This is a genomic window from Microbacterium sp. SZ1, assembly GCF_002362255.1.
Lineage (GTDB): Bacteria > Actinomycetota > Actinomycetes > Actinomycetales > Microbacteriaceae > Microbacterium.
Genome location: NZ_LPVV01000023.1, coordinates 109,053 through 165,708 on the forward strand (window position 1 = coordinate 109,053; position 56,656 = coordinate 165,708).

General features: G+C 69.3%; 52 protein-coding genes and 1 tRNA gene (2 of these 53 only partly in view). 37 read left to right on the forward strand and 16 right to left on the reverse strand.

From position 1 onward, the window contains the following. Positions 1-352, forward strand: the 3' portion of a protein-coding gene (locus tag AUC47_RS10355; RefSeq protein ID WP_096715112.1) for a VOC family protein. 47 nt of this gene lie to the left of the window's left edge; 352 of the gene's 399 nt are visible here — the last part of the coding sequence; the start codon falls outside the window, past its left edge; the stop codon is at positions 350-352. 107 nt (positions 353-459) lie between these two features. Here the strand turns inward: AUC47_RS10355 and AUC47_RS10360 are convergent, their stop codons facing one another. Together AUC47_RS10360 and ald are read right to left on the reverse strand one after the other, a co-directional pair. Beyond that, positions 460-1,662, reverse strand: a complete 1,203-nt coding sequence (locus tag AUC47_RS10360; protein ID WP_096715113.1) for a pyridoxal phosphate-dependent aminotransferase — start codon at positions 1,660-1,662, stop codon at positions 460-462. Positions 1,663-1,743: 81 nt separating this feature from the next. Next, on the reverse strand, positions 1,744-2,838 hold the full coding sequence (gene ald / locus AUC47_RS10365; protein WP_096715114.1) for an alanine dehydrogenase: 1,095 nt from the start codon (positions 2,836-2,838) through the stop codon (positions 1,744-1,746). Positions 2,839-2,960: 122 nt separating this feature from the next. Between ald and AUC47_RS10370 the strand changes: the two genes are divergently transcribed. Further along, entirely contained in the window at positions 2,961-3,470 is a 510-nt protein-coding gene (locus tag AUC47_RS10370) for an Lrp/AsnC family transcriptional regulator (protein WP_096715115.1), read from the forward strand. Positions 3,471-3,587: 117 nt separating this feature from the next. On the opposite strand, the gene AUC47_RS10375 is transcribed toward AUC47_RS10370, so the two are convergent. The 3 genes from AUC47_RS10375 to aceA all read right to left on the reverse strand — a co-directional run bounded on the left by AUC47_RS10375 (position 3,588) and on the right by aceA (position 7,115). Beyond that, positions 3,588-4,022 (reverse strand): hypothetical protein, encoded by a 435-nt coding sequence (locus AUC47_RS10375; RefSeq protein WP_096715116.1) that lies wholly within the window; start codon positions 4,020-4,022, stop codon positions 3,588-3,590. 92 nt (positions 4,023-4,114) lie between these two features. Continuing rightward, entirely contained in the window at positions 4,115-5,770 is a 1,656-nt protein-coding gene (aceB, locus tag AUC47_RS10380) for a malate synthase A (protein WP_096715117.1), read from the reverse strand. 19 nt (positions 5,771-5,789) lie between these two features. Then, positions 5,790-7,115 (reverse strand): isocitrate lyase, encoded by a 1,326-nt coding sequence (gene aceA, locus AUC47_RS10385; RefSeq protein WP_096715118.1) that lies wholly within the window; start codon positions 7,113-7,115, stop codon positions 5,790-5,792. Positions 7,116-7,249: 134 nt separating this feature from the next. Here aceA and AUC47_RS10390 point away from each other — a divergent pair, with 134 nt between their 5' ends. The 3 genes from AUC47_RS10390 (at position 7,250) to AUC47_RS10400 (ending at position 11,213) form a co-directional block, all read left to right on the forward strand. Beyond that, positions 7,250-8,701, forward strand: a complete 1,452-nt coding sequence (locus tag AUC47_RS10390; RefSeq protein ID WP_096715119.1) for a helix-turn-helix transcriptional regulator — start codon at positions 7,250-7,252, stop codon at positions 8,699-8,701. 265 nt (positions 8,702-8,966) lie between these two features. Further along, positions 8,967-10,550, forward strand: a complete 1,584-nt coding sequence (locus tag AUC47_RS10395) for a glucoamylase family protein (protein ID WP_096715120.1) — start codon at positions 8,967-8,969, stop codon at positions 10,548-10,550. A 36-nt stretch (positions 10,551-10,586) separates the two neighbouring features. Beyond that, positions 10,587-11,213 (forward strand): TetR/AcrR family transcriptional regulator, encoded by a 627-nt coding sequence (locus tag AUC47_RS10400; protein ID WP_096715121.1) that lies wholly within the window; start codon positions 10,587-10,589, stop codon positions 11,211-11,213. A gap of 87 nt (positions 11,214-11,300) precedes the next feature. Here the strand turns inward: AUC47_RS10400 and AUC47_RS10405 are convergent, their stop codons facing one another. Beyond that, positions 11,301-11,954: an amino acid deaminase gene (locus tag AUC47_RS10405; RefSeq protein ID WP_256999524.1), complete on the reverse strand. Its 654-nt coding sequence runs from the start codon at positions 11,952-11,954 to the stop codon at positions 11,301-11,303. Positions 11,955-12,088: 134 nt separating this feature from the next. On the opposite strand from AUC47_RS10405, the gene AUC47_RS10410 reads away from it, so the two are divergent. Genes AUC47_RS10410 through AUC47_RS10435 form a run of 6 tightly spaced genes read left to right on the forward strand, consistent with a single transcriptional unit; the run spans position 12,089 to position 17,109 of the window. Beyond that, a complete protein-coding gene (locus tag AUC47_RS10410) occupies positions 12,089-12,799 on the forward strand; it encodes an HAD family hydrolase (protein WP_096715122.1) in 711 nt (236 codons plus the stop codon). 2 nt (positions 12,800-12,801) lie between these two features. Beyond that, the gene (gene phnD, locus AUC47_RS10415; protein ID WP_096715123.1) at positions 12,802-13,791 is read left to right on the forward strand and encodes a phosphate/phosphite/phosphonate ABC transporter substrate-binding protein; all 990 of its coding nucleotides are present in this window, start codon (positions 12,802-12,804) and stop codon (positions 13,789-13,791) included. A gap of 1 nt (position 13,792) precedes the next feature. Further along, positions 13,793-14,617, forward strand: a complete 825-nt coding sequence (gene phnC, locus AUC47_RS10420; RefSeq protein ID WP_256999525.1) for a phosphonate ABC transporter ATP-binding protein — start codon at positions 13,793-13,795, stop codon at positions 14,615-14,617. After that, positions 14,614-15,420 (forward strand): phosphonate ABC transporter, permease protein PhnE, encoded by an 807-nt coding sequence (gene phnE, locus AUC47_RS10425; protein ID WP_096715124.1) that lies wholly within the window; start codon positions 14,614-14,616, stop codon positions 15,418-15,420. The genes phnC and phnE (AUC47_RS10425) overlap by 4 nt, the downstream gene beginning before the upstream one ends. After that, positions 15,417-16,253, forward strand: coding sequence for a phosphonate ABC transporter, permease protein PhnE (gene phnE / locus AUC47_RS10430; RefSeq protein ID WP_096715125.1), 837 nt, complete (start codon positions 15,417-15,419; stop codon positions 16,251-16,253). Before phnE (AUC47_RS10425) ends, phnE (AUC47_RS10430) begins: the two co-directional genes overlap by 4 nt. Further along, positions 16,240-17,109, forward strand: a complete 870-nt coding sequence (locus AUC47_RS10435) for a MurR/RpiR family transcriptional regulator (RefSeq protein ID WP_256999526.1) — start codon at positions 16,240-16,242, stop codon at positions 17,107-17,109. Before phnE (AUC47_RS10430) ends, AUC47_RS10435 begins: the two co-directional genes overlap by 14 nt. 4 nt (positions 17,110-17,113) lie before the next feature. Here the strand turns inward: AUC47_RS10435 and AUC47_RS10440 are convergent, their stop codons facing one another. After that, positions 17,114-18,622 carry a PucR family transcriptional regulator gene (locus AUC47_RS10440; RefSeq protein ID WP_096715126.1) on the reverse strand — a complete coding sequence of 503 codons (1,509 nt, stop codon included), beginning with the start codon at positions 18,620-18,622 and terminating at the stop codon, positions 17,114-17,116. Between the two features lie 109 nt (positions 18,623-18,731). Here AUC47_RS10440 and gabT point away from each other — a divergent pair, with 109 nt between their 5' ends. From gabT to AUC47_RS10470, 6 genes are all read left to right on the forward strand, one after another. Beyond that, a complete protein-coding gene (gene gabT / locus AUC47_RS10445; protein WP_179297581.1) occupies positions 18,732-20,093 on the forward strand; it encodes a 4-aminobutyrate--2-oxoglutarate transaminase in 1,362 nt (453 codons plus the stop codon). A 98-nt stretch (positions 20,094-20,191) separates the two neighbouring features. Beyond that, positions 20,192-21,574 carry a flavin monoamine oxidase family protein gene (locus tag AUC47_RS10450; RefSeq protein WP_096715128.1) on the forward strand — a complete coding sequence of 461 codons (1,383 nt, stop codon included), beginning with the start codon at positions 20,192-20,194 and terminating at the stop codon, positions 21,572-21,574. Continuing rightward, positions 21,574-22,458, forward strand: coding sequence for a universal stress protein (locus tag AUC47_RS10455; RefSeq protein WP_096715129.1), 885 nt, complete (start codon positions 21,574-21,576; stop codon positions 22,456-22,458). Before AUC47_RS10450 ends, AUC47_RS10455 begins: the two co-directional genes overlap by 1 nt. Continuing rightward, positions 22,458-24,002: an APC family permease gene (locus tag AUC47_RS10460; protein WP_096715130.1), complete on the forward strand. Its 1,545-nt coding sequence runs from the start codon at positions 22,458-22,460 to the stop codon at positions 24,000-24,002. The genes AUC47_RS10455 and AUC47_RS10460 overlap by 1 nt, the downstream gene beginning before the upstream one ends. A 42-nt stretch (positions 24,003-24,044) precedes the next feature. Continuing rightward, positions 24,045-25,511 carry an NAD-dependent succinate-semialdehyde dehydrogenase gene (locus AUC47_RS10465; RefSeq protein ID WP_096715131.1) on the forward strand — a complete coding sequence of 489 codons (1,467 nt, stop codon included), beginning with the start codon at positions 24,045-24,047 and terminating at the stop codon, positions 25,509-25,511. A 23-nt stretch (positions 25,512-25,534) separates the two neighbouring features. Then, positions 25,535-26,899: an NAD-dependent succinate-semialdehyde dehydrogenase gene (locus AUC47_RS10470; protein WP_096715132.1), complete on the forward strand. Its 1,365-nt coding sequence runs from the start codon at positions 25,535-25,537 to the stop codon at positions 26,897-26,899. Between the two features lie 158 nt (positions 26,900-27,057). Here AUC47_RS10470 and AUC47_RS10475 read toward each other — a convergent pair whose 3' ends face one another. The 3 genes from AUC47_RS10475 to AUC47_RS10485 are packed head-to-tail and all read right to left on the reverse strand — an operon-like array spanning position 27,058 to position 29,466. Continuing rightward, a complete protein-coding gene (locus AUC47_RS10475; protein WP_096715133.1) occupies positions 27,058-27,711 on the reverse strand; it encodes a response regulator transcription factor in 654 nt (217 codons plus the stop codon). Beyond that, positions 27,702-28,811, reverse strand: a complete 1,110-nt coding sequence (locus tag AUC47_RS10480) for a sensor histidine kinase (RefSeq protein WP_096715134.1) — start codon at positions 28,809-28,811, stop codon at positions 27,702-27,704. Before AUC47_RS10480 ends, AUC47_RS10475 begins: the two co-directional genes overlap by 10 nt. Before the next feature lie 16 nt (positions 28,812-28,827). Continuing rightward, positions 28,828-29,466 carry a DedA family protein gene (locus tag AUC47_RS10485; protein WP_096715135.1) on the reverse strand — a complete coding sequence of 213 codons (639 nt, stop codon included), beginning with the start codon at positions 29,464-29,466 and terminating at the stop codon, positions 28,828-28,830. A gap of 199 nt (positions 29,467-29,665) precedes the next feature. On the opposite strand from AUC47_RS10485, the gene poxB reads away from it, so the two are divergent. Continuing rightward, the gene (poxB, locus tag AUC47_RS10490; RefSeq protein ID WP_096715136.1) at positions 29,666-31,390 is read left to right on the forward strand and encodes a ubiquinone-dependent pyruvate dehydrogenase; all 1,725 of its coding nucleotides are present in this window, start codon (positions 29,666-29,668) and stop codon (positions 31,388-31,390) included. 136 nt (positions 31,391-31,526) lie between these two features. On the opposite strand, the gene AUC47_RS10495 is transcribed toward poxB, so the two are convergent. Together AUC47_RS10495 and AUC47_RS10500 are read right to left on the reverse strand one after the other, a co-directional pair. Then, positions 31,527-34,325 carry a hypothetical protein gene (locus tag AUC47_RS10495; RefSeq protein WP_096715137.1) on the reverse strand — a complete coding sequence of 933 codons (2,799 nt, stop codon included), beginning with the start codon at positions 34,323-34,325 and terminating at the stop codon, positions 31,527-31,529. Positions 34,326-34,385: 60 nt separating this feature from the next. Further along, positions 34,386-36,209: an HSP90 family protein gene (locus tag AUC47_RS10500; RefSeq protein ID WP_096715138.1), complete on the reverse strand. Its 1,824-nt coding sequence runs from the start codon at positions 36,207-36,209 to the stop codon at positions 34,386-34,388. 190 nt (positions 36,210-36,399) lie between these two features. Here AUC47_RS10500 and AUC47_RS10505 point away from each other — a divergent pair. The 5 genes from AUC47_RS10505 to rplA all read left to right on the forward strand — a co-directional run bounded on the left by AUC47_RS10505 (position 36,400) and on the right by rplA (position 39,245). Then, a tRNA-Trp gene (locus tag AUC47_RS10505) sits at positions 36,400-36,472 on the forward strand. 40 nt (positions 36,473-36,512) lie between these two features. Then, complete coding sequence (gene secE, locus AUC47_RS10510; protein ID WP_096715139.1) at positions 36,513-36,788, forward strand: preprotein translocase subunit SecE; 276 nt, start codon at positions 36,513-36,515, stop codon at positions 36,786-36,788. Positions 36,789-36,828: 40 nt separating this feature from the next. Further along, entirely contained in the window at positions 36,829-37,923 is a 1,095-nt protein-coding gene (nusG, locus tag AUC47_RS10515; RefSeq protein WP_096715140.1) for a transcription termination/antitermination protein NusG, read from the forward strand. 189 nt (positions 37,924-38,112) lie between these two features. After that, the gene (rplK, locus tag AUC47_RS10520; protein ID WP_025102337.1) at positions 38,113-38,544 is read left to right on the forward strand and encodes a 50S ribosomal protein L11; all 432 of its coding nucleotides are present in this window, start codon (positions 38,113-38,115) and stop codon (positions 38,542-38,544) included. An 11-nt stretch (positions 38,545-38,555) separates the two neighbouring features. Beyond that, the gene (gene rplA / locus AUC47_RS10525; RefSeq protein ID WP_096715141.1) at positions 38,556-39,245 is read left to right on the forward strand and encodes a 50S ribosomal protein L1; all 690 of its coding nucleotides are present in this window, start codon (positions 38,556-38,558) and stop codon (positions 39,243-39,245) included. A gap of 77 nt (positions 39,246-39,322) precedes the next feature. Here rplA and AUC47_RS10530 read toward each other — a convergent pair whose 3' ends face one another. Next, positions 39,323-42,631: an NACHT domain-containing protein gene (locus AUC47_RS10530; protein WP_179297582.1), complete on the reverse strand. Its 3,309-nt coding sequence runs from the start codon at positions 42,629-42,631 to the stop codon at positions 39,323-39,325. A 194-nt stretch (positions 42,632-42,825) separates the two neighbouring features. Here AUC47_RS10530 and AUC47_RS10535 point away from each other — a divergent pair, with 194 nt between their 5' ends. From AUC47_RS10535 to AUC47_RS10545, 3 genes are read left to right on the forward strand one after another with little or no spacing between them, the layout of a single operon-like run. Next, complete coding sequence (locus AUC47_RS10535; RefSeq protein ID WP_096715143.1) at positions 42,826-43,644, forward strand: transporter substrate-binding domain-containing protein; 819 nt, start codon at positions 42,826-42,828, stop codon at positions 43,642-43,644. 3 nt (positions 43,645-43,647) lie between these two features. Beyond that, a complete protein-coding gene (locus tag AUC47_RS10540; protein ID WP_096715144.1) occupies positions 43,648-44,313 on the forward strand; it encodes an amino acid ABC transporter permease in 666 nt (221 codons plus the stop codon). Continuing rightward, positions 44,300-45,103: an amino acid ABC transporter ATP-binding protein gene (locus AUC47_RS10545; protein WP_096715145.1), complete on the forward strand. Its 804-nt coding sequence runs from the start codon at positions 44,300-44,302 to the stop codon at positions 45,101-45,103. The genes AUC47_RS10540 and AUC47_RS10545 overlap by 14 nt, the downstream gene beginning before the upstream one ends. A gap of 8 nt (positions 45,104-45,111) precedes the next feature. Here AUC47_RS10545 and AUC47_RS10550 read toward each other — a convergent pair whose 3' ends face one another. After that, positions 45,112-45,765 (reverse strand): LysE/ArgO family amino acid transporter, encoded by a 654-nt coding sequence (locus tag AUC47_RS10550; RefSeq protein WP_096715188.1) that lies wholly within the window; start codon positions 45,763-45,765, stop codon positions 45,112-45,114. A 70-nt stretch (positions 45,766-45,835) separates the two neighbouring features. On the opposite strand from AUC47_RS10550, the gene AUC47_RS10555 reads away from it, so the two are divergent. From AUC47_RS10555 to AUC47_RS10580, 6 genes are all read left to right on the forward strand, one after another. After that, the gene (locus tag AUC47_RS10555; RefSeq protein WP_096715146.1) at positions 45,836-46,708 is read left to right on the forward strand and encodes a LysR family transcriptional regulator ArgP; all 873 of its coding nucleotides are present in this window, start codon (positions 45,836-45,838) and stop codon (positions 46,706-46,708) included. 196 nt (positions 46,709-46,904) lie between these two features. Continuing rightward, a complete protein-coding gene (locus AUC47_RS10560) occupies positions 46,905-47,528 on the forward strand; it encodes a SipW-dependent-type signal peptide-containing protein (RefSeq protein ID WP_096715147.1) in 624 nt (207 codons plus the stop codon). Between the two features lie 16 nt (positions 47,529-47,544). Next, positions 47,545-48,204 (forward strand): SipW-dependent-type signal peptide-containing protein, encoded by a 660-nt coding sequence (locus AUC47_RS10565; RefSeq protein WP_096715148.1) that lies wholly within the window; start codon positions 47,545-47,547, stop codon positions 48,202-48,204. 54 nt (positions 48,205-48,258) lie between these two features. Then, a complete protein-coding gene (locus AUC47_RS10570) occupies positions 48,259-48,840 on the forward strand; it encodes a signal peptidase I (RefSeq protein WP_096715149.1) in 582 nt (193 codons plus the stop codon). After that, entirely contained in the window at positions 48,837-49,535 is a 699-nt protein-coding gene (locus AUC47_RS10575) for a hypothetical protein (protein ID WP_096715150.1), read from the forward strand. Before AUC47_RS10570 ends, AUC47_RS10575 begins: the two co-directional genes overlap by 4 nt. A 50-nt stretch (positions 49,536-49,585) precedes the next feature. Continuing rightward, the gene (locus AUC47_RS10580; protein ID WP_143740723.1) at positions 49,586-50,053 is read left to right on the forward strand and encodes a hypothetical protein; all 468 of its coding nucleotides are present in this window, start codon (positions 49,586-49,588) and stop codon (positions 50,051-50,053) included. Positions 50,054-50,068: 15 nt separating this feature from the next. On the opposite strand, the gene AUC47_RS10585 is transcribed toward AUC47_RS10580, so the two are convergent. Beyond that, positions 50,069-50,749 (reverse strand): YqaJ viral recombinase family protein, encoded by a 681-nt coding sequence (locus AUC47_RS10585; RefSeq protein ID WP_096715152.1) that lies wholly within the window; start codon positions 50,747-50,749, stop codon positions 50,069-50,071. A gap of 265 nt (positions 50,750-51,014) precedes the next feature. Here AUC47_RS10585 and AUC47_RS10590 point away from each other — a divergent pair, with 265 nt between their 5' ends. From AUC47_RS10590 to rplL, 3 genes are all read left to right on the forward strand, one after another. After that, entirely contained in the window at positions 51,015-51,998 is a 984-nt protein-coding gene (locus tag AUC47_RS10590; RefSeq protein WP_143740724.1) for a type IV toxin-antitoxin system AbiEi family antitoxin domain-containing protein, read from the forward strand. Between the two features lie 359 nt (positions 51,999-52,357). Beyond that, on the forward strand, positions 52,358-52,846 hold the full coding sequence (gene rplJ, locus AUC47_RS10595) for a 50S ribosomal protein L10 (protein ID WP_096715154.1): 489 nt from the start codon (positions 52,358-52,360) through the stop codon (positions 52,844-52,846). A 48-nt stretch (positions 52,847-52,894) separates the two neighbouring features. After that, positions 52,895-53,275: a 50S ribosomal protein L7/L12 gene (gene rplL / locus AUC47_RS10600; protein ID WP_096715155.1), complete on the forward strand. Its 381-nt coding sequence runs from the start codon at positions 52,895-52,897 to the stop codon at positions 53,273-53,275. A gap of 99 nt (positions 53,276-53,374) precedes the next feature. On the opposite strand, the gene AUC47_RS10605 is transcribed toward rplL, so the two are convergent. Next, positions 53,375-54,379: a LacI family DNA-binding transcriptional regulator gene (locus AUC47_RS10605; RefSeq protein WP_096715156.1), complete on the reverse strand. Its 1,005-nt coding sequence runs from the start codon at positions 54,377-54,379 to the stop codon at positions 53,375-53,377. 275 nt (positions 54,380-54,654) lie between these two features. On the opposite strand from AUC47_RS10605, the gene AUC47_RS10610 reads away from it, so the two are divergent. Together AUC47_RS10610 and AUC47_RS10615 are read left to right on the forward strand one after the other, a co-directional pair. Beyond that, positions 54,655-55,971: an ABC transporter substrate-binding protein gene (locus AUC47_RS10610; protein ID WP_096715157.1), complete on the forward strand. Its 1,317-nt coding sequence runs from the start codon at positions 54,655-54,657 to the stop codon at positions 55,969-55,971. A gap of 104 nt (positions 55,972-56,075) precedes the next feature. After that, positions 56,076-56,656, forward strand: the 5' portion of a protein-coding gene (locus AUC47_RS10615; protein WP_096715158.1) for a carbohydrate ABC transporter permease. It continues 559 nt past the right edge of the window; the window shows 581 of its 1,140 coding nt (coding positions 1-581); its start codon is at positions 56,076-56,078; the stop codon falls past the right edge of the window.

A 56,656-nucleotide genomic window follows, 5' to 3' on the forward strand; every position in this document is an offset into this window, starting at 1 on the left:
GGCCCTGGAGCTCTACCGCGGGGTGTTCGGCGGAGAGCTCGACACCATGACGTACGCGGATGCCGGTCGGCACGACGGTCCCGCCGACGCGATCGCGCACGGCCAGCTCACGGGCCCGGTGCAGCTCGCCGGCGCGGATGCCGGCGCCGACGACGATGCGGTGCAGATGAGCGGCATGTTCCTGTCGCTGCTCGGCACGGCGGATGCCACGACGCTCACGAGCTGGTTCGATCAGCTGTCGGCGGGAGGCCGCGTGATCGACGCGCTGCAGCAGCGGCCGTGGGGTGACTACGACGGCACGCTCGTCGACCGCTACGGCATCCGCTGGCTCATCGGCTTCCGGGAGGAGTGACGGCTGGCGGAATAGCGCGTTTCGTCTCGTCGCTGCGCTCCTCGCTCAACGACCAGGAACTGACCGGTCGTTGAGCGAGCGAAGCGAGACGAAAGGCGTCTCGAGTCTCAGGAGGCGAACAGGCGCTGCAGGCGCTGCACGCCCTCGAGCAGCTGGTCGTCGCCGAGCGCGTACGACATGCGGATGTAGCCCGACGGGCCGAACGCCTCGCCGGGAACGACAGCGACCTCGGCCTGCTCCAGGATCAGGTCGGCGAGCTCGAGCGAGGTCGTCGGTGTCACGCCGCCCCAGGTGCGGCCGAGCAGGCCCTGCACGTCGGGGTAGACGTAGAACGCACCCAGCGGGTTCGGCACGACGAGGCCGTCGATCTTCGACAGCTCCGAGACGATCAGGCGACGGCGGCGGTCGAATGCCTCGCGCATCTGCTCGGCCTCGGTCTGGGGGCCGTTGAGCGCGGCAATCGCGGCCTTCTGAGCCACGTTGTTCACGTTGCTCGACAGGTGCGACTGCAGGTTGCCGGCGATCTTGATGGCGTCGGCCGGGCCGACCATCCAGCCCACACGCCACCCGGTCATGGCATAGGTCTTGGCGACGCCGTTCACGAGGATCGTCTGGTCCGCGACCTCGGGGACGGCCGCGACGATCGAGGTCGCCGTCGCGCCCTCGTAGGTGAGGTTCTGGTAGATCTCGTCGCTGATGACCCAGATGCCATGCTCGAGCGCCCACTCGCCGATGGCCTTCGTCTCGTCGGCCGTGTACACCGAGCCGGTCGGGTTCGAGGGCGAAACGAAGACGAGCACGGTCGTGCGCTCGGTGCGGGCGGCCTCGAGCTGCTCGACCGTGACCTTATAGTCCTGGTCGGCACCGGCGAAGACCTCGACCGGCGTGCCGTCGGCGAGGCGGATCGCCTCGGGGTACGTGGTCCAGTACGGGGCCGGCAGCAGCACCTCGTCGCCGGGGTTCACGACGGCCTGGAAGGCCTGGTACACCGACTGCTTGCCCCCGTTGGTGACGATGACCTGGCCGGGAGAGACCTCGAGGCCCGAGTCGCGGAGCGTCTTGGCGGCGATCGCCTCGCGCAGCGCGGGCAGGCCAGGAGCCGGCGTGTACCGGTAGCTGGCCGGGTCCGCGAGCGCCTCGGCCGCGGCATCCACGATGAACTGCGGTGTCGCGAAGTCCGGCTCGCCGGCGGCGTACGAGATGACGTCCTTGCCCTCGGCCTTGAGGGCCTTGGCCTTGGCGTCGACCTTGAGGGTCGCCGACTCTGCGATGGCGGACAGCTTGCGGGAGAGGGGTGCGCGTTCGGTCACGTTACGAGCGTACCCGGCCGCATCGGCGCGGCGGAGGGGAGGAGGTCGACAAGAATCCGGGTTCTTTCGCGTCGGTCCGGCTCAGGCGGTGACGAAGCCGTGGGCCTGGGCGACGGCATCCAGCGTGATGCGCCCGCCTTGCACGTTCAGACCCTTCGCCAGCGACGGGTCGTCGGCTGCGGCGCGCTCCCAGCCCTTGCCGGCGATCGCCGAGACGTAGGGGAGCGTGGCGTTCGTGAGCGACCGGGTCGCGGTCTCGGGAACGGCGCCCGGCATGTTCGCGACGCAGTAGTAGATCGACTCGTGCACGGCGAACGTCGGGTCGTCGTGGGTGGTGGGGCGCGAGCCCTCGAAGCATCCGCCCTGGTCGATGGCGATGTCGACGAGCACAGAGCCCGGCTTCATCGCCGAGACCATCTCGTCGGTGACGAGCTTGGGGGCCGCCGCTCCCGGGATCAGCACCGAGCCGATCACCAGGTCGGCGGTCGTGAGCGCCTCGGCGATGTCGTAGCGGCTCGACGCGCGGGTCTCGAGCGCGCCGCCGTAGCGATGCTCCAGCTCGCGCAGCCGGGGCAGCGAGATGTCGATCACGGTCACCTGCGAGCCGAGACCCAGGGCGTTCGCCGCAGCGTGCTCTCCCGCGACCCCTCCGCCGATCACGACGGTCTTGGCTCGGGGCGCTCCGGCGATACCGCCCATGAGAACCCCGCGCCCGCCTGCCGAGCGCATGAGCGAGTATGAGCCCATCGTGACCGAGAGGCGACCGGCGATCTCACTCATGGGGATGAGCAGAGGCAGGCTGCGGTCCGGCAGCTGCACGGTCTCGTAGGCGACGGCCGTCGTGCCCGCGTCGACGAGCGCGGTCGTGAGCGCGCGATCGGCGGCGAGGTGCAGATACGTGAACAGCGTCAGGTCGTCGCGCAGAAAGCCGTACTCCTGGGCGATCGGCTCCTTGACCTTGATGAGCAGCTCCGCTTCACCCCAGGTCTCCTCGGCGGTCTCGACGATCTCGGCACCGGCTGCGCGGTAGGCGTCGTCGGAGATGCCCGACCCGACTCCCGCTCCTGCCTGAACGAGGACGCGGTGGCCCTCGTGGACGAGGCGGTCAGCACCCGCGGGGGTGAGCGCGGTGCGGTTCTCGTTGTTCTTGACCTCAGTGGGCACGCCGATCTTCATCGATCCTCCTGGTGACGCGGTGCAGTGCGGTGCGGTGCGTCAAGAATCGCAGGAACATCGGATCTGCAACAGAATCAGTGAAGAGGATTCGACAGAGCGCGGCATCCTGAATAATCATTCGCATGAATGCCACCTCCGGACCCACGCGGGCGAACACCCTTCGGGCTCCCGCACTGGATGCGACGGACGCCAGAATCGTGCAGCTGCTCAGTGCAGACGGCCGCATGACGAACGCCGAGCTGGCCGCGCACCTGGGCGTCGCCCCGTCGACCGCCCACACTCGGCTGCGCGCGCTCGTCGACCGCGGCGTGATCAGCGGATTCCATGCGAGCGTCGACGAGCGGATGCTGGGCGCCGGCCTTCAGGCCGTCATCGGCGTCACGCTGCGCCCGAGCGGCCGACGGGAGAGCATCGTCGAGTTCGCTGACCGGGTGCGCGTGCTGCCGCAGGTCATCCAGGTGTTCTTCCTCGGCGGCGACGACGACTTCCTACTGCACATCGCGGTCTCGGACTCCTCGGAGATGCGGGAGTTCGTGCTGGAGCACCTGTCAGCCCAGTCCAGCGTCGCCTCGACCCGCACGAGCATCGTCTTCGACTACCACCGCAACTCGGTGGCGGCCTCCTTCCGCTGAGGCCGGTGCCGAGCCAGGATGCATGCCGGATGCACGGATGCAGGTCGCCGTGCCGGCATCCGACCTGCATCCGTGCTTCCGGCCTGCAGGTGGGTGGTTCGCGGAACGGGAGGTGCCTCAGGCTCCGAAGGATGCCGGGAGGGCGCAGTAGTCCGCGAACCGGCGCGAGGGATTCGCCGGATCTGTCAGATCGACGAGCGCGGAGGCGACCGAGTGCGGCTGCTCGTCGCCCGCGAGCTGCCAGAGCGTGAAGTTCCAGAGCCCGCGGGACTTCTCGCTCAGGAGGGCCGCCGGGCCCGACACGATCAGCACCGTGCTGTCGGCGGCGTCCGCGCGGAACGGCGTGATGACGCCGGCGCGCAGCGCCTCGTCGTCGCCGTCGACGGTGTGCTCGCGTGCGACGGTCTGGCCGGCATCCGTCAATGCGGCGGCCAGGGCGTCGGCTGCGCGGCGCGAGCGCTCGGCATCCGCTCCCGCCACAGCGAGAAGGCGCTTGCCGCGCGGATAGAGGTGCAGGAACTCTGCGGCGATCCCGGTCCAGGTGTCGGTCATGGATTCAGGCTACGCCCGTGGAGAGGGGCGTGACCCGAGACCGCCGAAGGGTCCGGATGCCGTGCAGCATCCGGACCCCTCCCGCAGCCGGTTCAGGCCTCCTCGACGAGGAAGCGCGAGTAGGCGCCGACCGTGAGGAAGGCCGGGAACTCCGGCCGCAGGGCGACCTCTCGGAACACCTCGGCGGCGTCGTCGAAGCGGTCGCCGGCCGACCGGGTGGCCCGGGCGAGCACGTCCGTGATCAACCCCTCGACGTACTCCGCCGTGATCGGCGTGCCGTCGTCGGTGGTGCGGTCCTGGTGGATCCACTGCCACACCTGCGAGCGGCTGATCTCGGCGGTCGCGGCGTCCTCCATGAGGTTGTCGATCGCCACGGCCCCGAGTCCGCGCAGCCAGGCCTCGAGATAGCGGATCGCCACCGAGACGTTGTCGCGCACGCCCTGCGCGGTGATCGGACGCCCGATGTGCAGATCGAGCAGATCTTCGGGAGCGACCGACACCTCGGGACGCTGGCGGTCGACCTGGTTCGGACGGTCGCCGAGCACGGCGTCGAACTCGGCCTGAGCCGTCGGGATCAGGTCGGGGTGGGCGACCCAGGTGCCGTCGAACCCGTCGCCGGCCTCACGCTTCTTGTCGGCCGAGACCTTGTCGATCGCTCGTGCCGTGACCTCGGGGTCGCGCCGGTTCGGGATGAAGGCGCTCATGCCGCCGATCGCGTACGCGCCCCGCTTGTGGCAGGTCTGCACGAGCAGCTCGGTGTACGCCCGCATGAACGGCACGGTCATCGTGACCTCGCTGCGGTCGGGGAGCACGAAGCGGGCGCCGCGGCCGCGGTAGTTCTTGATGATCGAGAAGATGTAGTCCCATCGTCCGGCGTTGAGGCCGGCGCAGTGGTCGCGCAGCTCGTAGAGGATCTCATCCATCTCGAACGCGGCCGGCAGCGTCTCGATCAGCACGGTCGCGCGGATCGTGCCATGCGGGAGACGCAAGTACTCCTCGCTGAACGAGAACACGTCGTCCCACAGCTTCGCCTCCTCGCTCGACTCGAGCTTGGCGAGGTAGAAGTAGGGTCCCCGACCGTTCGCGATGAGCTCCTCCGCGTTGTGCAGGAAGTACAGCCCGAAGTCGACGAGAGAACCGGATGCCGCGGTGCGGCGCCCCGCGCGGTCGATGAACGCGAGGTGCTTCTCGGGCAGGTGCCAGCCCCGCGGACGCATCACGATCGTGGGGGTGCGCTCCGCGGTGACGCGGTACTCCTTGCCCTCGGGGGAGGTGAAGGAGAGCTCGTCGCGGATCGCATCACGCAACGACAACTGACCCTCGATCACGTTCTTCCAGGTGGGACTCGTGGCGTCCTCCTGATCGGCGAGCCAGACGCGCGCGCCGGAGTTCAGCGCGTTGATCGTCATCTTCGGATCGGTGGGTCCGGTGATCTCGACGCGGCGGTCCTCGAGGCCGGGTCCGGCGCCGGCGACCCGCCACGACGCGTCGTCGCGGATGTGCCGGGTGTCGTCGCGGAAGCGCGGGTCGTGGCCGTTGCCGATCTCGAAGCGTCGCCGCATCCGGTCGGCCAGGCGGTCGTGCCGACGCGAGGCGAAGCGGTGGTGCAGCTCGGTGAGGAACGCGATCGCCTCGGGCGTGAGGATCTCGGCGTAGCGCTCGCGCATCGGCCCGGTGACGGTGATGGCCGGACCCTGCTGGGTCGTCTGGATGGGAGCGGTGGTCGGGGGAGCGGTGGGAGTGGTCATGATCGGTGTCCTTTGAGAGTCAGTGGAACTGCGCGGTCTCGGTGGAGCCGGCGAGGGCGAGCGTCGCGCTGTCGGGGTTGAGCGCGGTCGAGATGACGTCGAAGTAGCCGGTGCCCGCCTCGCGCTGGTGCTTGGTGGCGGTGTAGCCGTCGGCCTCGGCGGCGAACTCGGCCTCCTGCAGCTCGACGTACGCGCTCATGGCGCGCTCGGCGTAGCCGCGGGCGAGGTCGAACATGGAGTGGTTCAGGGCGTGGAAGCCGGCCAGAGTGATGAACTGGAACTTGTAGCCCAGGTCGGCGAGCTCGCGCTGGAACGTCGCGATCTCGGCGTCCGAGAGGTGGCGCTTCCAGTTGAAGCTCGGCGAGCAGTTGTACGCGAGCATCTTGCCGGGGAACTCCGCGTGGATCGCCGCCGCGAACTCGCGCGCCAGTTCGATGTCGGGCTCACCCGTCTCGACCCAGAGCAGATCGGCGTACGGTGCGAACGCGAGGCCGCGGCTGATGACCGCCTCGATGCCGGGGCGGATGCGGTGGAAGCCCTCGGCGGTGCGCTCGCCGGTGAGGAACTGCTGGTCGCGCTCGTCGACGTCGCTCGTCAGCAGGTCGGCGGCGAGAGCGTCCGTCCGCGCGATGATGACGGTGGGGACGCCCGCGACGTCGGCTGCGAGACGAGCCGCGTTCAGCGTGCGGATGTGCTGCTGGGTCGGCACGAGGACCTTGCCGCCCAGGTGGCCGCATTTCTTCTCGCTTGCGAGCTGATCCTCCCAGTGGATCGCCGCTGCACCCGCCTGGATCAGGGACTGCGCCAGCTCGTAGGCGTTCAGCGGGCCGCCGAATCCGGCCTCGGCATCGGCGACGATCGGCGCCAGCCAGTCCTGGGTGATGTTCCCCTCGGCGTGCTCCAGCTGGTCCTGGCGCAGCAGCGCGTTGTTGATGCGGCGCACGACGGCCGGCACCGAGTTCGCGGGGTACAGCGACTGGTCGGGGTAGGTCTGACCGGCCAGGTTGCCGTCGGCCGCGACCTGCCAGCCCGAGAGGTAGATGGCCTTGAGCCCGGCGCGCACCTGCTGCACGGCCTGGCCGCCCGTGTAGGCGCCGAGTGCGCGCACGTACTCCTCGGTGTGCAGGAGGTTCCACAGGTTCTCCGCGCCGCGGTGGGCGAGCGTGGAGTCCTCCCGGACGGAGCCACGGATGCGGATGACGTCGTCGGCCGTGAAGGTGCGCTCGACGCCGTCCCAGCGGGGGTCGGTGTCCCAGATCTCCTGCAGCTCGGCGGCCGTCTGGACCTGGTCGCCCGCCCGCAGGCCAGCAGGACGAGGGGTGCGGTTCTCAGCGGTGTTCGACATGGTGTCTCCTTCATCGGATTCCGGCGGCGGTGCCGGGTGGCGTGTAACCACGATCGATGAAGAACGGCCCTGATCCGCACCGGTTTGGGGGAGAAGATCCTGCAAAATTCTGTTTCTGTGACAGAATCGCGCCCATGGACCCTCTCAGCGACGAGAACGAGACCGACGCCCTCACGATCGGTCGGCGCATCAGGCAGCTGCGCACCGCGCGCGGGATGACGCTCGACGACCTCGCCTCGGCGGTCGATCGCGCACCGAGCCAGCTGTCGATGATCGAGACGGGCAAGCGTGAGCCCAAGCTCACGCTGCTGCAGGCGATCGCCCGCGCGCTCGGGGTCGCCATCGACGCCCTGCTCGAGGGCGAGCCGCTCGACGAGCGCAGCGCCGTCGAGATCGCGCTGGAGCGGGCGATGAAGGGTCAGACGTTCCAGGCGCTGGGCATCGAGCCCTTCCGCATCGCGAAGAGCGTGCCGACCGAAGCGCTCAAGGCCCTGCTCGCGCTGCACGGCGAGATCGACCGGCTCCGCGACGAGCGGGCGGCGACGCCGGAGGAGGCGCGGCGCGCCAACGTCGAGCTGCGGCACCTCATGCGGCGGCAGGACAACCACTTCGCCGACCTCGAGGCGAAGGCGTCGGAGATCCTCGCCGCCGTGCGGCATCCGGGCGGCCCGCTCACGCAGCGGACGGCCTCCGAGATCGCCGCCTACCTCGGCTTCACGCTGCACTACGCCCCCGACCTGCCGCAGACGACGCGGAGCGTCGCCGACCTTGCGAACGGACGCCTCTACCTCTCGAGCCGGGTGCCGGCGAAGGGCGACGCACGCACCGCGGTGCTGCAGGCGCTGTCGAGCCGCATCCTCGGCCACGCCGAACCGCGCAGCTACGCCGAGTTCCTGCGCCAGCGCGTCGAGACGAACTACCTCACCGGGGCGCTGCTGATCCCCGAGGCCCACGTGGTGCCCGCGTTGCAGGACGCGAAAGCTCGCCGATCGATCTCCATCGAGGACCTGCGCGACGCCTACTCCGTGTCGTACGAGACCGCCGCGCACCGCTTCACGAATCTCGCGACGCGGCACCTCGGCATCCCCGTCCACTTCCTCAAGGTGCACGAGTCGGGGACCATCACGAAGGCCTATGAGAACGACGACGTGAACTTCCCGACCGACCGTCTCGGTGCGATCGAGGGGCAGATGTGCTGCCGTCGCTGGACGAGTCGGGTGGTGTTCGAGGAGGACGACCGGTTCAACCCGTACTACCAGTACACCGACACCGGGAACGGGACGTACTGGTGCACCGCCCGCGTCGAAGCGTCGAGCGAGGGGCTGCATTCGGTGAGCGTCGGCGTGCGCTTCGACGACACGAAGTGGTTCGTGGGGCGCGACACCAGCCACCGCGGAGTCTCGAAGCACTCGATCGAGGTGTGCTGCCGCCGCGCCCCCGCGGAGCTCGAGGAGCGCTGGCGCGAGCACTCCTGGCCCAATGTGAAGACGCCGCGCACCCTGCTCGCGACGCTGCCGACCGGGTCGTTCCCGGGGGTGGACACGACCGACGTGTACGAGTTCCTCGAGGCGCACGCGCCGCACTGAGCGCGTTTCTCCGTGCGCCGCTCGTGCGTGCGCGGCATCCCTCCGCCCAGACCCACCACGCGCGTCCAGACCCGCCTCCGCAGACGTCCGGGGTGGTGGGTCTCGACGCGCAGGGTGGGTCTCGGCGTCGGGAGGGAGGCGTGTCGCGAGACGTGGCGGGGTCGGGAGGGAGGACGCGAGGGGTTGAGTGAACACCGAACACCTGTTAGGTTTTCACGAATCGGAGCGCTGCGATCGGCGGCGCCGTTCTCGACGAGGAGACACGATGAAGCGATGGATGAGCGCAGTAGCGACCACCGGACTGGTCGTCGCAGGACTCGCAGTCGCGGGCCCCGCTGTCGCGGGCGGTAACGGCGATGGGCACGGCGGTGGCCATGGCGGCAAGCCCGGAACCGAGGAGCTGAACCGCTGGGCGGTCGACACCTGGCGATCTCTCGACGCGATGACCGACGAGCAGACCGGCCTCCCGTCCGACAACGTGACCGGTGACCTGCAGACCGCGGGCGCCTACACCTCGCCGACCAACATCGGCGGATACCTGTGGTCGACCGTCACGGCGCGCGACCTCGGCATCATCGGCGACGACGAGGCGCACGACCGCCTCGCGACGACGCTCGACACCCTCGCAGGCCTCGAGCGCAACGACGCGAGCGGCATGTTCTACAACTGGTACTCGCCCACCACGGGGGAGAAGCTCACGACGTGGCCGGACTCCGGCGACCCGGTGTACCCGTTCCTCAGCACGGTCGACAACGGCTGGCTCGCTGCCGCTCTGCGCATCGTGCGCGAGGCCGAGCCCGACCTCGCCGCGCAGGCCGACACCCTTTATGACTCCATGGACTTCGGGGCGTTCTTCGACCCCGCCGGCGCTGCCGGGCTCCCGGCCGGCACGAACCGCGGCGGGTTCTGGGATGCGGCTCCGCCGGACTGCAGCGTCGAGGCGCCCATGTACAACGGCTCCGGCGCGACCGCCTATTACACGTGCCATCACTACGACACGACCGTGAGCGAGAGCCGCATCGCGACCTACCTCGGCATCGCGAACGGACAGATCCCCGCGACCGCGCTGTACGGCACGCACCGCACCATGCCCCCTGGGTGCGACTGGGCGTGGCAGGAGCAGCTCCCGCAGGGCGAGTACCGCACCTACGACGGCGTCGAGGTCTGGGAGGGCACGTACCAGTACGGCGGGATGTCGTTCGTGCCGAGCTGGGGCGGCAGCATGTTCGAGTCGCTGATGCCCGATCTGCTCGTGCCCGAGACGAAGTGGGGCCCGAGGTCGTGGAAGCTCAACCACCCGATCACGGTCGCCGTGCAGAAGCAGCACGGCCTCGACGAGGCGGGCTACGGCTACTGGGGCTTCTCGCCGGCGAGCGACCCCTTCGGCGGCTACGCGGAGTACGGTGTCGACATCGCCGGCATGCGGTCGGACGGCTACACATCGGACACCGAGAAGACCGACGTCGACGTCGACCGCCCCGGATGCTCGACGGGCACCAATCCCGACCCCGAGTTCGGTGACGGCGTCGTGACCCCGCACGCGGCGTTCCTCGCGCTGCCCTACGACCGTCAGGGCGCCCTGAGCAACCTCGAGGGCATCGAGAACGACCTCGACGCCTACGGTCCCGGCGGCTTCTACGACGCTGTCGCCGTCAAGAGCGGCGCGATCGCCGAGCGCTACCTGTCGCTGGACCAGTCGATGATCATGGCCGCCATCGGCAACGAGCTCACGAAAGATACACTCAAGGACTACTTCGTGGACCGCGAGATGGAGCAGACGCTGCGGCCGGCGATGAAGCAGCAGGTATTCGGCTCGTCGTGGGGAGCGGGGCACGGCCACGGCGGCTGAGCCCCCTCACCCCGCGTCGGCGGACGGGAGCGGGCAGTGAGCGCGGATCAGCAGCCGGTCACCGGGCGTGGGCGCCGCGGCCCCTACGCGGCAGGTCAGGCCAGGCGGCAGGCGATCGTCGAGGAAGCGCTCGCGGTGTTCTCCCGCACGGGGTTCCACGGGGGATCCCTGCGGGAGATCGCGAAGCGCGTCGGCGTCACGCCTGCGGGTCTGCTGCACCACTTCGCCGACAAGGAGGAGCTCTTCGCCGAGGTGCTGCGGCAGCGCGACGAGAAGGTGCGCGCCGCGGCGGGGGAGCCCGCCGAGCACACGCTCATCGAGCAGGCGAAGCGCGTCGTGTCGTACAACCAGACCTCTCGGGGCCTCACCTCGCTGTACGCGATCGTGTCGGCGGAGGCCACGGATCCCGACCACCCGTCGCACGCGGAATTCGCCGCGCGCTACCGCGAGCGGGCCGCCGAGGCCGAGGTGATCCTGCGGCGGGGGCAGGATGCCGGCGAGGTGCGCGCCGACATCGACCCCGCCCATGCGGCGCGTCTGATCAGTGCGGTGATGGACGGCATCCAGCTGCAGTGGCTGCTCGACGACTCCGTCGACATGGTGCCGCTGTTCGAGGAGTTCGTGGGGCGGTATCTGAACCCGGCGCCCGGTACGGACGGCTGAGGGGGCCCCGCGCGGCTGACCGTGTCGCGACCGCCGGGCAGCGGTCGGGGGAATCGCCAGCCATCCGGGCGCTCGGCGGACCGAGGGTCAGACCGCGTTCCAGCGCAGTCGCGGATCGGCGATGAACTCCGCGAGGACGGCGTCGGCGTCGCCCACCGGGAACATCGTCACGAGAAGCGGCTCCGCCCCCGTCGCGGGTGCGACCTCGTAGGCGAGGGCGGCCGGTCCGCGCGTCGCGCTGAGGGCGACGCGGCTCTCGCGGCCCTCGACCGTGCGGGCGGCGCCGGCCGCCGGCGACCTCAGCAGGGCGGATGCCGCTGCCGTCGCGCGCGTCAGCAGGGTGGGCCCACCTCGCCACGGTGAGAAGGCGTCGCGGGGGAGGGTGCACGCCTCGGCCAGGGCGGGTTCGATCCACCGGTCGCGCTTCAGGCCGTACGGCGTCTCGGTGAGCGAGAGCAGATAGCCGTAGCAGTGCAGCAGCCCGGCGTTGCCGACCGGCCACTCTTGGTCGAGCCCTGCGCGGTCGTGAAGCTCGTCGAAGAGGGCGCGGGTGATGACGGGCGAGCCCGTGTTCTCGTCGATGACCGTCGAGCGCCCCCAGGCGTCGAAGCGCGCTGCCGCGCGATCATCCGCGATCGCCCCGAACAGCCAGGGGAGTGCGGCGACCGCCGAGCGGGCCCCGCCGGCGGTGCCGTCGCCCCCGATCGTCGCGGCTCGGGTGAGGTCGTCGAGTTCGGACACGGCGCTCACGATACGCGAGGACTGTGGACGCATTGTTCACGTGACGTTCACGCTGCGTGGTCGTTCTGTCCATCATCGCCGCGCATGCTGGACGGAGCGTCCGCACGACTGCGGCGGATCGCGGAAGGCACCCGGTGAACTCCATCCTCCTCTTCGATTTCGACGGCACGATCGCGCTCGGCGACGGCCCGGTCCTCGCCTACGCCCGGCAGGTCGCCGACGGCCTCGGTGAGCGCGGAGACGGGCTCGTCGACGGCATCCGCTCGGCCCTGGCCGCCGCCGAAGCCGGCGCGCTCGACGGCTACGACGCGGTGCGTCGAGCGGCGCTGGAGCGGGGAGCGGATGCTGCGCTGCTCAGCTCCGCCTACCGAGCGAGCCGTGAGCAGCTGGCCACCGCGCACGCCCCGATCACCGTCCCCGAGGGGCTCGCCGAGCTGCTGGCCGCAGCCGAGGGACGCGCCGAGCGCCTGCTCGTCACGAACGCTCCGGCCATCCGCCTCGACGAGGCGCTGGACGCGCTCGGGCTGACCGGCCTGTTCGACCGGATCGTCACCAGCGCCCGCAAGCCCGCGGGTCTCGAGGCGCTGCTCGCGGAGCTGCCCAGTGATATCCGGGTCCTCAGCGTCGGCGACATCTGGCACAACGACCTCGCCCCGGCGCACGCCCGCGGCCACGCGACCGCCCTGCTCGGAGGGTTCCCCGACCCCGCCGCCACCCCGACCTTCCGTGCATCCGACTTCGCCTCTCTCGTCCCCGGGATCGAGACATGGCTGCACGCCGAGGCCCCTGCTCCCGTCCCCTCCGCTCATCGCACCTCCACCACCTCCACACACATCGAAGGATGAACATGCGCACCTCCCCCCTCCGCCGTTCCACGTCCGGCCTCGTCGCCGCCGGCGCGCTGCTGACCGTGGTCCTCGCAGGCTGCTCGAGCAGCACGGCCGCCCCCGAGGAGTCGGCCGCTCCCGCCGCCGATCCCGAATCGCTCGTGCTCGCGCTGGTCCCCTCGCAGGATCAGGACGGCCTCGTCGAGACCGCTTCGCCGCTCACCGACTACCTCACCGAGGAGCTCGGCATCGAGGTCACCGGCGTCGTGTCGAAGGACTATCAGGCCGCCGTCGAGGCCATGGGTGCCGGCCAGGCGCAGATCGGCTTCCTGCCGTCGCTGCAGCTATGGCAGGCGAACGACATGTACGACGCCTCGGTCGTGCTGCAGACCGAGCGCAACGGCAACATCACCTACCCGGCGCAGTTCATGACGAACAACCCCGACAAGTACTGCGACGACGAGCCGGTCGAGCGCGACGGGATGCTGTTCTGCAACGGCGCCGACGCGATGACGGGTCCCGCAGGCCTCGACAGCATCGACAAGGTGAAGGGCGCGAAGGTCGCGCTCCTCGGTCCCGGCTCGCCCGCCGGCTACATCTACCCTGTGCTCGCTCTGCAGGAGGCGGGCCTGGACACCGACGCCGACATCGAGCAGATCCCGGCCACGGCGAACGACGCCTCGGTGCTGGCGGTCTACAACGGCGACGCCGAGGTCGGCTTCAGCTTCTGGGACGCCCGCACGATCGTGCAGAAGGACACCCCGGACGTCGGCCAGAAGGTCGTCGTGTTCGCGATGACCGAGGAGATCCCCAACGACGGCGTCGCCGTCTCGGCGGACCTCTCGCCCGAGCTTCAGGAGCGCATCACCACGGCGCTCGAGGACTTCTCGAACACCGAGGAGGGTGCGGAGATCCTCACCAGCATCTACTCGATCACCAAGCTCGCGCCGGCCGACCCCGACTCGCTCGACGTCGTCGCGCGCGCCGCCGAGGCCCTGGGGCTCCAGTAAGTTGTCCGACCAGATCCAGCACGTGGACGCCGCAGCTCCGGCTGCGGCGTCCACGCCGTGGGCGATCCGCCTCGACGACGTCACCGTGCGATACCCGAACGGGACGATCGGCCTGAACCAGGTCTCGCTCGACATCGAGGCGGGCGAGATGGTCGCGGTCGTGGGGCTCTCCGGCTCGGGCAAGTCCACGCTGATCCGCACCATCAACGGCCTCGTCCCCACGACCTCCGGCACCCTCGACGTCGGCGAGCATCGCGTGAGCGGCGCCTCGCCCCGCACGCTCCGGCGCCTTCGCGGCGATGTCGGGATGGTGTTCCAGGGGTTCAACCTCGCCGGACGCGCGAGCGTGCTCCAGAACGTGCTCGTCGGCCGCCTCGCGCACACTCCGCTGTGGCGCACGCTGCTCGGCGCGTACCCCGAGGCCGACCGTCAGCTCGCGTATCACGCGCTCGATCGCGTCGGCATCCTCCCGAAGCTCCACTCGCGCGCCTCGGATCTGTCCGGCGGACAGCAGCAGCGCGTCGCGATCGCGCGCGCGCTCGCTCAGGAGCCCCGCATCGTGCTCGCCGACGAGCCGGTCGCGAGCCTCGACCCGCCCACCGCGCACGGGGTCATGAACGACCTGCGCCGCATCAACCGCGACCTCGGCATCACCGTGCTCGTCAACCTGCACCTGCTCGATCTCGCCCGCGAGTACGGCGCGCGCATGATCGGCATGCGCGCGGGAGAGGTCGTCTACGACGGCCCGGCCACCAGTGCGACGGATGCCGACTTCGAGAGCATCTACGGACGCTCGCTCACCCCGGAAGACCGGTTGGACGCGTGACCGGCGCTCCGCCTCCGCTCGACATCCCGGCGCGCCCTCGCGGTGCGTGGAAGGGGCCGGCGATCGCGCTCGCCATCGTGATCGCCACGGTCGTCATGTGCCTGCCGGGCATCGGCATCGGCGTCGATCTCGCGGCGATCGCCCGTAACTGGCAGAACGGCGCCGACAAGGTCGTGAAGCTGCTCCTGCCCGATTGGAGCTTCTTCCCGCGCACGATCCCGCCGCTCATCGAGACGCTGCAGATGGCCGTCATCGCGACGGCGATCGGCGCGGCGGTGTCGCTGCCGCTGAGCTTCTGGGCCGCGCGCGCGACGAACGCGAACGCCCCGGCACGGATCGTCGTGCGCGGCATCCTCAACGTCATCCGCAGTGTTCCCGATCTGCTCTACGCCGCGATCCTCGTGGCGATGGTGGGGGTCGGCGCGCTCCCCGGCATCCTCGCGCTGCTCCTCTTCAACGTCGGCATCATCGTGAAGCTCGTCTCCGAGGCGATCGACACGAACGACCGCGGCCCGCTCGAGGCGGGGCGCGCGGTGGGCGCCACGCAGGCGAAGATCAACCGCACGCTCGCACTGCCCGACGCGTGGCCGGCGTTCGCGAACCAGACGCTGTACGTCTTCGAGCTCAACGTCCGCGCCTCCACCGTGCTCGGACTCGTCGGGGCGGGAGGCATGGGGCTGCTCATCGACGCGGTGCGCACGTTCTACCGCTACGACCAGCTCTCGCTCATCATCCTGGAGATCCTCATCGTGGTCATCGTGATCGACCTCGTCTCCGACGCGATCAGACGGAGGCTCGTGTGACCGCCCTCAGCCCGGAACGCACCCACGGCCCCACTGTCATCCCGGACCGCTCGCGACGCCCCTGGCTCGTGGCCGGCTGGGTGCTCGTCACGGCCGTCGTCGTGCTGGCCTTCTGGTCGATCGACATCAGCTGGGGGCGCCTGCTCGACCTGCCCGCCGAGATCGCGCGCTACACGGTGCTCATGTTCGGGAGCCCGAACTGGGAGAAGCTGCCCGAGGCGCTCTGGCAGACCTGGCGGAGCATCGAGATGGCGTGGGTCGGCACGATCCTCGGAATCCTGCTCGCGACGCCGCTGAGCCTGATCGCCGCCCGCGGCTTCGGTCCCGCCTGGCTGCGGGCGCTCCTGCGCGGGCTGTTCTCGCTCATCCGCGCGGTGCCCGAGATCATCATCGCGATCGTCATCCTCTCGGTCACCGGACTCACCCCGTTCACGGGAGCCCTCGCCCTCGCGATCAACGGCATCGGCACGCTCGGCAAGTGGGGCTACGAGGCCGTCGAGGCCGTCCCGCGCGGGCCCATCGAGGCCGCGCGCGCGGCCGGCGGCGGCACGCTCCAGGTGCTGCGCTGGGGCGTCTGGCCGCAGGCCGAGCCCGCCTTCTGGTCGTTCTGGCTCTACCGCTTCGAGATCAATGTGCGCTCCTCGGCCGTGCTCGGCCTCATCGGTGTCGGCGGGATCGGCGACATGCTGACCTCGTACACGCAGTACCGTGAGTGGTCGACGGTGGGTGTCCTGCTCATCGTGGTCGTCGTCGTGACGATGCTCATCGACGGAGTCTCCGGCGCGATCCGCCGTCGCATCATGGAGGGAGCCCGCGCCCGTGTTCTCGCCTAGCGCCCCGCCCAGCGCCCGCATCGCGGCGGTCCTCAACACCATGCAGCCCGCCGAGCGGCGGGTCGCCGAGCTGATCGTCGGGTCGGCGGATGCCGTCGTGGAGTGGACAGCGCAGGAACTCGCCGACCGGGCCGGCGTCGGCCGCGCCACGGTCGTGCGGACGTGCCAGAGCGTCGGCTACCGCGGATACCCGCAGCTGCGGGTGGCGCTCGCCGCCGAGCTCGGCTCCGCGCCGGGGGAGGATGCCGTCGACCACGGCTCCGGCGTGCTGGGACGGATGCGAGGCGAGATCGTCAGGCTTGCGTCGTCGCTGCCGGCGCTCACGAGCCTTCTCGATGCGGAGGCGGTCGCCGATGCGGTGCGCCTCGCGGCATCCTCCCGTCGCCTGCTGGTGCTGGCGAACGGTCTGTCGTCGCCGATCGCGAGCGACCTGGCGATGCGCCTGACCGCAGCCGGACGTCCCGCCGAGTTCATCGCGGACGCGATCGCCCAGCAGATCGCGGCCCGGCACCTGACCGCGGACGACGCCTGCCTCGTGATCAGCGGCTCAGGAGCGAACGAGGCGAGCCTGCGCGTCGCGACGGCCGCAGCGCGCGGAGGCGCCCGGGTCATCGCGCTCACCTCGTTCGCATCGTCCCCGCTCACCGAGGTCGCCACGCACAGCCTCGTGATCGCGCCGTCGGGCGTGAGCTTCCGGGAGGAGCTGCAGCACGCCTCGCGTGTCGCCTACCTCGTGTTCGCCGAGGTCTTCTCGGCGGCCGTCACCGCCGAGCGTGGCGGCGACGCGGTGCGGGCGCGGGCTCACGCGCTGGAGGTCGTGTCCGACAACCTCGGCGAGGGCGCGGGGGAGTCGTAGCGACTCACTCGCGCGCGGTCTGCAGCAGCGCCCACAGTTCGGCGCGAGCCGGGAACGAGGAGAGGTCGGCGCCGAGCAGCGTTCCCGCCTGAGCGATGCGCGACCGCAGCGTGTGGCGGTGCACGCCCAGCGCTGCGGCGGCCGACTCGGCCTTCGCGTCGTGCTCGAGCCATACGCGCAGCGTCTGCTCCAGGTCGCCGCCCGAGCGGGCATCGCTCTCGCGCAGGGGCGCGAGGCGGGACTCGGCGAGCAGACGCGCCTCGTCGGTCGCGAGCGCGCTGAGGATGCTGGAACCGACCGCGTCGGCGTAGCGGTGGACTCCCGCATCAGCCTGCCGGTGCAGTGCCGCGACGGCCTGCGCGTGCGCGCGTGAGAAGGCGTCGTACGACTCCGCTCCCGACGCGCCGATGCGGATACCGAACCGCTCGGCTGCCTCGTCGAGCAGCCCCTCGTCGGCGGCCGACACGCACAGCGTCACGCCGTCGTCGGACTCGGCGACGAACGATGCCGTGCCCTCGTCCGCACGGCGTCGATCCCACCAGTCGGTCAGTGGCCCCGCCGGGGCGCCCGCGGCGACGGCGACGACGATCGGGGCGGGCGGCAGTGAGCCGAGTACCCGTCGCGCGAGCGCGGGATCGTCGGTCTGCAGCGACGACAGCAGCTGCGAGTGCAGGCGCCGCCGGCTCCGTGCGAGCTGCTCGCTCTGCTCGAGCGCGAGTCCCGCCATCGCGATGACGGAGGTGACCACGGTGCGCGCCTCGGGGTCGAGGCCGTCGATCCCGAGTGCGATGACGCCGCGCAGACGCCCGCCGCGTCCGATCGTGAACAGCATGAACGAACGGTCGCCGGCGGTGAACGACTGCCCCGCCTCGAGCCCGCGCGTCAGCACCTCGGCGACATGCTGCCCCAGCACGTCCTTGGCCGCATCGGGGAGCTCGTCGCGGGGGTGCGACGACTGCAGCGCCCCCGAGGCGTCGTACATCCCGACCCAGACGCCGAGCCGTCGGCCGAGCTCGGCGAGGGTGGCGTCGAGCCCCCGAGGGCGGAGGGCGGCGAGGGCGAGCGCGCGCTGCGTGTCGAGCGCCCAGGAGCGCCGCGCATACGCCTGGGCGGCGATCGCCTCGGAGTGCGCGCGCGCCACGGCGATGAATGGCGTGCGGTAGGGGACCTCGAACAACGGCATCCCTCGCCGAGCGCAGGCGATGACGAGCTCGTCGGGGATGCCGGCGCGATGCACCTCCGTTCCGAAGCCGAGTCCGCGCACGCCGCGGTCGGCGAGCCGGTCGACGTACACGTCCACGCCCGTGTCGGCGTCGAACTGGACCCCGGTGGTGAGCAGGGCGAGGTCCTCCGCGAGGAACGGCGTCGGGTCGGCGAGGTCGGAGCTGTGCACCCAGCGCAGGGGGCTCCCCAACGCGTCACCAGGGAGTTCCTGCGGGTCGGACACGAGGCGCAGGCCGAGGTCGCGACGCCGCAGCAGCGCTCGCAGGGTCGGCTCGTCGGCGACCTCCATCCGTGCCTCCTCACGCGTCGGCCGGCGATGTACGCTCCGGCGAATCCCTCGCACAGATTGTACAGTCCGGCGAATGCCCGTGCGGCGACGACGGTCGTACGCTCGCGTCATGGCTCTCCTCGACACCGACACCGCGACCGTTCCCCTCGGCGGACCCGACCTCCCCCAGGAGCGTCGACTCGTCACCGAGCTTCCCGGGCCCCGCTCGGCCGAGATCCTCGCCCGCAAGGCCGAGGCCGTGCCCGCGGGCGTCGGCCACACCGTGCCCGTCGCGGCCGTCGCCGCGGGCGGAGGCGTCGTCGTCGACGCCGACGGCAACTCGCTGATCGACCTCGGGTCCGGCATCGCCGTGACGACGGTCGGCAACGCGCACCCGAAGGTCGCCGCCGCCGTCGCCGCCCAGGCCGCGCAGTTCACGCACACCTGCTTCATGATCTCGCCGTACGAGTCGTACATCGAGGTCGCCGAGGCACTCAACCGCCTCACGCCCGGAGACTTCGCCAAGAAGAGCGCGCTGTTCAACTCCGGTGCCGAGGCTGTCGAGAACGCGATCAAGATCGCCCGCAAGCACACGGGCCGCCAGGCCGTCGTCGCCTTCGACCACGGCTACCACGGCCGCACCAACCTCACCATGGCGCTCACCGCCAAGTCGATGCCCTACAAGAGCGGGTTCGGTCCGTTCGCGCCCGAGGTCTACCGCGCACCCATGTCGTACCCGTTCCGCGACGGCCTGTCAGGGCCCGAGGCGGCGGCCCGCGTCATCCTGCAGCTCGAGAAGCAGGTCGGGGCCGACAACCTCGCCGCCGTCATCATCGAGCCCATCCAGGGCGAGGGCGGGTTCATCGTTCCCGCCGACGGCTTCCTCCCGGCGATCCTCGACTGGTGCCGCGCGAACGGCGTCGTCTTCATCGCCGACGAGGTGCAGACCGGCTTCGCCCGCACCGGCCACATGTTCGCGAGCGAGATCTTCGGCATCGAGCCCGACCTCATCACCACGGCCAAGGGCATCGCCGGCGGTCTGCCGCTGGCCGCCGTGACCGGTCGCGCCGAGATCATGGACGCCTCGCACACCGGCGGCCTCGGCGGCACCTACGGCGGCAACCCGATCGCGTGCGCCGCCGCGCTCGCCGCGATCGACGTGTTCGAGAACGACGGCGTGATCGAGCGTGCCCGTGAGATCGGCGAGATCCTGAAGAGCCGCCTCACGTCCCTGCAGCAGGACGACGCGCGTATCGGCGACATCCGCGGACACGGCGCGATGATCGCCGCCGAGTTCGTCGACCCCGAGACCCAGGCTCCGGATGCCGCGCTCACGGCCGCCGTCGCCAAGGCGGCGATCGCCAAGGGCGTGATCGTGCTCACCTGCGGGACCTACGGCAACGTCATCCGCTTCCTGCCCCCGCTGGCGATCGGCGACGACCTGCTGAACGAGGGGCTCGACGTCATCGCCGAGGCGCTCGCGTCGGCCTGAACCACGGCCGCTGAGGCGGTTCCACACACGTCCGGCCGCGACTCGTATCGGGGGATTTCGAGTCGCGGCCGGCAACCTTTCCAACGAAGGAGAAGCAGATGGCTGAGATCACCCGTGACGTGCTGATCGTGGGAGCCGGAGCCGCAGGGCTCACCGCCGCGAACGACCTGCGCAAGGCCGGCCTGTCGGTGGCCGTGCTGGAGGCCCGCGACCGCGTCGGCGGCCGTCTGTGGACCGACGTCATCGACGGAGCGATGCTCGAGCTCGGCGGTCAGTGGGTCTCGCCTGACCAGGATGCGCTGAAGGACACGCTCGAGGAGCTGGGCCTCGAGACCTACAGCCGCTATCGCGAGGGCGACAGCGTGTACGTCGGGCCGGATGGCCGGGTGCACCGCTTCACGGGCGAGATGTTCCCCGTGTCGCCCGAGACGGAGAAGGTCATCGCCGACATCACCGACCGCCTCGACGAGATGGTCGCCGAGATCGACCCCGATCGCCCGTGGGAGCACCCGCAGGCGAAGGAGTGGGACAGCGTCACGTGGGACGCCTGGCTGCGTCAGCAGACCGACGACGACGAGGCCGTGCGCAACCTGGCCTTCGCCACCGGCTCCGCGATGCTCACGAAGCCGACGCACACGTTCTCGCTGCTGCAGTCGCTGCTCATGGCGGCATCCGCCGGGTCGTACTCGAACCTCGTCGACGCCGACTTCATCCTCGACAAGCGCGTGGTGGGCGGGCTCCAGCAGGTGCCCATCCTGCTCGCCGAGCGCCTCGGCGACGACGTGCTGCTGAACCAGCCGGTCCGCACGCTCGAGTGGGGGGCTGACGGCGTGGTCGCCACGACCGACGAGCTCACCGTCCGCGCGCGCTTCGCGATCCTCGCGCACGCGCCCGTGCTGTATGACCGGATCTCGTTTGTCCCGCCGCTGCCGCGCCGCCAGCACCAGCTGCACCAGCACCTGTCGATGGGCTTCGTCATCAAGGTGCACGCCGTCTACGACCGCCCGTTCTGGCGGGAGCAGGGCCTCAGCGGCACCGCGTTCAGCCCGTACGAGCTCTCGCACGAGGCCTACGACAACACCAACCACGGCGATGAGCGCGGCACGCTCGTCGGCTTCGTCAGCGACCAGAACGCGGACGACCTCTTCGCGCTGAGCGACGAGGAGCGCAAGGAGCGCATCCTCGAGTCGCTGTCGCACTACTACGGACCGGAGGCCAAGAACCCGGTCGTCTACTACGAGAGCGACTGGGGCACGGAGGAGTGGACGCGCGGCGCCTACGCCGCGAGCTTCGACATGGGCGGCCTGCATCGGTACGGCGCAGACCTGCGCACACCGGTCGGCCCGATCCACTTCGCCTGCAGCGACATGGCCGGCGCGGGCTTCCAGCACGTCGACGGTGCGATCCGCATGGGGCACCTGGTGGCCTCGAACATCGTCGAGTCGACGAGGGACGCGGGCGAGACGGCCGAGGTCGGCTGATGACGGGCTCGATCGTCGTCGGCTACACGGCGACGGATGCCGGAGCCGACGCCGCCGCACTCGGCGCTCGTCTGGCGCGCAGCCTCGGCGCGACGCTCCGCCTCGTGATCGTGCTGCCCTCGGAGGGAACGCGCAACGCCGCCGTCGCACCCGAGCGCGCGTACGAGGACCACCTCCGTCGCCAGGCGACGCAGTGGCTCGAGGATGCCGTCAGCGGCCTGCCGCAGGAGCTCGTCCGCACCGGGCACGTCCGCTTCGGGGAGTCGTTCGCCGAGGGGCTGATCGCCGCGGGCGAGGAGTTCGGCGCCCGACTCATCGTCGTCGGCGCCGCGAACGGCAGCCTGTTCGGGCGCCACCGCCTCGGCAGCGTCGCCTCCGAGCTGCTGCACTCCTCGACCATCCCGGTGGCACTGGCCCCGGCCGGCACCTCGACGGAGGACGACCACGTCCTTCCCCGCGTGACGGTCGCCGTCGGCACCCGTCCCGGAGCGGAGAACCTCCTCGACGAGGCGGCGACGGTCGCCGCCGACGCGCACGTCGGCCTCCGGCTCGTGTCGCTCGTGCCCTTCGACGTGCCTCCCGGCCTCGACACCGGTTCGATCCGTCTGGCCGGAGACGAGCACTCCCGCGAGGTGCTCTCTGTGGCATCCGGCCTCCTGCCCGACTCCCTCGACGCGGTCGTCGAGGAGGCCCCTGGCGACTCCGTGGAGGATGCGGTGGCCCATCTCTCGTGGCTCCCCGGCGAGGTCGTGCTCGTCGGCTCCAGCCGTCTGGCGCAGCCGCGCCGTCTGTTCCTGGGCTCCACGGCGGCGAAGATGCTGCACGAGCTGCCCGTTCCGATGATCGTGGTGCCGCGCACGCGGGCCGAAGCAGGAGTCCGCTGATGAGCAACTCGAACCGGGCGACGGAGCCCGTATCCGGCGTGACGACCGGCATCTCGCAGAAGGGCCTGAGCGCCGGGGCGGTCGGCGTGCTCGGCGCCGTCGTGATCGGCGTCTCCACCATCGCTCCCGCATACACGCTCACGGCGTCCCTCGGTCCCACCGTCGCGGTCGTCGGCACCCAGGTCCCGGCGATCATCCTCGTCGGTTTCATCCCGATGCTGCTCACGGCGTTCGGCTACCGCGAGCTCAACCGCGAGATGCCCGACTCGGGGACCTCGTTCACGTGGGGCGTGCGGGCGTTCGGCCCCTGGATCGGGTGGATGACGGGCTGGGGCCTCATCGCGGCCACCGTCATCGTGCTGTCGAACCTCGCGGGCATCGCCGTCGAGTTCCTGTTCCTGCTGATCTCGCAGCTCTCGGGCAACCCCGACATCGCCGATCTCGCGTTCAACCCCTTCATCAACGTGGTGGTCTGTCTCCTGTTCATGCTCGGAGCGACGCTGGTGTCGTACCGCGACATGCAGACCACGCAGAAGTTCCAGTACATCCTCGTCGGCTTCCAGGTGCTGGTGCTCGTCGTCTTCGCCGTCGTCGCGATCGTCAAGGCCGTGGACGGCGAGGCCGCCGACCCCACCGCGTTCTCGTGGTCGTGGTTCAACCCGTTCGAGGTGCCCAGCTTCAGCGCCTTCGCGGCCGGTCTGTCGCTGTCGATCTTCATCTTCTGGGGATGGGACGTCGTGCTCACCATGAACGAGGAGACGAAGGACCCGGCGAAGACCCCCGGTCGGGCGGCCATGGTCACCGTGTTCGTCGTGGTCAGCCTGTACCTGCTCCTCGCCATCGGCCTCATCATGTTCGCCGGTGTCGGAGACGGCGATCTCGGCCTCGCGAACGAGGACATCTCGGCGAATGTGTTCTTCGCACTGTCCGACCCGATCCTCGGGCCGCTCGCGTTCCTCGTGTCGCTCGCGGTGCTCTCGAGCTCTGCCGCGTCGCTGCAGTCGACCGCTGTCGGGCCCGCGCGCACGCTGCTCGCGATGGGGCACTACGGCGCCCTGCCCAAGAAGTTCGCGAGGGTCAGCCCGCGGTTCTTCACCCCCGGGTACTCGACGATCGTCTCGGCCGTCGTCGCGTCGGTGTTCTACGCCGTGATGCGCCTGGTCAGCGAGAACGTGCTCACCGACACGATCCTGTCGCTCGGGATGATGATCTGCTTCTACTACGGACTCACCGCGTTCGCGTGCGTGTGGTACTTCCGTCGGCAGTGGTTCGACTCGGCGCGCAGCTTCTTCTTCACGTTCCTGTTCCCGCTCGTCGGCGGAGTGATCCTCGCCGTGCTCTTCGTGACGACCCTCATCGACTCCATGGACCCCGCCTACGGCAGCGGATCGAGCATCGGCGGGGTCGGCCTCGTGTTCGTCCTCGGCGTCGGCATCATCGGGATCGGCATCGTCATCATGATGTGGCAGGCGATCAAGCGGCCGGCGTTCTTCCGCGGGGAGACGCTCACCGCCGACGCCCCGCCGAGCCTCCGTCGCCGCTGACCGGAACCACCCCAGACCCACGCCCCCACAGAGAGAGAACCCATGAGCACTCAGACAGAGCAGGCGCTGCTCGACAGCATCCCCACCGGCCTCTTCATCGGCGGCGAGTGGATCGACGGCGAGACCGGCGCGACCTTCGACGTCATCGACCCCTCGACGGGAGACGTCATCCGCACGATCGCCGACGCGACGCCGGCAGACGGCATCCGCGCCCTCGATGCAGCGGTCGCCGCGCAGGACGACTGGGCGGCCACCGCGCCGCGCACCCGCAGCGAGATCCTTCGCAGGGCCTTCGACCTCGTGCAGGAGCACAAGGAGGATCTCGCGCTGCTGATGACGCTCGAGATGGGCAAGCCGCTCGCCGAGGCGCGCGGGGAGGTCGTCTACGGCGGTGAGTTCCTGCGGTGGTTCAGCGAGGAGGCCGTGCGCATCAGCGGCCGCTACGGCATCAACCCCGAGGGCACCGGCCACATGGTCGTCTCGCAGCGCCCCGTCGGCCCGTCGTTCTTCGTCACGCCGTGGAACTTCCCGTTCGCGATGGCGACGCGCAAGATCGCGCCGGCGCTCGCCGCCGGCTGCACCGTCGTGATCAAGCCCCCGGCACTCACGCCCCTCACGACCATCTTCTTCACGAAGCTGCTGGAGGAGGCCGGGTTGCCTGCGGGCGTCGTCAACGTCGTGCAGACGTCGAAGTCGTCGGCGCTGTCGGCCCCGATCATCGCCGACCCGCGCCTGCGCAAGCTGTCGTTCACCGGCTCGACCGAGGTGGGCCGCAAGCTCATCGCCCAGGCCGCCGAGGGCGTGCTGCGCGTCTCGATGGAGCTCGGCGGCAACGCGCCGTTCGTGGTCTTCGACGACGCCGATCTCGACAAGGCCGTGGAGGGCGCGCTGCTGGCGAAGTTCCGCAACATCGGCCAGGCCTGCACGGCGGCCAACCGGTTCATCGTGCACCAGGACGTGGCGGACGAGTTCGCCCGCCGGGTCACGGAGCGCGTGCAGGCGATGAAGGTCGGACGCGGCACCGAGGAGGGCGTCGCGATCGGCCCGCTCATCGACGAGGATGCCGTCGCCAAGGCCGAGGAGCTCGTGGGCGACGCCGTCGACCGCGGCGCGAAGCTGCTCGCGGGAGGCAAGGCCCTCGACGGCGTCGGCACCTACTACGAGCCGACCGTGCTCACCGACGTCGTTCCCGGCTCGGCGATCCTGCGCGAGGAGATCTTCGGCCCGGTGCTCGCGATCTCGACCTTCGCGACCGAGGAAGAGGCCGTCCGCCTCGCGAACGACACCGAGTACGGACTCGTGTCGTACGTGTTCACCGAGAACCTGCAGCGCGGCCAGCGGATGATCGACGGCCTCGAGACCGGCATGATGGGTCTGAACGTGGGCGTCGTGTCGAACGCGGCGGCTCCCTTCGGCGGCGTCAAGCAGTCGGGTGTCGGCCGTGAGGGCGGCGCCGAGGGCATCCACGAGTACCTGTCCACCAAGTACACCCTGATCCCGGTCTCCTGACCGAGCCGAAGGAGGACGAAAACATGACCGACTACGCCGTCATCAACCCCGCCACCGGAGAGACGCTGAAGTCCTTCGACACGTTCACCGACGAGCAGATCGAGGAGGCCGTCGCAGCGGCCGACCGCGCGCACCGCGAATGGTCGCGCTCGTCGACCGTCGCCGAGCGCGCCGCTCTCGTCCGCCGCATGGCCGAGCTGCACCGCGAGCGCCGCGAGGAGCTCGCCGACGTGTTCGTGCGCGAGATGGGCAAGCCGCGCGAGGCCGCGCTGGGAGAGGTCGACTTCGCCGCCGACATCGCCGAGTACTACGCCGACCAGGCCGAGGCCATCATGGCCGATCAGCCCATCGACATCCTCGGCGACGGCTCGGCGATCATCCGCCGTTCGTCGCTCGGACCGCTCGTCGGCATCATGCCGTGGAATTTCCCGGCGTACCAGATCGTGCGCTTCGCGGCGCCCAACCTCATCGTCGGGAACACGATCCTGCTGAAGCCCGCACCGCAGTGTCCGGAGTCGTCGTCGGCGATCGCCGCGATCTACCGCGACGCGGGCTTCCCGGAGGGCGCATACCAGAACGTGCTCGCCACGAACGAGCAGATCGCGACGATGATCGCCGACCCGCGCGTGCAGGGCGTGTCGCTCACGGGCTCGGAGCGCGCCGGTGCGGCCGTCGCCGAGATCGCCGGACGCAACCTCAAGAAGGTCGCCCTCGAGCTCGGCGGCTCCGACCCGTTCATCGTGCTCTCGACCGACGACCTCGACGCGACCGTGCAAGCCGGAGTCGACGCGCGCCTCGACAACAACGGCCAGGCGTGCAACGGCGCCAAGCGCTTCATCATCGTCGACGACCTGTATGACGCATTCGTGGAGAAGTTCACCGCCGCGATGGCGGCCGTCGAGGCGACCGACCCCATGCTCGACGACACCGTGCTGGGCCCTGTGTCGTCGGAGACCGCCGCGGAGAACCTGCAGAAGCAGATCGACACGGCCGTCGAGCAGGGTGCGACGCTGCTGACCGGTGGCACGCGCGAGGGCACGTTCTTCGCGCCGACGGTGCTCGCCGACGTCACGCCGGAGATGGACGTCTACCGCGAGGAGCTCTTCGGCCCCGCGGCGGTCGTCTACCGCGTCGCCGACGAGGACGCCGCAGTCGCGCTCGCGAACGACACGACGTTCGGCCTGGGCTCGTACGTCTTCACGACCGACGAGGCGCAGGCCGAGCGTGTGGCGGACAGGATCGAGGCAGGCATGGTCTACGTCAACCTCGTGCTGGCCGACAGCCCAGAGCTGCCGTTCGGCGGCATCAAGCGCAGCGGCACGGCCCGCGAGCTGGGACACCTCGCCGCCGACGAGTTCGTCAACAAGAAGCTCATCCGCATCGGCTGACGCCGGCGGGGCAGGAGGGGCGGATGCTGCGGCATCCGCCCCTCTCTCGTGCGGTCGAGCGACCGACCTGCAGGTCGTGCGCACGGATGCATGTCGGATGCGGCAGGCAGCGGTCTGCGGGCGTGTTCTCGGCCTGCAGGTGAGCCCCCCGGGTGCCGTCAGTCCGCGAGGTCGAGGTACGCGAGCACGGCGAGCACGCGGCGGTTCACGGCCGAGCCGGAGGCGACCCCCAGCTTCGTGAAGATCGTGTTGATGTGCTTCTCGACGCCGCTCTGGCTCATGAACAGCCGCTCGGCGATCCCGGCGTTGCTGTGCCCCTCCGCGATGAGCTCGAGCACGGCGGCCTCGCGCTCGCTGAGCTCGCCCATCCGCACGCCCGGTCCCGAGCGGTCGGCGATCAGCCGGCTGATGACCTCGGGGTCGAAGGCGACCCCGCCGTCGGCAATCCGCATGATCGCGTCGAGGAATCCGGCGATGTCGGAGACACGGTCCTTCAGCAGGTATCCGATGCCGCCGCGGCCGTCGAGCAGCAGCTCGCTCGCATAGCGCCGCTCGACGTGCTGCGAGAGCACGAGCACGGCGACTCCGGGGTGGTCGCGGCGGATGCGGAGAGCGGCGCGGATTCCCTCGTCGACGAAGTCGGGCGGCATCCGCACGTCGACGATCACGAGGTCGGGCGCGTCGGCCGCGATCGCGGCGAGGAGGGCGTCGGCATCACCGACGGATGCCGTCACGACGTGCCCCTCGGCGACCAGCAGCTGGGCGATGCCCTCGCGCAGCAGCGTCGAGTCCTCGGCGATCGCTATCCGCACGGGATCACCGCCTCCACCACCGTCGGGCCGCCGAGCGGGCTGTGCACCCGCAGCCGCCCGTTGCGCGCCGCCACGCGCGAGGCGATGCCCGAGAGCCCGGTGCCCGCGGCATCCGCCCCGCCGACGCCGTCGTCTTCGACGCTGATCGAGAGCAGTCCGCCGTCGGTGCGCACGCGGATCGTGATCGTCTCGGCATCCGCGTGCTTGATCGCGTTCGTCACCGCCTCGCTCGCGACGAAGTAGGCCGCGGTCTCGGCGGCGCGGTCGGCGATCGGCGCCGCCTCGACGTCGAGGTGCACGGGCATGGCCACGCGGTCGCGCAGCGCCCGCAGCGCTGCCGACAGCCCGTCGCGCTGCAGCATCTCGGGGTACGTCCGCCATGCGACGTCGCGCAGGTCGTCGAGGATGTGCTGGGTCTCGGCGCGGACGGTGCGCAGCAGCGTGGCTGCGTCGGCGGGGTCGGAGCGCTCGACGCGGGCGAGCAGGATCGACAGCGCGACGACCCGCTGCTGCACGCCGTCGTGGATGTCGCGCTCGATGCGTCGGCGCTCGGAGTCGACCGCGTCGACGACCTCGTCGAGAGTCGCGTGCAGCCGAACGACCTCCTGCGACAGCTCGCCGGCGCCCGGTCGCTGGAACGTCTCCCAGAGCCGCCGCTCGAGCCAGGCGATCCCGCCGAGACCCGACAGGGCGAGGAACAGCAGCACGACACCCGGAATCACGAACAGGCCGACCGTCGTCCAGGTCACTCGCCCCGGCCGCGCGCTGAACAGAGTCACCGGACCGCCGGTCGCCGCGGCGGCGAGCATCTGGATTCCGACGACGACGCCGGCGGCGATGAGGACGAGGATGCAGAGCACGACGAGCTGCAGCAGCACCGAGAGGGAGAGCAGGCTGCGCGTACGGCGGGCAGGCGGCGGGATGCGGCGGGCGATGCCGTCGATCCACGTCAGTCGGGACGCGAGGGCCTGGAGCACTGCGGGGGCCGGGCGGCGCGGCGACGTCGCGACCGCGACGAGCGTCGCGGGGAGCATGACGACTCCGCCGGCGGTGCCGCCCAGCATCCGCAGCACATCGCGCACGATCGGCCGGGACGTCATGAGTCCATTGTGCCGGTCAGGTCGTGGGTGTGCCCTGCACCCGCTGACGCACGCGCAGCACGACGAAGACCGACACGGCGGCGATGACCGCGGCGACCACGATGAGCTGCAGGCCGTCGGCGTACTGCTCGATGCGATGCCACTGCTCGCCCAGCAGGAACCCAGCCATCACGAACACGGTGTTCCAGATCGCACTGCCGGCCGCGGTGAGCAGCGTGAAGCGCAGCAACGGCATCCGCTGCACCCCGGCGGGGATCGAGATGAGGCTGCGGAAGATCGGGATCATCCGCCCGAAGAACACCGCCTTCGACCCGTGCTTCGCGAACCAGGCCTCCGTGCGGTCGACGTCGCTGACCTTCATCAGCGGCATCCGGTCGACGATCCGCCGCAGACGAGCGGGACCGAGCCAGGCGCCCAGGCCGTACAGCGCGAGCGCGCCCACGACCGAGCCGACCGTCGTCCACACCAGCACCTGCCACAGCACGACCGAGCCCTGGCTGGCGGCGAAGCCGGCGAGCGGCAGGATCACCTCGCTGGGGATCGGCGGGAACAGGTTCTCGATCGCGACGGCGACACCGGCGCCGACGCTGCCGAGCGTCTCCATGAGGGCGATCGCCCAGTCCGCGAACAGGCCGAGGCTCTCAGAGGTGTCCATGCTCTCGACGCTACGGAGCGGAGGGGGAGGCCGTCACTGCGGCTGCCCGTCCGTCGAGGTGCGGAAAACCGGAAACCCTGCGCTGCGGCTCGCTCGGCTTCTTGCGCCTCCCTCGGCCGGATCAGGACGGAGTGGCCGAGCGAAGCGCACGAGGCCGAGCGGAGGCCCCGGCCCGTTCCCCCGGGCGTAGGGTCGAAGCATGGCCACGGTTGCAGAGAACATCGTCAAGACACTGGGTGCCAACGGGATCGAGCGGGTGTACGGACTCCCGGGCGATTCGCTGAACGGCTTCACCGACGCGCTGCGCAAGGACGGCAGCATCCGCTGGGTGCACGTGCGCCACGAGGAATCGGCGGCCTTCGCCGCCGCAGCGGATGCCGCGCTCACGGGCGACCTCGCCGTGGTCGCCGGTTCCTGCGGCCCGGGAAACCTGCACCTCATCAACGGCCTCTACGACGCCAACCGCTCGCGCGTGCCCGTGCTCGCGATCGCCGCGCACATCCCCACGAACGAGATCGGCACCGGCTACTTCCAGGAGACCCACCCGCAGGAGCTGTTCCGCGAGTGCAGCGTGTACGTCGAGTACGTCGCCGACCCGCGGCAGATGCCGCGCCTGCTGGAGATCGCGATGCGAGCGGCGATCGAGCAGCGCGGGGTCGCCGTGCTCGTGATCCCCGGTGACGTCGCGCTCGCCGAGATCGCCGACGATCGCGCCGTCGTGATCGAGCGCACACGTCCCGTCGTCACGCCGAGCCCCGGCGAGCTCGAGCGCGCGGCCACGCTGCTGAACGCCTCGACCAAGACGACGATCCTCGTCGGAGCGGGGGTCGAGGGCGCGCACGACGAGGTCGTCGCGCTGGCCGATCGGCTCGGTGCTCCGATCGTGCACGCGCTGCGCGGCAAGGAGTTCATCGAGTACGACAACCCGTTCGACGTCGGCATGACCGGACTGCTGGGCTTCGCGTCGGGATACCGCGCGATGGAGGCTGCCGACACCCTGCTCGTGCTCGGCAGCGACTTCCCCTACGAGCAGTTCTATCCGGAGCACGCGACGACCATCCAGGTCGACATCCGCGGGTCGCAGCTCGGCAAGCGGCACCCGCTCGACCTCGGTCTCGTGGGTGATGTGCGAGCGACGGTCGAGGCTCTGCTGCCGCGGCTCGCCGCGAAGGCCGACCGCGGTCACCTCGACGACGCTGTGGCGCACTACCGCAAGACCCGCGCGAAGCTCGACGACCTCGCGACGCCGACGAAGAGGGGTCGTCCGATCCACCCGCAGTACCTCGCCCGCGTGCTCGACGAGCAGGCGACGGATGACGCGATCTTCACGGCTGACGTCGGCTCGCCCACGGTGTGGGCGGCGCGCTACCTGACCATGACCGAGGGTCGTCGGCTGATCGGGTCGTTCACGCACGGCTCCATGGCCAACGCCCTGCTGCACGGCATCGGCGCGCAGGCGTCGCACCCCGACCGCCAGGTGGTCGCGCTCGCCGGGGACGGCGGACTGGCGATGATGCTCGGCGAGCTGCTCACCGTCACGCAGAACGGCCTGCCGGTGAAGACCGTGGTGGTGAACAACTCCTCGCTGAACTTCGTCGAGCTGGAGATGAAGGCCGCCGGGTTCGTGAACTACGGCACCGGGCTCGACAACCCCAGTTTCGCGGCGATCGCCGAGGCGATGGGCATCTTCGCGCGCCGGGTCGAGAACAGCGAGGATCTGCCGGATGCCGTGCGCGAGGTCCTCGCGCACGACGGCCCCGCGCTGCTCGACGTGGTGACCGAGCGCCAGGAGCTCTCCATGCCGCCCGCGATCGAGGCCGCGCAGGTCAAGGGGTTCGCCCTGTATGCGATCCGCACCGTCATGTCGGGTCGGGGCGACGAGCTGCTCGACCTCGCCAGGGCGAACTGGCGCCAGTTCCTCTGACGCCGCGCCGCGGCATCCGCGCCGTCGATTTCTTTCTGCGCGCTCCGCGCGGAGAAATGCGCTCCCCTCGGACGATCTGCAGCGGAGCGTCCGAGGGAAGCGCACATCTCCGAGGGAAGCGAACGGATGCTGCGGCTCAGCCGTCGAGTCGCGCCCGCACCTCGGCGGCCTCGGTGTGACGCCCGAGTCCCTCGAGCACGTCGCCGAGCTCGAGAGCGGCGACCTGCAGCAGGGGCGGGTGTCCGTCGGCGTGCTCGATGACGGTGCGGTAGATCGCCACGGCATCCGCTGAGCGCTCGTCCGAGGCGAGCAGTCGCGCGGCGAAGAGCTCCGAGCCGCCCGCCGAGCCGAGGTCGCCGAGCTCCGCGAAGCCGTCGGCGGCAGTGAGCGCTGCCGACACGGCCTCGTCGGTGCGGCCGAACGAGGCGAGCGCACGGGCGCGGGAGTCCTGCACGTCGGCGGACAGCCAGCCCGCGTCGTGCTCCCCTGCCAGCGCGGCGACCTCGTCGAGCAGCGCGAAGGCGCGTTCGTCCTGTCGGGCGCCGTAGGCCTGGCCGAGGTTATGCAGCACCTCGACCCGTGCGCCGACGGCATCCGGCACGGTCCGGACGATCTCCGCCGCCGACTCGAGGTCGGCGATCGCCGCGTCGTGCTCCTCGAAGCGGGCGAGGATCTTGGCGCGCTCGGTGAGCGAGACGGCCTGATCGGCCGGCTCCTCGCCCTCGGCGAACAGCTCGGCGGCGTAGCCGTAGGCGCCGACGGCCTGTCCGAACTCGCCGGCGCCGGCCAGGGCGCGCGCGAGCAGCGAGGCGGTCATGCCCCGCGATGCCGCGTGCACCTCGGCCTGCTCCTCGCGCTCGAGCACCTGCCCGAAGAGCTCGGCCGCCTCCTGGGCGTCGCCCTGCGCGAGCATGGCGCGCGCCAGGCGGAAGTCCGCGCCGACCTGATCCCCACCCTCCTGCGCGGCGATGCGGGACGTCACGCGGTAGCGGGCCACGGCCTTGTCCGGCTCGCCGGCGTCCTCCCAGAGGGCGCCGGCGAGCAGATGCGCGGTGCCGAGAGCCCGGGTGGCGCCGAGTGCGGCGAGCAGCCGGCACGCCTCATCAGCATCCGCCGCGCCCTCCACGAAGGCCTCCTGCCCGCCGCGCACGCGGGCTCTCGTCTGCAACGCCTGGGCGCGGTGTCCCTCGCTCAGGTTGTCTTGCGCCAGGAGTCGATCGAGCAGCGCCGATGCCGCCTCCACGTCGCCCTTCTGCAGCACGGCCGCGATCGCGACGAGCGTGGTCGTGTTCGACAGTCGTGCATCGCCGGCCTCGGCGAACGCCCGGGCCGCGAGCTCGGCGAGGTCGAGTGCGGCGTCCGGCTCCTCGGCGTGCATGTGCAGCGAGGCCCGACTGATCGCCAGGTCGCCGCGCGACCACGCCGGTAGGGCATCGGATGCCGCGAGCGCGTCCTCGAGCGCCGCCACCGTCTCGGGCGTGTTCAGGCCGAAGGTCGCGAGTCCAAGGCGCTGCTCGAGATCGGCCTGCTCGTGGCGTCCGGCCGCCCGCAGCGCCTCGATGCGTGCGGGCAGGAGGTCGGCCGCTTCGTCGGCGCGATCGAGCGCGATGAGGATGCCGAGGCGCATCGACATCAGCTGCGCGACCTTGGCCGGATCTTCGACCGCCAGCGCTTTCGGCAGGGCCTGCAGCGTCTCGTGCTCGGCGCCGAACTGCGCGAGGTTCATCGCCCGGTCGAACCAGCCGTCGGCATCCGTCGGGCTGGCGGCGTGGGTCGTCGCGACGAAGGCGTCCGAGCGGATCGGCACGTCGTACCGCTCGTCCTCGAGCGCGCGAAGACGGGCGATGCTGCGGGCGTGGCCGTCAGTGCCGTCCCGTCTGTCGAAGTCCGCGCCGATGCGCTCGGCGGCGGCCCATGCCGTCGCGGCCAGCTCGGCGGCGCTCCACGCTCCCTCGTGCGGCCCGAAGAACGCCTCGAGTGCCGGAGCGTCCGCGCCGCGGACCGGGGTGTCGCCGTGACCGGCCAGTGTCACCCGGTCGAGCGCGAAGGCGATCGCGCCGAGCGCCGCGAAGTGCGCATCGACGTTGAGACCGTCGTGCGCGAGCCATCCGATGTGGCGCTCGACGAGGGCGAGGGCGCGGGCCTCATTGCCGGTGACCGCGGCGAAGGCGAGGTTGTTGGCGACGATGCGCAGGTTGTCGGGGTTGTCCTTCGCGAGGCGGTAGCTGCGCAGGTGCGCGCTCTTCGCCTCGTCGAAGCGGCCGGCGCGCAGGTAGGGGAGCAGCACGCGCGACAGGGCGTGCTCCGGCTCCTCGCCGCAGGAGTAGCCGCCCTCGAGCATCTCCTCGACGAGACGGATGGCCTCGGCATCCCGATCCGTCTCGGCGAAGAACCCCGCGAACTGGCTGCGACCGCAGGCATCGCAGTGACTGTGCTCGTCGCGGGGCGTCGCCTCCAGGCGCACGCGCAGGGCCTCGGCGTCGTCCATCCGACCGGCGTCCCACGCGTCCTCGAAGCGGGCGGTGAGCACCCCGCTGAGGCCCAGGCCGCTCGCGCGGTAGTGCGACTCCATGTCGTCGAGCACCGCGGCGATCTGCTCACCCGAGAACGCCGGCGACGAGCGCAGTGCCGACGCCATCCACTTGAACTGCCACATGAGATCGGCCCCGCCGTAGTCGAGGTCGGCGGGGAACCGCTGCGGGTCGGCATCGTGCCTGGCGAGGCACCACGCGAACGAGTTCAGCATCACGTCGGTGGCGCCGTTCATGTTCGCGGACGCGGTCTGCCGCATCCGCGCCTCGTACTCCAGACGCTCGTCGCCGAGCTCGACGGCGAGGGCCACGGCCTCAGCCACGAGCGCCTGCTCGGCCGGGCCCCACGGGGTGCGGTCGATCTCCTCGATGAGCTGCTGGAAGCGCTTCTGCGGACGTGCCATGGTGGCCCCTTCGTACGGGTCGGTGGAGACGTGCGGACGGGTGGTGGAGACGGGCGGAGCTCAGACGACGTCGTCGAGGGGGATGGCGTCTTCGTCGATCCCGGCCGAGAGCGAGACGAGGTCGGTGAGGGCGGTCGTCATCAGCGCGCGATCCGCGTCGGAGAGCGGGTGGTGGCCGGCGAGGAGTGCCTGGATGTACAGCAGCTGCACCGTGCGGGCGAAGACCGCGTCGTCCTGCACGCGCACGAGCGCTCGTACCACGCGGTTCGACCAGTTGAGGCAGAGGCGGGCGCTGAGGTCGTCGTCGCGGGATGCCGACAGGGTGGCGTCGATGCGGTCCAGCACACCGCCCCACAGTGCGCCGGTGAAGCTCTTGGTGCGACCGCGGTCGAGGCGGCGCAGCACCTCGGGGTCGGCGACGTAGAGTGCGGCGAGCTCCGGCTGATCGATCGACCGCACGGTCACGGAGCAGTCGGACGCCGCGAGCACGGCGCCCGCGCGGGCCTCCAGGGCCACGGCGGTGTCACGGTCGTCGAGCGGGGGAGGGTCGAGGCGGTCGAGCTCTCCGCCGACGTCGACGAGCTCGACCGACACCTGCGGATACAGCTCGGGGAGCATGCGCACGAGGTCGGCGTCGTACAGGTAGCCGCCGTTGACGAGCACCTCGGAGGCGGGGGAGATGCCCGCGACCTGGCGGAACTCATCGACGGTCTGCGCGAATCGGATGTGCGGGAAGCGCTCGACGAGGTCGCCGATGCGCAGGGTTCCGTGAGTCGTCTCCAGGGTGAGCCACCGGGTGATGAAGCGGGCGAGCTCCTCGTCGTGGCGCACCAGCGACTTCAGACCCACCTCGTGGATAGCGACGAACTGGGCGAGGCGGTGCGGCTCACGGAGTCCGAGGTCGAGCACCCAGCGACGAATGCCGGCGCCGAGCTGCTCGCGCACGTGCTCCAGTGCGGCGTCGTCGACGAGCGACTCCCGGCTGGCGGTCGGCGCGAGGCCCGTCGAGTCGACGACGGCCCTGACGAAGAAGGCCCAGTCGGGCAGCACGTCGTCGGCGCGCTCCGACAGCAGCATCCGGCCCAGGTACATGCGGGTCGCCTGCCGCGCGCCGGGAGGGGGCGCGTAGGGGAGGACGTAGGCGAGGCCGCGCGTGCCTGTCGCCGGCTCGCCGATCTCGATCACGTCGAGGGGCGCGGCGCCGAGCAGGTCGCGTCCGTACTGCACGGCCGCCTCCGGATCCGCGGCCGCGTCGAGGAACGGAGCCGCGCGGGTGATGTCGACGTCGCCGCTCGGCGTCTCGAGCACGACGCGCACGGGCAGGAACTCCGCGAAGGCGGTGGCCAGCTCTCGCACGGCGGCGGGCCGCAGCAGCTCGTCGGCGTCGAACCGCGGCGCGAGGTGCACGCTCGTGCCGATCGGCAGGTCGTCGTCGATCTCGGTGACCCGGAACGTGCCGTCGGCGCTGCCTGTCCACTCGACGGCAGGGCCGCCCCTCGCGCTCCGCGAGCGGATGACGATGGTGTCGGCCACCATGAAGCAGCTGAGCAGCCCGATGCCGAACTGGCCCAGGTAGTCGCTGCGGGGCATGTCGAAGATGTCGCGCTTCGAGCTGCGGCCGACCGTCGCGAGCAGGTCGGCGACCTCGGCGGAGGTCAGCCCGATCCCGTCGTCGCGCAGCACGAACTCGCGGTTCTCGTCGCTGAGCGGCACGATGCGGATGCTGCCGCCGGCGCCGTCGAGCTCACGACGGGCGGTGACGGCATCCCGCGCGTTCTGCAGCAGCTCGCGCAGGTACACCCGAGGACTCGAGTAGATGTGCCGGCTGAGGAGGTCGACGACCCCGCGCAGATCCACCTGGAACTGCTGCACGTCAGAGCTCACCGCATTCCCTCCCGTTGCGTCCGCCCGCCGAGCCTAGCAACAGCGCGGTCCCTGCGCCGGTTCGGCACCCGTCGGCGGATGCCGTATGCTTGACGAGCAGTTGTTGTCTGCATTCTTTCGCCGTGCCCCGGCCCACACGACCGGGCCGGATGGCAGGATGGAGACGACACCCCGAGACCTCAGGGTCTCTAGGGCGGTAGCTCAATTGGCAGAGCAGCGGTCTCCAAAACCGCAGGTTGCAGGTTCGATTCCTGTCCGCCCTGCGCGTCAGCCAGGCGCTGACACACGAAAGGTACATTCAGGATGGATCAGGACGAACCGCGCGGCGAAGTCGTCGCGGCCGGCGCCACCCGAGAGAAGACGGGCAACCCCATCTCCCGGTTCTTCGGGAGCATCGCCCTGTTCTTCCGTCAGGTCATCGCAGAGCTTCGCAAGGTCGTCACTCCGACCCGCAAGGAACTGTTCAAGTTCACCGCGGTGGTGCTCGTCTTCGTTCTGATCGTCATGGGCATCGTCTACGGGCTGGACACCTTGTTCGCGTGGCTGACGCACATCGTGTTCGGAGTTCCGGACGCTTGACGCCCTGCGGCCCTGGTCGCAGTGATTGGAAAGAAACACCGTGTCTGAACGATATTCCGACGACGCCGACTGGGCGACCGCTGCCGAGCAGTCCAGCGAGGAGGACGAGGCCCAGGAGGGCAACGTCCTCGCCGCAGAGGAGTTCTCCGTCACGTCCGCCGAGCACGTGGCGATCCACGTCGAGGACGTAGACGGCGACGACGAGACCGGCACGGAAGAAGACACCGACATCGACATCGACGACCCGGAGGCGGATGCGATCGTGAACGACGCTCTCAACCTGGACGAAGCGGCTGAGTCCGAGGCTGCCGCTGAGGTCCTCAACGACGCTGTGGCCGAAGAGGCCGCGGAGCAGGAGGCGGAGGCGGCCGACGAGGTCACCCCGTACGACGGCCCCGACGTGAACGGCGAGGATGACCGCCCGGTCGCCGACGCCGACGACGCGGACGACCCCGTGGTCGCAGCCGTGGAGGCCGAGGAGGCCGCCGAGTCCGACGGCGCGGACGCCGAGGAGGACCCGTACGAGGCCTTCCGCATGGACCTGCGGATGCTGCCCGGCAAGTGGTACGTCATCCACTCGTACGCCGGCTTCGAGCGCAAGGTCAAGGCGAACATCGAGCAGCGCAAGTCGACGCTCGAGGTCGAGGACGAGATCTACCAGATCGAGGTCCCGATGGAGGACGTCGTCGAGATCAAGAACGGCCAGCGCAAGATGGTCACTCGCGTGCGCATCCCCGGCTACGTGCTGGTGCGCATGGAGCTCACGGAGGACACCTGGTCGGTCGTGCGCCACACCCCGGGCGTCACCGGCTTCGTGGGCAACGCCCACAACCCGACTCCGCTGCGCTTCGAAGAGGCCTTCAACATGCTGAAGTCGCTCGTCGAGGTCAAGGACGTCCCGACCGCCAAGAACATCGCGGCCAAGGGCGGCGTCGCCGTCGCTCGCCCGCTGCCGGCCGAGGTCGACTTCGAGGTCGGCGAGACCATCACGATCAAGGAGGGCTCGTTCGCGGGTCTGCCCGGCTCGATCAGCGAGATCAAGCCCGAGAGCGGCAAGCTCACGGTGCTCGTGTCGCTCTTCGAGCGCGAGACCCCGGTCGAGCTGTCGTTCGACCAGGTCACGAAGATGATCTGACGACCGCGAGTCGCACGACGAAGGCCGCCCCTCGGGGCGGCCTTCTTCGTTACCGGTCAAGCGCCGGGATCGGGTAGACTGTTGTGGTTTGTGCGCCGCTTTCGCGCGCGCGGACGACCGCAGCCCGGAGATGCCGGGTTCGCGGGAGAGCGGATGCAACCGGCATCCGTTCGATGAAAGGAAGAGGATATGGCACCGAAGAAGAAGGTGACCGGCCTGATCAAGCTTCAGATCAACGCCGGTGCAGCCAACCCGGCGCCGCCGATCGGCCCCGCGCTCGGTCAGCATGGCGTCAACATCATGGAGTTCTGCAAGGCGTACAACGCCGCGACCGAGTCGCAGCGCGGCAACGTCATCCCCGTCGAGATCACCGTCTACGAGGACCGCAGCTTCACCTTCGTCCTGAAGACCCCGCCCGCGGCGGAGCTCATCAAGAAGGCCGCCGGCGTGCAGAAGGCCTCGGCCACCCCGCACACCGTCAAGGTCGGCAAGATCACCAAGGACCAGGTCCGTCAGATCGCCGAGCAGAAGCAGGCCGACCTGAACGCGAACGACATCGAGGCCGCCTCGAAGATCATCGCCGGCACCGCCCGTTCCATGGGCATCACGGTCGAGGGCTGAGGGAGATAATCATGGCTACGAAGTCCAAGGCTTACCGCGCTGCCGCCGAGAAGATCGAGGCAGACCGTTTCTACACTCCCGCCGAGGCTGTCGCCCTGGCCAAGGAGACCGGCTCGTCGAAGTTCGACGCCACCGTCGAGGTCGCGCTGAAGCTCTCGGTCGACCCCCGCAAGGCCGACCAGATGGTGCGCGGCACCGTCATCCTGCCTCACGGCACCGGCAAGACCGCTCGCGTCATCGTGTTCGCCACCGGCCCCGCGGCCGAGGCTGCGATCGCCGCAGGCGCCGATGAGGTCGGCGGCGCCGAGCTCATCGAGAAGGTCGCCGGCGGCTGGACCGCGTTCGACGCGGCCGTCTCCACCCCGGAGCTCATGGGCCAGGTCGGTCGTCTCGGAAAGGTCCTGGGTCCGCGTGGACTCATGCCGAACCCGAAGACCGGCACGGTGACCCCGAACACGGCCAAGGCCGTCGAGGACATCAAGGGCGGAAAGATCGAGTTCCGCGTCGACAAGCACGCCAACGTGCACTTCGTCGTCGGCAAGGCCTCGTTCTCCACCGAGCAGCTGAACGAGAACATCGACGCAGCGCTCGAGGAGATCGTGCGCCTCAAGCCGTCGAGCTCGAAGGGCCGTTACATCCAGAAGGGCGCCGTGTCGACCACGTTCGGCCCCGGTATCCCGCTGGACGTCAACGCGATCTGACGATGACTCACGGAAAGGCCCCCGCATCGCGGGGGCCTTTCTGCGTCTCCACGCCATCTGACATTTGGCGGGCGACATTATGCTGCCTGGTCAAGTCTCCTGAAGGCGACAGCAGAAAACCTCGGGGCGCGCTGAGGCGGAACGACCCTCGCGTAGCCGTCTATGGTGAGGTCGTCAGTAGTTTCGATTAGCCCTGAAAGTGTGATCAGCTCCGGTCCAGTGCCTTCTTGTCCCAGACGAGAAAGAGCGGTCCTTGTTTCATCCGAAAGTTTCTTGGGTCGATGGCTAAGCAACGTGAGTCGCTCCAACTTCGGGCGGGCCGCGATCCACTCTGATATGCCTTCGATAGCGTTCTCGGGAAGTATGGCGGCCTGCAGCTCCTCACCTCCCGACATATCGATCTCACCTTCTGCAACGATGACCTGAAGGGTCCGAAGGTTCGCTGGGAGTCGCAGGGACCGCGCCTTCAGTCGGTCGATGTGCAGGATGTCCAGGTCAATGCTGTCCGCCACGCCTACGAGTGAAATCAGTGAGTCGCACTCCGAGATTCGCAGTGCGTGCGTTTTGATCGGCGCCGATATCGCCCTCAACTCGGGCAAGGATATGAGGCTCACGTTACCGATAGGCGACGCAGCCTCGGCAAGAAATTCAAGCTTGTCAAGGGGAGCGCCTCCGACGAGGAAAGAGCGAAGACCTGAAGTGTTGCGAAGGTCGCCGCCGGTGCGAAGCCGATCGCATCCGAGGGCACTGAAGTAGAAGAGTGCGGGGTGATCCTCTATACCGTGGAGTGACTCGATGCTGGAGGAATCAAGAACTAGCGAACCAGCGTCAGAAATTGGAATATCGTTGACGCTTTGTACTCCCTGAAGCCCACTGAGATCGGCGCCGTAAACAGATGATGGGAGGCGCGGGATCTCTCGCACGTGCTCGTATCGTCGTGGCAGATCCAGGAATATACGTGAGTCAGCGCGCAGGCTCGCCAGGTGAGGCACGAGAGAAGGGTCGGCCACGATCGCAGGCTCTCTCGCGAGATCGACACCTCCGAGCACGGTCGCGGCGTACCTTGCGGGGTCGAAATTAGGCCAGCCTCTGAGGAGTTCACGGGTTACCGTGACTCTCCTTTCTTCCCGGTAGCTTGAGAGACGCTCGAGAGCCTCCTCCGTCCCGATCATACAAAGTGCGCGGACGCTCGCGGCCGCCGGTCGTGCCTTGAGAGTCGGGCTCGAGCCGAGCAAGGGCACCGCGAGTTGCCCCGCGGAGGCGATCGCAAGCGCTTCCCCCATGGTGTGGGGCGGAACTACCTCTGACACAGCCATTTCTAGATCGCGTCGAAGTTCGACCGGTAGCTCAGGAGCTGTTTCCAAACAGGCGATCGCGAGGAGGTAGTGGCGGTGACGTGTGGCGGGTGAATCCCTTCCGATCGCCAGCAACCGACTCAGAAGTTTCTCTCGCTGATGCTTCTGCGCGACGCCCGCTGCGAGGATTATAACTTCGCGCCACTGATCATTTTCAGCATGAAGAACGAGCTTCTCGATAGAATTATCTTCTACGATCGCGACAGCGGCAAGATATTCGAGGAAGGTTCTGTGGACAAAATCTACTCGGTTGGGGACTGGCTCTCGCAATATGCCGCTTCTCTCCATGAGAAAACCAGCTATCTCAGAGGGCGGTACGCTCGTTCCAGAAATGCGCTTCATGCTCAAAGCTACCGAACTCGTGTAGTCGTCAGTCGAAGCGTCAGAAAGCCCGTTCTCATGCATCCAGAGCGCAAAGTCACGAATTATCGTTCGGCGCTGAGTCTGCGAGAGTTCTATGTGTGAGATGTCCACCTTCCTTTCGTTATCTCGCGCGGCAAGCAACATCACAAGAGCTGTGTCGTAGAGCTCGATTCGATTCTTGGGCAGGCTCGACCCGTGCTTGAAGTGAAGGGCGCAGATCAATGCGCACAGTAGGGGTGTGTTGCTGAGAGCCTTGATAGCAGGTCGAGTGCGTGCGATCTCCTGCATTGCTCTTTCTGCATCCTCGACGGTTCCGAACCCCGGAGACGTGCCTGCGTGTGCTGCGGCGGTGTGCCACTTCTGAATGAATACGCGCGTATCAACCGGTCGCATCTCCTGGATATCTGCCCTTGTGAACTTGAGGTCGTCCGACCACTGCTTTGGCAGTCCCGTTGGCCTCGTCGATACCACGATATTGGTTTCCGGGAAGATCGACAGAATGGAGTCGAGCCACGAGTAAACGTCCCCGCGTCGCCGTTTACTCACTTCGTCGAGCCCGTCGATTAGTAATGTCGCTCGTCCTTGCGTGAAAACCCGCTGCGCCCAACCCACTGGCGCAGTGAGCGATTGAATCGTCGTGACGCTAAGCTGCTCGATGCTCGGCAGTTCCTTCTCAGCGAATTGACGAAGCGGGACAATAAATGGCACGCGTTCCTTCCAGCCTTTCGGTACTCGCGTCGCAACGTTGGGCGAAACCGAAGACAGTGCTATCCAGTTCAATAGGGTGGTCTTACCGCTGCCCGCGCCCCCAACCAAGATCAGTTTCGATGTCTCGCCCAGGAGTTCCTCGAGCTTTACGTCCCCAGACATGTCGCCCGACGTGCTGGGCACGTCTTCTAAGCGGGCACCCGTTGCGCTGACGACGCGCGGATCACGGACGGTCTCTATGGACAACGAGATATAGGCGACAGAGAGTGGATAGTGCGCGTTGCTTGTCTGTCCCTGCAGGCCGAAGAGACGCACTTGGTCCGTCTTGTGTTTCAGAGCGATGCGATAGAGATGCTCGAACTGCTCATCCTCAGCGGGACGTGAACCATCGGGCTCAAATCGAGGCAATCGAGACAGCGCCTCCTCCACAAGTTCCTCGAGCCGTGAGGAACGGGTCAGGATCAGCTCATCACGGATCGCCGCATAGCTTGGGAGTCGCGTCGCTATCTCCAGTACATAGAGCGCCGACTCGACCACGAGGCGCTCTTGAAGGGCGAGCCCTGCCTCGCTCAAGCCCTGTGCCGCGGCTGCGGATCTAATCGTATCTCGCATCGTCTCGGCGAGATACGTGGCATTCATGTTTCGTTCGACCAGGTCTCGTGCGGTCGCTACCGGAATCGCACGCAGCGCCAACTCGACGGACTCGACAGCCACGCTCCGATCCCCGTCATCGAGGCCCGCCGCCTCAGCTTGGATAAGAGGGGTCAACCTCTCGCTTAGGGATTCCGCGACGTTCTCCAGCTGCAGAGCGACTCGACGTTGCCCGGGGCCCGCAGGCTCGATTCTCGAGAAGATCGCTCGGATGTCGTCCACCGGTCCGTCGATCGAGTTGTCGTTTACCCACACGCGCGCGATGCACTTCACCGCGGCGACGGCGATTGCGAATCCTAGGTCGGGCATGGTTCTCCTCCTACTGCCTGTTCGTGGCATTGTGCCTCTAGGGGACGAACCTATCGATCGATAGCCATGTTCGGCGTCTTGGGTGCCGACACGCTTCGTCATGGATGTGCGGTGTTGTCACGATCGCACGTACTGTGGGTGAGTTCCGCGCACCACAGCATCCGCGCATCGCATCGCCCCAGGAGGGTTCACCCATGTCCCGTCGCCTCATCGCCGTCACCGCACTCGTCCTCGGCGCCGCCGCGCTCACGGCGTGCAGCGGCAGCACCGCTCCCGCCGAGAGCGGCTCGTCATCGGAGAGCGGATCGAACGACTTCGGCCTCGTCAAGGACGGCACGCTGACGGTCGCGACCGAGGGAACGTACCGCCCGTTCAGCTTCCACGGCGACGGCGGGACGGGCGACCTCACCGGGTACGACGTCGAGATCATCCAGGCCGTCGCCGACAAGCTCGATCTCGAGGTCGACTTCCAGGAGACGCAGTGGGACGCGATCTTCGCGGGTCTCGACGCCGGCCGCTTCGACGTGATCGCCAACCAGGTCACGATCAACGACGACCGCAAGGCCTCCTACCTGTTCAGCACGCCGTACACGGTGTCGCCCGGCGTGATCGTCGTGAACGAGGACGACGACTCGATCTCCTCGTTCGACGACCTGGCCGGCAAGACCACCGCGCAGTCGCTCACCAGCAACTGGAACGACCTGGCGAAGGAGTCGGGCGCGAACGTCGAGGGCGTCGAGGGATGGGCGCAGGCGGTCGAGCTGCTCCGCCAGGGCCGTGTCGACGCGACCATCAACGACAAGCTCACCTTCCTCGACTACGAGAAGACCAACAGCCCGACGGGTCTGAAGATCGCGGCGGAGACCGAGGATGCCGGTGAGCAGGCCTTCGTGTTCACGAAGGACAAGCAGTCGCTCGTCGAGGCCGTGGACGCCGCGCTCGAGGAACTGCGCGCCGACGGCACGCTGGCCGAGATCAGCGACAAGTACTTCGGCGCCGACGTCACCCAGTAACCCATGGAGAGCCCCTGGCAGCTGTTCCTCGACTCGCTCGGGCCGATCGCCCTGGCGGGTCTGACGGCGACGGTGCCGCTGGCACTCGTCTCGTTCGTCATCGGTCTGCTCATCGCGATCGGCGTCGCCCTCATGCGGATCTCGGTGAACCCGGTGGTGTCGGGCATCGCCCGGTTCTACATCTCGGTGATCCGGGGCACGCCGATGCTCGTGCAGCTCTTCGTGATCTTCTACGGGATGCCGTCGATCGGCGTGACGATCGACCCGTGGCCGAGTGCGATCATCGCGCTGTCCCTGAACGTCGGCGGGTACGGTGCCGAGGTGGTGCGGGCAGCGATCCTCTCGGTGCCGAAGGGGCAGTGGGAGGCGGCGTACACGGTCGGCATGAACCGCACGCGGACGCTGACCCGCATCATCCTGCCTCAGGCCGCGCGGGTGTCGGTGCCGCCGCTGTCGAACACGTTCATCTCGCTCGTCAAGGACACTTCGCTCGCCTCGCTCATCCTCGTGACCGAGCTGTTCAAGGTCGCGCAGCAGATCGCGTCGACGACGTACCAGTTCATGGTGCTGTACCTCGCGGCGGCGCTGGTCTACTGGGTGTTCTGCCTCGTGCTGTCGTTCGGGCAGAGCGCACTGGAGAGGAGGCTCGATCGTCATGTCGCGCACTGAGGGAACGGGTGAGGTGCTGCTCGCCGCTCGAGGACTGCACAAGCGCTTCGGCGACAACGAAGTGCTGCGCGGGATCGACCTGACGCTGCACCGCGGAGAGGTCGTCGTGCTGATCGGCCCGAGCGGGTCGGGCAAGACGACGGTGCTCCGCGCGCTCAACGGACTCGAGATCCCGGATGCCGGCACGATCGACGTCACCGGCGGCCCGCAGATCGACTTCGTCGACGCGGGCGGCCAGGGCAAGCGCAGGCGGGCGCAGCAGCGCCTCGCCCTGCGAGACCGCTCGGCGATGGTGTTCCAGCACCACAATTTGTTCCCGCACCTGTCGGTGCTCGAGAACGTCATCGAGGGGCCCTGGCGCGTGCAGGGGAGGCCGAAGGCCGAGGTGGTCGCCGAGGCGCGCACGCTCCTCGCCCGCGTCGGTCTCGCCGACAGAGAGGATGCCCGGCCCCACCAGCTCTCGGGTGGGCAGCAGCAGCGCGTCGGCATCGTGCGCGCACTGGCGCTACGACCGGATCTGCTGCTCTTCGACGAGCCGACGAGTGCGCTCGATCCCGAACTCGTGGGGGAGGTGCTGCTGGTCATCAAGGAGCTCGCCGACGAGGGGTGGAGCATGGTGGTCGTCACGCACGAGCTGAGCTTCGCGCGTGAGGCCGCCGACCGGGTGCTGTTCATGGACGGCGGGGTCGTCGTCGAGGAGGGCGCCCCGCAGGATCTCTTCAGTGCGCCGCGACACGAGCGCACGCAGCGGTTCCTCACCCGCATCCTGCGCCCGCTCGACGGGGAGTGATCCCCGGCTCAGGCGACGACGGGCAGGACGAGGGTGATCGCGAGCGCGATCATGACGACGGCGATGATCCCGTCGAGGATGCGCCACGAGCGCTCCGTGCGCAGCCAGCGTCCGAGATAGCGCGCCCCGAAGCCCAGAGCCGTGAACCACAGGATGCTGGCGACGATCGCCCCGGCGGCGAACAGCCAGCGCTCCGCACCGTGGGTCGCCGCGATCGAGCCGAGCATGAGCACGGTGTCGAGATACACGTGCGGGTTGAGCCAGGTGAGCGCGAGCACGGTGAGCAGGACCGGGGCGAGCGCGGTGCGCGTCGCGGTGCTCGTCGTCCCGCCGGCGGGCGCGCCGCCGCGTGCGGGGGCGTCGTCGACCTGCAGCCGTTCGCCTCCGCGCCAGGAGCGTCGCGCAGCCAGGATGCCGTAGCCGAGAAGGAACAGGGCTCCGGCCCATCGTGCGACGACCACGAGCCAGGGCGCGGCCGAGATCACGAAGCCGAGACCCGCGACCCCGGCGAGGATCAGCAGGGCGTCGGAGAGGGCGCAGATGACCACGACCGGTAGGACATGCTCCCGACGGATGCCCTGTCGCAGCACGAAGACGTTCTGCGCGCCGATGGCGACGATGAGCGAGAGGCCGAGTCCGAGACCCGAGAGGACCGAGAGCATGTCTTCACGGTATGCGGGCTTGTGCATGAGCACCAGCGATGATTCCTTGTGAACCATTAGCCTGGCTTAGGTGAGGATCGATCCGGACCTGGCCGCCACCGTCGCGGCCGTCGCCGACGAAGGCACGCTCGACGCGGCATCCCGCGTCCTGCGCATCACGCCGTCCGCGGTGAGTCAGCGACTGAAGGCCCTTGAGCAGCAGCTCGGGCGCGTACTCGTCGTGCGGACGAAGCCGGCGCGGTTGACCGATGCGGGCGAGGCCGTCGTGCGGCTCGCACGGCAGGCCGCGCTGCTCGAGCACGACGCCCTGGCCGGGCTGGGCCTCGACGGCGACTCGGCGCGTCCTCGGATCCCGCTCGCGGTGAACGCCGACTCGATGGCGACCTGGTTCCTCGCACCGCTCGCGCGTCTGTCCCGACACCACGACATCGACGTCGACCTGCACCGCGACGACCAGAATTTCACGGCTCGACTGTTGGAGTCCGGCACGGTCATGGCCGCGGTGACGAGTGAGTCGTCGCCGGTGGCCGGGTGCTCGGTCTCGCCGCTCGGGGTGCTGGAGTACCGGGCGATGGCGGAACCCCGCTACGCCGAGCGCTGGTTCCCCGGCGGGGTGACCGTCGAGGCGCTGACGGCCGCTCCGTTCGTCGACTTCGACCGTCGAGACACGCTGCAGCACGAGTGGCTGGCGGCCAGGGGGGTGGCCGCCCACGGCGTGCCGCGGCACTACGTGCCGGCCTCCCATGACTACGCGCTCGCCGTCAGGCTCGGATTGGGGTGGGGCATGGTTCCGCGGCTGCAGGACGAGGGCGGGCTGATCGACCTGGGCGGGCCGCCGCTGCGGGTCGCGCTCTACTGGCAGCAGTGGAACCTCCGCTCGACGCTGCTCGATGCGATCGCCGCCGAGGTCGCTGCCGAGGCGCACTGCGTGCTCCGGCCCTGACGAACGATTCTCATCCGTTTTGCGAAGAGGGCGTTGCGACCCGAGTTGAATGGGTATTCAATCTCAGGAACGGCATGTGTCTCGTGGGAGCGATTCCTACCGGGCACATGCAAGACGAAAGGGTGCACGAACCGTGGTCTTTGAGGGAAGATCGTCCACTCGTCCGTGCATCCTCGATTCCTGAGGGGGAAGAGACATGGTCACCACGGATACCAGGAGGAAGGTTCTCGCCGTCCTCGCCGGAGGCGTCGTGCTAGGGGTGGGCGTCGGCGTCACGCTCGCCGCCTGGAACGACTCGGAGTTCGCCACGGGCACCTTCGGCGCCGGTTCTTTCAATCTGGAGGGCTCGACGACGAGCGCCACCGCAGGATACGACGACCACAACATCGACAACGGGGATGCCGCGGCATCCCTCGTGTTCCAACTCCCGGCCGTCGCCGCGTCGATGTCGCCGGGAGACGTCGTCTACGCGCCCTTCTGGGTGCGACTCGACGCCACGACGACGAACGCCGCGACCCTGGCGCCCGCCGGGATCACGGCGGGAACCGGCGGCAACGAGGCGAACCTCTCGTACACCGTCACCGCGATCGGCGCCGCAGACGTCTGCGGAGCAGGCGCCACGGGGACGGTCGTCGCCTCCGGAGCGACGCTCAGTGCTCAGACGGGAGCGACATCGGTGCCGCTCGCCGAGGGAACCGCTCCCGGCGCGGCCGGCGCACCCGTGCAGCTGTGCTTCGCCGTCACCGCGGGTGCGGCGCTGACCCAGGGCGCGACGGCGACCGCGACGTGGGAGTTCACCGCGACCTCCATCTCCGATTGACCGCGGTCGACTGATCATGGCCGATACCCGCCGGAGGATGCGGGAGAGGAAGCGTCTGCGCTCCCGCCGGATCCGAGCCGTCCTCGCGGGCGGTCTCGTGTTCGGCGTCGGCGCGACCATGACCCTCGCCGCGTGGAACGACTCCGAGTACGCGTCGTCGACGTTCACCGCAGGACGCTTCGACATCGTGGGTGCGACCGACGGTGCGACGTTCTCGAGCCACGCGACGGCAGGGGCCGCGGCGGCGCTGAGCTTCGCCGTCGCGCCGACGGCGATGGTGCCCGGCACGACGACCTACGCCCTGTTCAGCGTCAAGACGGCCAACCCGTCGGCGGCGGGGACGCTGCAGCTCACCGCCGGTACGCCGGGGGGCACCGGGCTCGCGACGTATCTCACGTACGGTGTGCGCCTCGTGCCGACGGCGGCCACGCCGAGTCAGTCGTGCACGGCTGCGACCTACGGGGCGGCATCGGGCGCCTCGAGCGTGATCGTCGCAGACGGCTCTGCCCTGACCGTCGGGGGAGCGGCCACCACCTCAGTGCCGCAGGTGGTCGCGGCGAACGGGGGCAACCAGTTGAACTACTGCGTCGCGGTGACGCTTCCGACGACCGCGGTCAATGCGGCGCAGGGTCTCACGATGACGCAGACGTGGCAGATCCAGGGCACGTCGTCCTAGCCGGCTGACGCCGACGAGCTGCGACGGATGCTGACGACGAGCGGGAGGAGGGGCATGAGCACACCGATCACACGGCGCGAGCTGCGCGAGCACGTCGCTGAGAGCTCGGCGGATGCACCGAGCGCGCGCAAGCGTCGCGTCGGACGCCTCCTCGTCGACTCCGCGCTGTGGATCGCCGCCGCCGCGGGTGTGGTGTGCATCGCGCTGGTCGTGCTCGCCTTCGCGGCGCAGGTCACGCTCATCATGTTCCGCACCGGGTCGATGTCGCCCACGATCCCCGCGGGTTCCGTCGCCGTCGTGCAGCAGGTGCCGGCGTCCCAGGTCGGCGTCGGCGACGTCGTGACCGTCGACCGCCCAGGGGAGCTGCCCATCACGCATCGGATCACCTCGGTCGCAGACGGGGTCACCGAGGACGAGCGCGTCATCACCATGCGGGGAGATGCGAATGCCTCCGACGACCCGTTCCCCTACGCCGTCACCTCGGTGCGGCGCGTGCTCTTCTCGGTGCCCGGCGTGGCATCCGTCATCGTCGCGCTCAGCGATCCCCTCGTGCTGGGCGGCATCACGGTCGCGGCGACCGTGCTCGTCGTGTGGGCGTTCTGGCCGCGGAAGCGGCGTGAGGAGGGGCGGGGATGACCATCAGTCGCGCCGCGGTCGGTGTGGCGGCCGCGGTCGCGTTCGCCGCGGCTGCTGCTCTCGCAGCGGCGCCGGCGTGGGCCGCCCCGAGCACGGAGGTCGTGCAGAGCGCGGTGCTGCGGATCGTCTCCGTCGCGGATTGGAGCGAGGCAGCGGACCTGCTGCCGGGAGAGTCGGTGCAGTGGGACGTGACGGTCAGTGCCGACGCCGATGCCGAACCCGGAACCGTGACCCTCGCCCTGAGTGCGACCGGTGCGGCGCCGCTGCTCGTCGACGCCGAGCTCTGCCTGCAGCCCTGGACCGACGGCGCGTGCCCCGGCGGCGCCTCCGTGCTTCTGACGTCGTGGGCCATCCCGCGTGACGGCAGCGAGGCCGTGCTCGTCGACTTCCCGTCGACGCAGACCGCGCACCTGCGACTACGGATGGCACTGGGCGGAGACGACGACCGGCCCGGTTTCACCGATGTGCGCGTCTCGGCCCGCGGCGTCGGAGATGCGGTCACCGCAGGAGCGGGAGGCGGACTCGCGGTCACCGGCGGAACGGCGCCGGTCGGAGCGCTCATCGGCGGAGGCGCGCTGCTCGGTGCGGGGACGGTGCTGCTCGCCGGGCGGATCAGGCGGCGGCGTGCCGAGAACGCCGAGCAGGCCCGGCGAGACGGCGGCGATGAGCGCGGGTATGCGGGGTCGGCGCCGTGACCGCGCGAGCTCGATCATCGCGACGGCGGCTGATCGCCGGCATCCTGGGCGTGAGCGTCCTCGCAGGGTCGAGTGCGATCGCAGGCGCCCAGCCGGTCGACGCGCGCTTCACCGACGCCGAGTATGCGGCCTCCGGTACGTTCACGTCGTTCACGGTGCCGCCGGCGACCATCACAGCGTGCACGATCACGAACAACGCGCTGGGCGTCTTCCAGAGCGTGACGCTCGTCTGGACGTCGATCTATCCGGCCAGCGGGATACGACTGACCCTCACCCAGGGGGCCACGACGGCGGTGGTTCCGGCATCCACCATCGCGACGTCGGGTCCGAACGGCGGGGTCTACACGCACACGGCGGTGCTGTCGCAGGCTCTGCTCGCCAGTCTGCTCACGAACCTGCTGGGAAGCACGACGACCATGACGGTCAACAACCTTCTCGTCGGCACCGCGTGGGTCTCGGTGGGGGTGTCGAGACAGCTGTCGATCGCGCTCCTCGGGACGGGCGCGACCTGCACCTGAGCTCGGCGTGTGCTCTCAGTCGGCGAGAGCGAGGGCGCGGAATGCGTCGCGCTCTCGCAGGTGCTCGCGGCGACTGGTCGTGGCGACCGGCATCCTGCGGGGGACCTGCTGGCCAGTGGTGCGCCGATACAGCTCGTCGATGAGTTCGGTCGCGAGGCCGACGAGCTTGGCGATCTCGCGGTCGTCGCGGTCGATCCAGACGCAGCGGGGCTCGTCGTGCACCGGGGCGAAGTCGACGTGCTCCTCCCACACGAACAGAGTGCGCTCGGCGCCCAGCACGTGCTGCTGCCACCACACCTGACGCAGGTAGGTGCGGGGGATGCCGCGGAAGGCCTTGTTGGTCGTCTTGATCTCGGCGAGCTCGATGCGTCCGGCCGTGTCGACCGCGATGCCGTCGGGGGTGGCGAGATGACGGTGCTCGACCTCGGCGCGGAAGAGCGCGGATGAGGGGAGGATGCCGTGCGTCGCCGCGACCCAGGCCGCGATCTCCGGCTCGCGCCGTCGGCCGTGGTCGGTGTAGGCGTTGCCGCCGAAGCGCGGACCGCCCCCGAGCTTGGAGTCGGCGGCGCGGGCGATGGAGTTCGCGCTCGTGAGCCCTGCGACGTCGGTGGCGGTGATCCCGCGCGACCTCGCGCGCATCCAGGCGACGCGGTCGCGGGAGTCCGCAACGATGCGCGCTTGGAGTTCCGGGGTCACCTGAAGAGCCTAACCCCGGGTGTCGACCCTCCCTGCTGTACACGCCGCCGCCCCGCGGCATCCCCCTCTGCCCGGGCTGTTCTTCGACGCCCCTGCTCCGCTACGACGCCCCTGCTCATTGACGCAAATGAACCGGGGCCTCGTTGCCCAGCAGGGGCGTCGGCACTCCCCGACTCCTCCTGCACGATCGCACGGAAGGAAGAATCCGGGGCGGAGGGGTGTGAGCGCCGCCATCCGCAGTCGCATCTCGCGCAACGATCGACGGATGCCGAAGAGGATCGACATCGCCGCCGCTCGCGCACTACTGCTGACCCGGGATGACCTCCGTCATCGTGGCTATACCGAGCGTGACATCGAACGGCTCGTGCGCGAAGGGGTGATCCACCGCGTGCGCAACGGTCGCTACATCTCGGCCGACGACCGGGCAGGGCTGTGGAACGAGGGTCGCCACCTCGTCGACGTGGTCGCGACCCACCTCAACTCGAACGCCCCCGGCCCGGTGTTCTGGGGGCCGTCGGCGGCGGTGATCCACGGATTGCCGCTGTACCGGCTCGCACCCCAGCACGTTCACACGGCGATCATCGGTGCGCGCCACGGCCGAACATGCGCGGGAGTCGTGTGGCACAACGTCGGGGTCGATGCGTCGGACATCGTGGAGGTCGAGGGCATCCGGTGCACCTCTCTGGATCGCACTGTCCTCGACCTCGGCCGTTCGACGTCGGCGGAGGTCGCTCTGTCTGCTGCTGACGCGGCACTGCGGAGCGAGGCGGTGTCGGGTCACGCGCAGGACGCCGACGCGGCGTCGGCATGGGTCGGCCGGATGTCCGATCGAGCCGAGCGCTCGCACGGTCGAGGCATCAGGCGTGCTCGCAGGATCATCGATCTCGCCGACGGGCGTGCGCAACTCCCCGGCGAGAGCGTGAGCCGTCTCCAGCTCGCGCGGCTCGGATTCGCAAGACCGCTGCTCCAGGTCCATGTCGTCGGCCCTTCGGGCGAGGACTACTGGCTCGACTTCGGCTTCCGGCGGGCGCGGTGCTTCGGCGAGTTCGACGGCACGGGCAAGTACTTCGACGAGGCGTTGCGCGACGGGCGCACCGCGGAGGAGGTCGTCATGGCGGAGAAGAGGCGCGAGGATGCCGTGCGCGGCGTCACCGGATGGAGAACTGCGCGCTGGGGTTCGTCACACATCCTGTCGACAGACGACTTCGGACGGACGCTCGCGGCCTACGGCATCCGTCCCCCGGGGTGAGGCATATCGCTCGGCGCCCCTGTCCAGCTACGGCGCCCCTGCTCGTTCGCGTGAATCATCAGGGGCGCCGTAGCTCACCCGGGGCGTCGGCGGGTGTGGGGGTGCTAGAAGGGGGAGGGTGGGGTGCACGGGAGCGGATTTGGGGGCCGCGCGCGCGTGGGGTAGAGTGGGAGCAACCGAAGACCGCTGGTCATCGAACGTGTGCGAACACGAACGATCGAAGCTCTGCTCAGCAGGGGCCCGCGCAGGCGACGAACTTCCCGAAGCTCCGTGCGCTTGCGCCGGAGCTTTTCTGTTGCACGCGGTCGAGGTCGGTGCCTCACCGCCGTGAGGCGCCTCGTACACACCAAGGAGTGACCATGGCGCAGAAGGATGCATCGGTCGCCGAGCTCACGAAGTCATTCGAGGACTCGACTGCCGTTCTGCTGACCGAGTACCGCGGTCTGACGGTTGCCCAGCTCAAGCAGCTGCGCAACAGCATCCGTCAGGACGCTGAGTACGCCGTGGTGAAGAACACGCTGACCAAGATCGCCGCCAACAAGGCAGGCATCACCGCGCTGGACGACGACCTCAAGGGTCCGTCGGCCGTCGCGTTCGTGCACGGTGACTTCGTCGCCACTGCCAAGGCTCTTCGTGACTTCGCCAAGGCCAACCCGCTTCTCGTGATCAAGGCCGGCATCTTCGAGGGCAACGCCCTCACCGCCGACGAGGTCAACAAGTACGCCTCGCTCGAGAGCCGTGAGGTTCTGCTGGCGAAGGCCGCGGGCATGATGAAGGCGACGATGGGCAAGGCTGCCGCCACCATCGACGCGCTTCGCGAAAAGCTCGAGACCGCCGACGCCGCGTAAGCGTCCGACGTTCTCGTACAACAACCCCATCTATCTAGGAGATACATCATGGCGAAGCTTTCCACCGAGGAGCTGCTCGAGCAGTTCGCTGGCCTGACCCTCGTCGAGCTCAACGACTTCGTGAAGGCGTTCGAGGAGAAGTTCGAGGTCACCGCTGCCGCACCCGTCGCCGTTGCCGGTGCCGGTGGCGCTGGTGCTGCTGAAGAGGTCGAGGAGAAGGACTCCTTCGACGTCATCCTCGAGGCTGCTGGCGACAAGAAGATCCAGGTCATCAAGGCCGTCCGCGAGCTCACCTCGCTCGGCCTCGGCGAGGCCAAGGCTGTCGTCGACGGCGCTCCCAAGGCCGTCCTCGAGGGCGCGAACAAGGAGACCGCCGAGAAGGCGAAGGCCACTCTCGAAGAGGCCGGCGCGACGGTCACCCTCAAGTAATCCCGTCCGGGTCGAGGTGCTCGCACCTCGCTCCGCACGTCTGCGAAGGCCCCGGGTCGCCCCGGGGCCTTCGTGCGTCTCCGGCGCGTTCCGGGCGCATCACCGCGGCGCGGCGGTCGAATTGCGCACGACGAGAGCGGATGCCGTCACGCACCGCTCCAGCGGAGATCCGGAGTTCTCCATCTGACGCTGCAGCAGTCGCACGGCCTCGTGTCCCTGCTCGCGCGGTGACTGCTTGATCGTGGTGAGCGCGAACATCTCGGCGTGCTGGTGGTCGTCGATCCCGACGATGCTGAGCTCGGTCGGCACCGCGATCCCGAGCCGTCTGGCGGCGATCATCGCTCCGATCGCCGCTTCGTCGCACACGCCCACCACGGCGGTGGGGCGCGCCCGACGGTCGCCGAGCAGCTCGACCGCGGCCGCGTAGCCGCCGGGCATGGTGGGCGGCGAGTCCGCGATGCGCGCGCTGTCCGCCAGGCCGGCGGCCGACAGCGCCTCGCGATAGCCCTCGATCCGTCGCGCATCGCCGAAGCTGAGCTGCGCCGGATCGTGCGAGCCGCCGACGAAGGCGATGTCGGTGTGGCCGAGGTCGATGAGGTGCTCGGTCGCGATGCGCCCGGCGGCGACGTCGTCGATCGAGACGGCGCTCGACCCCTCGCTGTACGGCCCGACGCTCACAAGGGGCCTCTCCGAGCGGTACAGGCGCTCGAGCTCCTGCGCGCTGGGCTGGATGCCGACCGCGATGATCCCGTCGAAGCGGCGTCCGGGCAGCACGGTGTCGAACAGGCGCTCGCGGGTCTCGCTGCCCTCGCGGATGCCGTACAGCGCCAGCTCGTAGTCGAGGGCGAAGAGCGACTCCTGGATGCCGTCGAGCAGCTCCGCGAAGAACCAGCGGTCGACCGGAGGCATGATGACCCCGACGGTCTGCGTGCGACCGGTAGCGAGGCTCGTGGCGGAGGAGTGGGCGACGTAGGCGAGCTCGTCGGCGGCATCCGACACCCGCTGCCTCGTCTCCTCGGAGACGTAGCCGCGCCCGGTGAGAGCCCGACTCGCGGTGGCCTTGGACACGCCCGCACGGGCCGCGACGTCCGCGATCGTGCTCATCGGTCCTCCTCGACCCGTTCCAACGCACACCTCAGCGTGCGCGCGGATGACATGGTAGCCCGTCGCGGCTCCGAAAGGAACCGGTTCCACACAATCAGCGCGGGAGCGCTCCCATCCCCGCCGACACCGGCTGCAGAAAGGTTGCAAGCTTGTGATGCTCGTATGTTGTGCCGGGAAGTGAGACGCCGGTATGTTGGCGTGGAATCGGTTCCCGATCCGTGCCGAGGGGCGGCAGGATCACCGAGGGGCCGTGGAACTCGAAGAGGAGAATTCACATGGGTCTGTCACAGCGTTCCCGGCGTTACGCGCCGATCGCCCTCCTGGGTGTCGCGGGCATCGCGCTCGCGGGCTGCGGTGCTCCCGGCGCACCGGGCGGCGGCAGCGGCGGCGGCGGAGGGGACAACACCGTCACGATCTACGGCACGATCGTCGACTCCGAGGCCGAACTCCTCCAGGAGTCCTGGAAGGACTGGGCCGAGGAGAACGACATCACCATCAAGTACGAGGGCAGCCAGGACTTCGAGACCCAGCTGGGAACCCGCGCACAGGGCGGCAACCCGCCGGACATCGCGATCTTCCCGCAGCCGGGTCTGTTCGCGGACTTCGCCAAGCGGGACTTCCTCAAGCCGGCGCCGGAAGAGGTCGAGAAGAACGCCAACGAGTACTGGACCGAGGACTGGGTGAACTACGGCACGGTCGACGGCGAGTTCTACGGCGCGCCGCTCATGGCCAACGTCAAGGGCTGGATCTGGTACTCCCCGGCGAAGTTCGCCGAGTGGGGCGTCGAGGTCCCGACCACCCTCGACGAGATGCAGGCCCTGACCGAGACGATCCAGTCCAAGATCGGCGGACCGGCGTGGTGCGCCGGCTTCGAGTCCGGTACGGCCACCGGCTGGCCGGGCACCGACTGGGTCGAGGACTACGTGCTGCGGCAGGCGGGCCCCGACGTGTACGACCAGTGGGTGACCAACGAGATCCCGTTCACCGACCCGCAGATCAAGACCGCGTTCGACTCGGTCGGCTCGATCCTGCTCAACCCGTCGAACGTGAACGCGGGCTTCGGCGACGTGCGCTCGATCAACTCGACCGCCTTCGGCGACGTGGCCCCGGCCCTCGCGGGCGGAACCTGCGCGCTGACGCACCAGGCGTCGTTCCTCTCGGGCTTCTTCCCCGAGGGCACGAACATCGCCGAGGACGGCGACGTCTGGGCGTTCATGCTCCCGGGTGAGACCGCTGACGACAAGGCCGTCACCGGCGCCGGCGAGATCGTCGGAGCGTTCAGCGACTCCGAGGCCACCCAGAAGGTGCTCGCGTACCTGTCGAGCCCCGAGTGGGCGAACAGCCGCGTGAGCCTGGGCGGCGTCACCTCGGCCAACAACGGCCTCGACCCCGCGAACGCCAAGGACCCGATCCTCCAGGAGACCATCAAGATCCTGCAGGACCCGGACACCACGTTCCGCTTCGACGCGTCCGACCTGATGCCCGGTGCCGTCGGCGCCGGCACGTTCTGGAAGGGGATCGTGGCCTGGGTCAACGGCACCTCGACCGACGAGGTCCTGACGCAGATCGAAACCGGCTGGCCGTCCAGCTGATCGGATGAGGAGGGCCGCCCCATCCCGGGGCGGCCCTCCTTCTCATCCCGTGGCCCGCACATCGATGTACGGGCTGATCCGCAACGCGTCATGAAGGGGAATCCGTGAACGCGACAGCATTCTTCCAATGGATCGGGACTCTGCCCCAGATCCTCCAAGCAGTGGTCGTGGTCATCGCCTTCGCGGTGGTCGTGGCCGTCATCCTCCTTCTCGTGGACATCGCTCCGCGACGGGGAGCGATCTACACCTGGGTGCGTCTGGCGATGTGCCTGCTCATCCCGCTCGCCGTGATGTTCTTCTTCAGCTCTTACTACTGGGCGATGGGCGTCGCCGTCCTCGTGGGAGCCCTGTTCTTCTTCCTGGACTACCGATCCCGCGACGGGGCGGGATACCTGATCCAGCTCGTGGCGTTCATGGCCCCGGCGCTCCTGCTCCTGCTCGTCGGGCTCATCCTTCCGTCGATCCAGACGATGTACTCGTCGTTCCGGAACTCCTCGAACAGCGACTTCGTCGGATTCGCGAACTACGCGTGGATCTTCACGCAGTCCGACGGCATCACCTCGGTCGTCAACTCGATCATCTGGGTGCTGCTCGTGCCGACGGTCTCGACGATCGTCGGACTGGCCTACGCCGTCTTCATCGACCGCACCCGCGGCGAGAAGATCTACAAGGTGCTCGTGTTCAT

Coding starts and splice junctions, on each gene's coding strand:
- ald (WP_096715114.1), bottom strand. CDS start 2,838: ATGAAGATCGGCGTGCCCACTGAGGTCAAGAACAACGAGAACCGCACC.
- AUC47_RS10370 (WP_096715115.1), top strand. CDS start 2,961: ATGAATGCCACCTCCGGACCCACGCGGGCGAACACCCTTCGGGCTCCC.
- AUC47_RS10375 (WP_096715116.1), bottom strand. CDS start 4,022: ATGACCGACACCTGGACCGGGATCGCCGCAGAGTTCCTGCACCTCTAT.
- aceB (WP_096715117.1), bottom strand. CDS start 5,770: ATGACCACTCCCACCGCTCCCCCGACCACCGCTCCCATCCAGACGACC.
- aceA (WP_096715118.1), bottom strand. CDS start 7,115: ATGTCGAACACCGCTGAGAACCGCACCCCTCGTCCTGCTGGCCTGCGG.
- AUC47_RS10390 (WP_096715119.1), top strand. CDS start 7,250: ATGGACCCTCTCAGCGACGAGAACGAGACCGACGCCCTCACGATCGGT.
- AUC47_RS10395 (WP_096715120.1), top strand. CDS start 8,967: ATGAAGCGATGGATGAGCGCAGTAGCGACCACCGGACTGGTCGTCGCA.
- phnD (WP_096715123.1), top strand. CDS start 12,802: ATGCGCACCTCCCCCCTCCGCCGTTCCACGTCCGGCCTCGTCGCCGCC.
- AUC47_RS10440 (WP_096715126.1), bottom strand. CDS start 18,622: ATGGAGGTCGCCGACGAGCCGACCCTGCGAGCGCTGCTGCGGCGTCGC.
- gabT (WP_179297581.1), top strand. CDS start 18,732: ATGGCTCTCCTCGACACCGACACCGCGACCGTTCCCCTCGGCGGACCC.
- AUC47_RS10450 (WP_096715128.1), top strand. CDS start 20,192: ATGGCTGAGATCACCCGTGACGTGCTGATCGTGGGAGCCGGAGCCGCA.
- AUC47_RS10455 (WP_096715129.1), top strand. CDS start 21,574: ATGACGGGCTCGATCGTCGTCGGCTACACGGCGACGGATGCCGGAGCC.
- AUC47_RS10460 (WP_096715130.1), top strand. CDS start 22,458: ATGAGCAACTCGAACCGGGCGACGGAGCCCGTATCCGGCGTGACGACC.
- AUC47_RS10465 (WP_096715131.1), top strand. CDS start 24,045: ATGAGCACTCAGACAGAGCAGGCGCTGCTCGACAGCATCCCCACCGGC.
- AUC47_RS10470 (WP_096715132.1), top strand. CDS start 25,535: ATGACCGACTACGCCGTCATCAACCCCGCCACCGGAGAGACGCTGAAG.
- AUC47_RS10480 (WP_096715134.1), bottom strand. CDS start 28,811: ATGACGTCCCGGCCGATCGTGCGCGATGTGCTGCGGATGCTGGGCGGC.
- AUC47_RS10485 (WP_096715135.1), bottom strand. CDS start 29,466: ATGGACACCTCTGAGAGCCTCGGCCTGTTCGCGGACTGGGCGATCGCC.
- poxB (WP_096715136.1), top strand. CDS start 29,666: ATGGCCACGGTTGCAGAGAACATCGTCAAGACACTGGGTGCCAACGGG.
- AUC47_RS10495 (WP_096715137.1), bottom strand. CDS start 34,325: ATGGCACGTCCGCAGAAGCGCTTCCAGCAGCTCATCGAGGAGATCGAC.
- secE (WP_096715139.1), top strand. CDS start 36,513: ATGGATCAGGACGAACCGCGCGGCGAAGTCGTCGCGGCCGGCGCCACC.
- rplK (WP_025102337.1), top strand. CDS start 38,113: ATGGCACCGAAGAAGAAGGTGACCGGCCTGATCAAGCTTCAGATCAAC.
- rplA (WP_096715141.1), top strand. CDS start 38,556: ATGGCTACGAAGTCCAAGGCTTACCGCGCTGCCGCCGAGAAGATCGAG.
- AUC47_RS10530 (WP_179297582.1), bottom strand. CDS start 42,631: ATGCCCGACCTAGGATTCGCAATCGCCGTCGCCGCGGTGAAGTGCATC.
- AUC47_RS10535 (WP_096715143.1), top strand. CDS start 42,826: ATGTCCCGTCGCCTCATCGCCGTCACCGCACTCGTCCTCGGCGCCGCC.
- AUC47_RS10540 (WP_096715144.1), top strand. CDS start 43,648: ATGGAGAGCCCCTGGCAGCTGTTCCTCGACTCGCTCGGGCCGATCGCC.
- AUC47_RS10545 (WP_096715145.1), top strand. CDS start 44,300: ATGTCGCGCACTGAGGGAACGGGTGAGGTGCTGCTCGCCGCTCGAGGA.
- AUC47_RS10550 (WP_096715188.1), bottom strand. CDS start 45,765: ATGCTCTCGGTCCTCTCGGGTCTCGGACTCGGCCTCTCGCTCATCGTC.
- AUC47_RS10560 (WP_096715147.1), top strand. CDS start 46,905: ATGGTCACCACGGATACCAGGAGGAAGGTTCTCGCCGTCCTCGCCGGA.
- AUC47_RS10565 (WP_096715148.1), top strand. CDS start 47,545: ATGGCCGATACCCGCCGGAGGATGCGGGAGAGGAAGCGTCTGCGCTCC.
- AUC47_RS10570 (WP_096715149.1), top strand. CDS start 48,259: ATGAGCACACCGATCACACGGCGCGAGCTGCGCGAGCACGTCGCTGAG.
- AUC47_RS10575 (WP_096715150.1), top strand. CDS start 48,837: ATGACCATCAGTCGCGCCGCGGTCGGTGTGGCGGCCGCGGTCGCGTTC.
- AUC47_RS10590 (WP_143740724.1), top strand. CDS start 51,015: ATGCCGAAGAGGATCGACATCGCCGCCGCTCGCGCACTACTGCTGACC.
- rplJ (WP_096715154.1), top strand. CDS start 52,358: ATGGCGCAGAAGGATGCATCGGTCGCCGAGCTCACGAAGTCATTCGAG.
- rplL (WP_096715155.1), top strand. CDS start 52,895: ATGGCGAAGCTTTCCACCGAGGAGCTGCTCGAGCAGTTCGCTGGCCTG.
- AUC47_RS10605 (WP_096715156.1), bottom strand. CDS start 54,379: ATGAGCACGATCGCGGACGTCGCGGCCCGTGCGGGCGTGTCCAAGGCC.
- AUC47_RS10610 (WP_096715157.1), top strand. CDS start 54,655: ATGGGTCTGTCACAGCGTTCCCGGCGTTACGCGCCGATCGCCCTCCTG.